56 protein-coding genes and 1 pseudogene (2 of these 57 cut by a window edge) are annotated in these 55,180 nt (G+C 72.6%); 27 read left to right on the forward strand and 30 right to left on the reverse strand.

The window, feature by feature from the left end:
- A protein-coding gene (locus tag AB0C16_RS05330) for a hypothetical protein (protein ID WP_357679104.1) crosses the window boundary here: on the forward strand, positions 1-104 show its 3' portion. It extends 43 nt beyond the left edge of the window; the window shows 104 of its 147 coding nt (coding positions 44-147); its start codon lies beyond the left edge, outside the window; the stop codon is at positions 102-104.
- Between the two features lie 14 nt (positions 105-118).
- On the opposite strand, the gene AB0C16_RS05335 is transcribed toward AB0C16_RS05330, so the two are convergent.
- Both AB0C16_RS05335 and AB0C16_RS05340 read right to left on the reverse strand, forming a co-directional pair.
- Positions 119-466, reverse strand: coding sequence for a hypothetical protein (locus AB0C16_RS05335; protein ID WP_357679106.1), 348 nt, complete (start codon positions 464-466; stop codon positions 119-121).
- 211 nt (positions 467-677) lie between these two features.
- On the reverse strand, positions 678-959 hold the full coding sequence (locus AB0C16_RS05340; RefSeq protein ID WP_357679108.1) for a zinc ribbon domain-containing protein: 282 nt from the start codon (positions 957-959) through the stop codon (positions 678-680).
- Between the two features lie 116 nt (positions 960-1,075).
- Between AB0C16_RS05340 and AB0C16_RS05345 the strand changes: the two genes are divergently transcribed.
- Positions 1,076-1,666 (forward strand): alpha/beta family hydrolase, encoded by a 591-nt coding sequence (locus AB0C16_RS05345; RefSeq protein WP_357679110.1) that lies wholly within the window; start codon positions 1,076-1,078, stop codon positions 1,664-1,666.
- Between the two features lies 1 nt (position 1,667).
- Here AB0C16_RS05345 and AB0C16_RS05350 read toward each other — a convergent pair whose 3' ends face one another.
- Together AB0C16_RS05350 and AB0C16_RS05355 are read right to left on the reverse strand one after the other, a co-directional pair.
- Positions 1,668-1,859 carry a DUF5999 family protein gene (locus tag AB0C16_RS05350; protein ID WP_189122866.1) on the reverse strand — a complete coding sequence of 64 codons (192 nt, stop codon included), beginning with the start codon at positions 1,857-1,859 and terminating at the stop codon, positions 1,668-1,670.
- A gap of 200 nt (positions 1,860-2,059) precedes the next feature.
- Positions 2,060-2,620 carry a TetR/AcrR family transcriptional regulator C-terminal domain-containing protein gene (locus AB0C16_RS05355; protein WP_357679112.1) on the reverse strand — a complete coding sequence of 187 codons (561 nt, stop codon included), beginning with the start codon at positions 2,618-2,620 and terminating at the stop codon, positions 2,060-2,062.
- A gap of 111 nt (positions 2,621-2,731) precedes the next feature.
- Between AB0C16_RS05355 and AB0C16_RS05360 the strand changes: the two genes are divergently transcribed.
- Positions 2,732-3,127 carry a hypothetical protein gene (locus tag AB0C16_RS05360; RefSeq protein WP_357679114.1) on the forward strand — a complete coding sequence of 132 codons (396 nt, stop codon included), beginning with the start codon at positions 2,732-2,734 and terminating at the stop codon, positions 3,125-3,127.
- A 51-nt stretch (positions 3,128-3,178) separates the two neighbouring features.
- Here AB0C16_RS05360 and AB0C16_RS05365 read toward each other — a convergent pair whose 3' ends face one another.
- From AB0C16_RS05365 to AB0C16_RS05375, 3 genes are all read right to left on the reverse strand, one after another.
- Positions 3,179-4,513: an RNA polymerase sigma factor gene (locus AB0C16_RS05365; protein WP_357679115.1), complete on the reverse strand. Its 1,335-nt coding sequence runs from the start codon at positions 4,511-4,513 to the stop codon at positions 3,179-3,181.
- Between the two features lie 161 nt (positions 4,514-4,674).
- Entirely contained in the window at positions 4,675-5,016 is a 342-nt protein-coding gene (locus tag AB0C16_RS05370; protein ID WP_357679116.1) for a hypothetical protein, read from the reverse strand.
- Positions 5,017-5,065: 49 nt separating this feature from the next.
- Positions 5,066-6,166 carry an AMP-binding protein gene (locus tag AB0C16_RS05375; protein WP_357679117.1) on the reverse strand — a complete coding sequence of 367 codons (1,101 nt, stop codon included), beginning with the start codon at positions 6,164-6,166 and terminating at the stop codon, positions 5,066-5,068.
- A 94-nt stretch (positions 6,167-6,260) separates the two neighbouring features.
- On the opposite strand from AB0C16_RS05375, the gene AB0C16_RS05380 reads away from it, so the two are divergent.
- A complete protein-coding gene (locus tag AB0C16_RS05380) occupies positions 6,261-7,187 on the forward strand; it encodes an o-succinylbenzoate synthase (protein WP_357679118.1) in 927 nt (308 codons plus the stop codon).
- The gene (gene menD, locus AB0C16_RS05385) at positions 7,184-8,842 is read left to right on the forward strand and encodes a 2-succinyl-5-enolpyruvyl-6-hydroxy-3-cyclohexene-1-carboxylic-acid synthase (RefSeq protein WP_357679120.1); all 1,659 of its coding nucleotides are present in this window, start codon (positions 7,184-7,186) and stop codon (positions 8,840-8,842) included. Before AB0C16_RS05380 ends, menD begins: the two co-directional genes overlap by 4 nt.
- A 168-nt stretch (positions 8,843-9,010) precedes the next feature.
- Here the strand turns inward: menD and AB0C16_RS05390 are convergent, their stop codons facing one another.
- The 3 genes from AB0C16_RS05390 to AB0C16_RS05400 all read right to left on the reverse strand — a co-directional run bounded on the left by AB0C16_RS05390 (position 9,011) and on the right by AB0C16_RS05400 (position 11,296).
- Positions 9,011-9,751, reverse strand: coding sequence for a GntR family transcriptional regulator (locus tag AB0C16_RS05390; protein ID WP_357679122.1), 741 nt, complete (start codon positions 9,749-9,751; stop codon positions 9,011-9,013).
- Between the two features lie 124 nt (positions 9,752-9,875).
- Positions 9,876-10,562, reverse strand: a complete 687-nt coding sequence (locus AB0C16_RS05395; protein ID WP_357679127.1) for an HAD family hydrolase — start codon at positions 10,560-10,562, stop codon at positions 9,876-9,878.
- Positions 10,559-11,296, reverse strand: a complete 738-nt coding sequence (locus AB0C16_RS05400) for a hypothetical protein (RefSeq protein ID WP_357679129.1) — start codon at positions 11,294-11,296, stop codon at positions 10,559-10,561. Before AB0C16_RS05400 ends, AB0C16_RS05395 begins: the two co-directional genes overlap by 4 nt.
- 150 nt (positions 11,297-11,446) lie before the next feature.
- On the opposite strand from AB0C16_RS05400, the gene AB0C16_RS05405 reads away from it, so the two are divergent.
- Positions 11,447-12,289 carry a helix-turn-helix transcriptional regulator gene (locus tag AB0C16_RS05405; RefSeq protein WP_357679131.1) on the forward strand — a complete coding sequence of 281 codons (843 nt, stop codon included), beginning with the start codon at positions 11,447-11,449 and terminating at the stop codon, positions 12,287-12,289.
- Between the two features lie 93 nt (positions 12,290-12,382).
- Here AB0C16_RS05405 and AB0C16_RS05410 read toward each other — a convergent pair whose 3' ends face one another.
- Positions 12,383-13,036 carry a GntR family transcriptional regulator gene (locus AB0C16_RS05410; RefSeq protein WP_357679133.1) on the reverse strand — a complete coding sequence of 218 codons (654 nt, stop codon included), beginning with the start codon at positions 13,034-13,036 and terminating at the stop codon, positions 12,383-12,385.
- Positions 13,037-13,099: 63 nt separating this feature from the next.
- Between AB0C16_RS05410 and AB0C16_RS05415 the strand changes: the two genes are divergently transcribed.
- Positions 13,100-14,287, forward strand: coding sequence for a CoA transferase (locus tag AB0C16_RS05415; RefSeq protein ID WP_357679135.1), 1,188 nt, complete (start codon positions 13,100-13,102; stop codon positions 14,285-14,287).
- The gene (locus AB0C16_RS05420; protein ID WP_357679137.1) at positions 14,284-15,132 is read left to right on the forward strand and encodes a CoA ester lyase; all 849 of its coding nucleotides are present in this window, start codon (positions 14,284-14,286) and stop codon (positions 15,130-15,132) included. Before AB0C16_RS05415 ends, AB0C16_RS05420 begins: the two co-directional genes overlap by 4 nt.
- A 17-nt stretch (positions 15,133-15,149) precedes the next feature.
- Here the strand turns inward: AB0C16_RS05420 and AB0C16_RS05425 are convergent, their stop codons facing one another.
- A complete protein-coding gene (locus AB0C16_RS05425) occupies positions 15,150-15,782 on the reverse strand; it encodes a TetR/AcrR family transcriptional regulator (protein ID WP_357679139.1) in 633 nt (210 codons plus the stop codon).
- A 180-nt stretch (positions 15,783-15,962) separates the two neighbouring features.
- Between AB0C16_RS05425 and AB0C16_RS05430 the strand changes: the two genes are divergently transcribed.
- The 3 genes from AB0C16_RS05430 to AB0C16_RS05440 are packed head-to-tail and all read left to right on the forward strand — an operon-like array spanning position 15,963 to position 18,752.
- Positions 15,963-16,937, forward strand: coding sequence for a sugar ABC transporter substrate-binding protein (locus tag AB0C16_RS05430; protein ID WP_357679141.1), 975 nt, complete (start codon positions 15,963-15,965; stop codon positions 16,935-16,937).
- 19 nt (positions 16,938-16,956) lie between these two features.
- Entirely contained in the window at positions 16,957-17,997 is a 1,041-nt protein-coding gene (locus AB0C16_RS05435) for an ABC transporter permease (protein ID WP_357679143.1), read from the forward strand.
- Positions 17,994-18,752: an ATP-binding cassette domain-containing protein gene (locus AB0C16_RS05440; protein WP_357679147.1), complete on the forward strand. Its 759-nt coding sequence runs from the start codon at positions 17,994-17,996 to the stop codon at positions 18,750-18,752. Before AB0C16_RS05435 ends, AB0C16_RS05440 begins: the two co-directional genes overlap by 4 nt.
- Here AB0C16_RS05440 and AB0C16_RS05445 read toward each other — a convergent pair.
- Positions 18,749-19,336, reverse strand: coding sequence for a TetR/AcrR family transcriptional regulator (locus AB0C16_RS05445; RefSeq protein ID WP_357679149.1), 588 nt, complete (start codon positions 19,334-19,336; stop codon positions 18,749-18,751). The genes AB0C16_RS05440 and AB0C16_RS05445 overlap by 4 nt on opposite strands.
- 259 nt (positions 19,337-19,595) lie before the next feature.
- On the opposite strand from AB0C16_RS05445, the gene AB0C16_RS05450 reads away from it, so the two are divergent.
- The 4 genes from AB0C16_RS05450 to AB0C16_RS05465 are packed head-to-tail and all read left to right on the forward strand — an operon-like array spanning position 19,596 to position 24,467.
- Complete coding sequence (locus AB0C16_RS05450; protein WP_357679151.1) at positions 19,596-20,909, forward strand: MFS transporter; 1,314 nt, start codon at positions 19,596-19,598, stop codon at positions 20,907-20,909.
- Complete coding sequence (locus tag AB0C16_RS05455) at positions 20,906-21,943, forward strand: hypothetical protein (protein ID WP_357679153.1); 1,038 nt, start codon at positions 20,906-20,908, stop codon at positions 21,941-21,943. The genes AB0C16_RS05450 and AB0C16_RS05455 overlap by 4 nt, the downstream gene beginning before the upstream one ends.
- Positions 21,940-22,974 carry a DUF917 domain-containing protein gene (locus AB0C16_RS05460; RefSeq protein WP_357679154.1) on the forward strand — a complete coding sequence of 345 codons (1,035 nt, stop codon included), beginning with the start codon at positions 21,940-21,942 and terminating at the stop codon, positions 22,972-22,974. Before AB0C16_RS05455 ends, AB0C16_RS05460 begins: the two co-directional genes overlap by 4 nt.
- Complete coding sequence (locus tag AB0C16_RS05465; protein WP_357679156.1) at positions 22,971-24,467, forward strand: helix-turn-helix domain-containing protein; 1,497 nt, start codon at positions 22,971-22,973, stop codon at positions 24,465-24,467. Before AB0C16_RS05460 ends, AB0C16_RS05465 begins: the two co-directional genes overlap by 4 nt.
- 59 nt (positions 24,468-24,526) lie before the next feature.
- Here the strand turns inward: AB0C16_RS05465 and AB0C16_RS05470 are convergent, their stop codons facing one another.
- The 3 genes from AB0C16_RS05470 to AB0C16_RS05480 form a co-directional block, all read right to left on the reverse strand.
- Positions 24,527-26,155, reverse strand: a complete 1,629-nt coding sequence (locus AB0C16_RS05470) for a hydantoinase B/oxoprolinase family protein (protein ID WP_357679158.1) — start codon at positions 26,153-26,155, stop codon at positions 24,527-24,529.
- Positions 26,152-28,179, reverse strand: a complete 2,028-nt coding sequence (locus tag AB0C16_RS05475) for a hydantoinase/oxoprolinase family protein (protein WP_357679159.1) — start codon at positions 28,177-28,179, stop codon at positions 26,152-26,154. Before AB0C16_RS05475 ends, AB0C16_RS05470 begins: the two co-directional genes overlap by 4 nt.
- 139 nt (positions 28,180-28,318) lie before the next feature.
- Positions 28,319-29,434: an epoxide hydrolase family protein gene (locus tag AB0C16_RS05480; RefSeq protein WP_357679161.1), complete on the reverse strand. Its 1,116-nt coding sequence runs from the start codon at positions 29,432-29,434 to the stop codon at positions 28,319-28,321.
- Between the two features lie 107 nt (positions 29,435-29,541).
- On the opposite strand from AB0C16_RS05480, the gene AB0C16_RS05485 reads away from it, so the two are divergent.
- Positions 29,542-30,168, forward strand: a complete 627-nt coding sequence (locus AB0C16_RS05485) for a YigZ family protein (RefSeq protein WP_357679163.1) — start codon at positions 29,542-29,544, stop codon at positions 30,166-30,168.
- A 71-nt stretch (positions 30,169-30,239) separates the two neighbouring features.
- Here AB0C16_RS05485 and AB0C16_RS05490 read toward each other — a convergent pair whose 3' ends face one another.
- Positions 30,240-31,469 (reverse strand): isochorismate synthase, encoded by a 1,230-nt coding sequence (locus AB0C16_RS05490; RefSeq protein ID WP_357679165.1) that lies wholly within the window; start codon positions 31,467-31,469, stop codon positions 30,240-30,242.
- 205 nt (positions 31,470-31,674) lie between these two features.
- Here AB0C16_RS05490 and AB0C16_RS05495 point away from each other — a divergent pair, with 205 nt between their 5' ends.
- On the forward strand, positions 31,675-32,508 hold the full coding sequence (locus AB0C16_RS05495) for a GDSL-type esterase/lipase family protein (RefSeq protein WP_357679166.1): 834 nt from the start codon (positions 31,675-31,677) through the stop codon (positions 32,506-32,508).
- Here the strand turns inward: AB0C16_RS05495 and AB0C16_RS05500 are convergent.
- The 3 genes from AB0C16_RS05500 to AB0C16_RS05510 form a co-directional block, all read right to left on the reverse strand.
- On the reverse strand, positions 32,505-33,218 hold the full coding sequence (locus AB0C16_RS05500) for an HNH endonuclease family protein (protein WP_357679168.1): 714 nt from the start codon (positions 33,216-33,218) through the stop codon (positions 32,505-32,507). The genes AB0C16_RS05495 and AB0C16_RS05500 overlap by 4 nt on opposite strands.
- Before the next feature lie 290 nt (positions 33,219-33,508).
- Positions 33,509-34,801: a glycosyltransferase family 4 protein gene (locus AB0C16_RS05505; RefSeq protein WP_357679170.1), complete on the reverse strand. Its 1,293-nt coding sequence runs from the start codon at positions 34,799-34,801 to the stop codon at positions 33,509-33,511.
- A 488-nt stretch (positions 34,802-35,289) separates the two neighbouring features.
- The gene (locus tag AB0C16_RS05510; RefSeq protein ID WP_357679172.1) at positions 35,290-36,318 is read right to left on the reverse strand and encodes an Rv2578c family radical SAM protein; all 1,029 of its coding nucleotides are present in this window, start codon (positions 36,316-36,318) and stop codon (positions 35,290-35,292) included.
- 133 nt (positions 36,319-36,451) lie between these two features.
- On the opposite strand from AB0C16_RS05510, the gene AB0C16_RS05515 reads away from it, so the two are divergent.
- Complete coding sequence (locus AB0C16_RS05515; RefSeq protein WP_357679174.1) at positions 36,452-36,730, forward strand: DUF3040 domain-containing protein; 279 nt, start codon at positions 36,452-36,454, stop codon at positions 36,728-36,730.
- 22 nt (positions 36,731-36,752) lie between these two features.
- Here the strand turns inward: AB0C16_RS05515 and AB0C16_RS05520 are convergent.
- Positions 36,753-37,552: pseudogene (locus AB0C16_RS05520) on the reverse strand (thiolase family protein).
- Between the two features lie 101 nt (positions 37,553-37,653).
- On the opposite strand from AB0C16_RS05520, the gene AB0C16_RS05525 reads away from it, so the two are divergent.
- From AB0C16_RS05525 to AB0C16_RS05535, 3 genes are all read left to right on the forward strand, one after another.
- Positions 37,654-37,806 (forward strand): hypothetical protein, encoded by a 153-nt coding sequence (locus tag AB0C16_RS05525; protein ID WP_357679176.1) that lies wholly within the window; start codon positions 37,654-37,656, stop codon positions 37,804-37,806.
- A 186-nt stretch (positions 37,807-37,992) separates the two neighbouring features.
- Positions 37,993-38,640, forward strand: coding sequence for a PadR family transcriptional regulator (locus AB0C16_RS05530; protein WP_357679178.1), 648 nt, complete (start codon positions 37,993-37,995; stop codon positions 38,638-38,640).
- Between the two features lie 263 nt (positions 38,641-38,903).
- Positions 38,904-39,767: an alpha/beta hydrolase gene (locus AB0C16_RS05535; protein ID WP_357679180.1), complete on the forward strand. Its 864-nt coding sequence runs from the start codon at positions 38,904-38,906 to the stop codon at positions 39,765-39,767.
- 124 nt (positions 39,768-39,891) lie between these two features.
- Here the strand turns inward: AB0C16_RS05535 and AB0C16_RS05540 are convergent, their stop codons facing one another.
- The 5 genes from AB0C16_RS05540 to AB0C16_RS05560 all read right to left on the reverse strand — a co-directional run bounded on the left by AB0C16_RS05540 (position 39,892) and on the right by AB0C16_RS05560 (position 44,946).
- Positions 39,892-41,493 (reverse strand): penicillin-binding transpeptidase domain-containing protein, encoded by a 1,602-nt coding sequence (locus tag AB0C16_RS05540; RefSeq protein WP_357679182.1) that lies wholly within the window; start codon positions 41,491-41,493, stop codon positions 39,892-39,894.
- A gap of 64 nt (positions 41,494-41,557) precedes the next feature.
- Entirely contained in the window at positions 41,558-42,220 is a 663-nt protein-coding gene (locus tag AB0C16_RS05545) for a lysophospholipid acyltransferase family protein (RefSeq protein ID WP_357679184.1), read from the reverse strand.
- A 250-nt stretch (positions 42,221-42,470) separates the two neighbouring features.
- Positions 42,471-43,067 (reverse strand): CoA pyrophosphatase, encoded by a 597-nt coding sequence (locus tag AB0C16_RS05550; protein WP_357679186.1) that lies wholly within the window; start codon positions 43,065-43,067, stop codon positions 42,471-42,473.
- A 44-nt stretch (positions 43,068-43,111) separates the two neighbouring features.
- A complete protein-coding gene (locus AB0C16_RS05555; RefSeq protein ID WP_357679188.1) occupies positions 43,112-44,296 on the reverse strand; it encodes a HAMP domain-containing sensor histidine kinase in 1,185 nt (394 codons plus the stop codon).
- Complete coding sequence (locus AB0C16_RS05560) at positions 44,293-44,946, reverse strand: response regulator transcription factor (RefSeq protein WP_357679190.1); 654 nt, start codon at positions 44,944-44,946, stop codon at positions 44,293-44,295. The genes AB0C16_RS05555 and AB0C16_RS05560 overlap by 4 nt, the downstream gene beginning before the upstream one ends.
- A 154-nt stretch (positions 44,947-45,100) precedes the next feature.
- Between AB0C16_RS05560 and AB0C16_RS05565 the strand changes: the two genes are divergently transcribed.
- From AB0C16_RS05565 to AB0C16_RS05580, 4 genes are read left to right on the forward strand one after another with little or no spacing between them, the layout of a single operon-like run.
- Positions 45,101-45,622 (forward strand): hypothetical protein, encoded by a 522-nt coding sequence (locus tag AB0C16_RS05565; RefSeq protein WP_357679192.1) that lies wholly within the window; start codon positions 45,101-45,103, stop codon positions 45,620-45,622.
- Positions 45,619-46,689: a peptidoglycan-binding domain-containing protein gene (locus AB0C16_RS05570; protein WP_357679194.1), complete on the forward strand. Its 1,071-nt coding sequence runs from the start codon at positions 45,619-45,621 to the stop codon at positions 46,687-46,689. Before AB0C16_RS05565 ends, AB0C16_RS05570 begins: the two co-directional genes overlap by 4 nt.
- Entirely contained in the window at positions 46,686-47,495 is an 810-nt protein-coding gene (locus AB0C16_RS05575) for an ABC transporter ATP-binding protein (protein WP_357679196.1), read from the forward strand. The genes AB0C16_RS05570 and AB0C16_RS05575 overlap by 4 nt, the downstream gene beginning before the upstream one ends.
- Entirely contained in the window at positions 47,492-48,691 is a 1,200-nt protein-coding gene (locus AB0C16_RS05580) for an ABC transporter permease (protein WP_357679198.1), read from the forward strand. Before AB0C16_RS05575 ends, AB0C16_RS05580 begins: the two co-directional genes overlap by 4 nt.
- An 81-nt stretch (positions 48,692-48,772) precedes the next feature.
- Here AB0C16_RS05580 and AB0C16_RS05585 read toward each other — a convergent pair whose 3' ends face one another.
- Together AB0C16_RS05585 and AB0C16_RS05590 are read right to left on the reverse strand one after the other, a co-directional pair.
- Positions 48,773-49,105 carry a hypothetical protein gene (locus tag AB0C16_RS05585; RefSeq protein WP_357679200.1) on the reverse strand — a complete coding sequence of 111 codons (333 nt, stop codon included), beginning with the start codon at positions 49,103-49,105 and terminating at the stop codon, positions 48,773-48,775.
- 106 nt (positions 49,106-49,211) lie between these two features.
- Positions 49,212-51,173: an ATP-binding domain-containing protein gene (locus tag AB0C16_RS05590; RefSeq protein WP_357679202.1), complete on the reverse strand. Its 1,962-nt coding sequence runs from the start codon at positions 51,171-51,173 to the stop codon at positions 49,212-49,214.
- A gap of 67 nt (positions 51,174-51,240) precedes the next feature.
- Here AB0C16_RS05590 and AB0C16_RS05595 point away from each other — a divergent pair, with 67 nt between their 5' ends.
- Entirely contained in the window at positions 51,241-51,840 is a 600-nt protein-coding gene (locus AB0C16_RS05595) for a TetR family transcriptional regulator (protein ID WP_357679204.1), read from the forward strand.
- A 105-nt stretch (positions 51,841-51,945) separates the two neighbouring features.
- Here AB0C16_RS05595 and AB0C16_RS05600 read toward each other — a convergent pair whose 3' ends face one another.
- Positions 51,946-52,917 (reverse strand): tyrosine-type recombinase/integrase, encoded by a 972-nt coding sequence (locus AB0C16_RS05600; RefSeq protein ID WP_357679206.1) that lies wholly within the window; start codon positions 52,915-52,917, stop codon positions 51,946-51,948.
- Positions 52,918-53,032: 115 nt separating this feature from the next.
- Positions 53,033-54,223, reverse strand: coding sequence for a cysteine desulfurase-like protein (locus tag AB0C16_RS05605; RefSeq protein ID WP_357679208.1), 1,191 nt, complete (start codon positions 54,221-54,223; stop codon positions 53,033-53,035).
- 112 nt (positions 54,224-54,335) lie between these two features.
- Here AB0C16_RS05605 and AB0C16_RS05610 point away from each other — a divergent pair, with 112 nt between their 5' ends.
- On the forward strand, positions 54,336-55,180 hold the 5' portion of the coding sequence (locus AB0C16_RS05610; RefSeq protein WP_357679210.1) for a wax ester/triacylglycerol synthase family O-acyltransferase. It continues 586 nt past the right edge of the window; the window shows 845 of its 1,431 coding nt (coding positions 1-845); the start codon lies at positions 54,336-54,338; the stop codon falls past the right edge of the window.

Consider the following 55,180-nt stretch of genomic DNA (forward strand, 5'->3'; position numbering starts at 1 on the left):
CCCAGGCCGCCGGGGGCTTGAGCGCCGCCGCCTGGCTCGCGGGCGCGGGGGTCGTCGCCGTGCCCATCGCCGCCGTGCTCTTTCGGCGCCGCACCACCGCGTAGCCGCCGGGGCCGGGTCAATCGCGGCGCATGATGGCCATAGCGGCGGCGACGTTGATGACCGCGATGGCGATCCAGGTGATGGCGAGGCCCATGAGGCCGGCGTTGATCGAGGAGATGGCGGTCAGCGGGATGCCGATGCCCATCGAGCCCAGCGCGACCGGGATCATGGCGGCGCCGTTGCTCTTGGGCCGGCGCGGGTGCGGGCCGTGACGGTGCAGCTCGGCGCTCACGCGGGCTGCGATCGTCGCGTCGAGTCGTTCGGCGAACGAGTCGACCAGCGCCGCCTCGTAGTCGGGGCCGAGGTCGCGGCGGGCGTCGAGCGTCGCCTGAAGATCCTCGCGGATGGGGCGGTAGTCCGGCATGACGTCCATCATCCCCGCCGCCGGGCACGCCGTCATCCCACCTGAGGGCCATCATGGCCTCCTCCCGAAGTACGGTGCTGCCTTGACGTCCTCCCCTCCCTGAAGTGAAGGGAGGGGATCCCCGCCCTCACGGGCGAGTTTTCCTGTTTCACTGCCGGTCGCCTGCCCGAAAGGATCTCCGTTGAGGTCTTACACCAGCTCCGCAGGCGTTTCAGCTCTCCGCCAGCCCGGCGGCGAGGATGTTCTTAGCGGCGTTGACGTCCCGGTCGTGGGATGCGCCGCAGGCGCACACCCAGGTCCGGACGTTCAGCGGCATGGCTTGCTGGATCGCACCGCATGCCGAACACAGCTTGGAGGAGGGGAACCAGCGGTCCACGACCACGAGTTGCCGCCCGTACCAGGCCGACTTGTACTCCAGCATGCACCGAAACTCCCGCCAGGACGCATCCGAGATGGCGCGGTACTTGTAGGCCCGCTTCGCGATCTGCGCCACGCCGCACACCGTACGGCAAGATCAGTCAAATATCGAATGAGTGTTCGATTTTGCCGTATTGTTCCGGCTTTCCTCCTCGCCCTGAAGGGCGGGGCCTCCAGCCTCAAGGAGATTCGATGAAGGTTGTGACGCCGCGCGGTCCGGCGACGGTCGAGGTCGACGAGGCGGAGCGGCCCCGGCTGCTGCTGGTGCTGACCCATGGGTCGGCCGGGGGAGTGGGCGCGCCCGACCTGCTGGCGGTGCGTGACGCGGCGCTGGGCGTGGGCGCGAGCGTGGCCCGGGTGACGCAGCCGTTCAGGCTGGCGGGGGCCCGGGCGCCCGGCTCGGCCGCCCGGCAGGACGAGGCGTGGGGCGTGGTGCTCGGCGAGCTGCGGGCCCGGTGGCCGGGGCTGCCGCTGGTGCAGGGCGGGCGGAGCAACGGCGCCAGGGTCGCCTGCCGCACCGCGCGGGCCGTCGGCGCGGTCGCGGTGGTGGCGCTCGCCTTCCCCCTGCATCCGCCGGGCAGGCCGGAACGTTCCAGAGCCGACGAGCTGCGAAACGCGGGAGTGGACGTGCTCGTGGTCAACGGGGACCGGGATCCGTTCGGTGTGCCCGAGGCGGCCGACGCGGCGCGGCTGGTCGTGCTGCCCGGAGAGGGGCACGATCTGAAGAAGGACCCCGCCCGGGTGGGCGAGGTGGTAGCGGAATGGATCGTCCGTTACGTGTGAATCAGGCGGCGCCCACCACAGGCCGGTGGGGGGCGATGGCGGTGCCGCCAGGCAGAAGCTCCCCGGTGTCCTCGAACAGGACTACGCCGTTGCAGAGAAGGCTCCACCCCTGCTCGGGGTGGCTCGCGAGGGTGCGTGCGGCCTCACGGTCGGGCGCCTCGGCAGACGGACAGGCCGGGTCGTGCGGGCACATCGGCGTGCCTCCGATATCTCGTGGACGGCTCCCGCGTTGCAAGGACGGGAGCGACTTGGTTCGGTCGTTGTAGCAAGTGTGAGGCGTATGTCACACGATCGGACATAGTCCGTTAGGACTGTTAGAGGAGGATGCGCGATCGTGTGACCTTCGACACAGCGTGCCTTATGCAGGATAACGGTCCAAGCTCGACACGCCCACTAGGTTCGCAACCCCCGGAGCAACGCCTCCAGCCCGCGCTCGAAGTCGACGTCGGCCCGTTCGTCGCGCCTGGTCCACTCGTCGACCTCCGGATCGGCCCAGCCCGACTGCTGCACCTCGACCGCGACGCTGCCGAAGACGAAGGCGCGCAGCGCGCGCACGGCCTCGGCCGCGTCGTCCAGGCCCCCGTCGGCGAGTTGCTCCGTCTGCTCCCTGATGGCGACGGCGGTGCCGCCCTTGGGGGGTTTGGTCAGGGCCAGCGCGAGCACACCGGGATGGTCGCGCAGCAGCTCGCGGCCCGCCCTGCACCACGCCCTGGCGGTGTCCTGCCAGGTGGCCGCCTGCTCGGCGTGGACCGCCGTCACGTGCTCGGCCAGCGCGTCCATCAGCGCCTCCTTGCCCCTCGGCAGGTGGTGGTAGATGGCCATCGCCTCGACCTGGAGGGCGTCGCCGAGTCTGCGCATGGTGAGCCGGCGCAGCCCCTGGGTGTCGGCGATGTGCAGCGCGGCTTCGATGATGCGCTCACGGGACAGGGGGACGGGCGGTCTCTTGGCGGGCATGGAGATCATCTTACTATGTAAAGGACGTCGCGCCGGTCCGATTACTGGGCGTGTCGCCGGACGGCGTACCCTGGTCGCGGTAATGAGCCGTTGGGCGAAGGGGCAGAGTCGATGGCGTTTTTCCGTCCGCGGGTGAGCCGCGAGGCCGAGGTCCGCTACCACGCGGACCTGGAGATCTCCAAGAGCTACCCCGAGCTGCTGGAGAAGGCGAGGCAGGTCGAGCAGGTCCTGCGCGAGCTGCGGGCAGGCGACGCCGACGAGGTCGAGCTGCGCGGCGCGGGGCTGGCGTTCGACAGGGCGCTGACTGAGGCGCTGCGGGCCGCCGAGGCCGGGCAGCGGGCCACGTTCGGAGTCGCGTCCTACGACGACCGCATCGCCCGCCGCAAGGCCAGGGCGACGCCCGCCGGGGCCATGTGGACCGCCGAGGTGGAGCGGCTGCGCACGCTGCGCGAGGACAACCGGCTGTCGGGCGTCCCGCGGGTGCCCTACCTGGTGCCGTCCTTCTAGCGACCGGAAAAGAGGAAAGCCCCGGCCTGGTGGCCGGGGCTTTCTCGCGGGTCAGCTGGCCCAGTCGAGCAGCGGGCGGGTGTTGCTTGGGTGGCGCAGCTTGGACAGCGACTCCTTCTCGAGCTGGCGGATGCGCTCGCGGGTCAGGCCGAGGTGCTTGCCGATCTCGTCGAGCGTGTGCGGCTTGCCGTCCACCAGGCCGAAACGCAGAGCCATGATCTTCGACTCGCGGGGCGAGAGGTTGTCGAGCACGCCGCGCAGCTGGTCGCCCAGCAGCTGGCGGTCGACGATCTCCGACGCCTCGGGCGAGTCGACGTCCTCGATGAGGTCGCCGATGGTGGTCTCGCCGTCCTCGCCGATCGTCGCGTTCAGCGAGATGGGCTGGCGGCTGGTGCGCAGCAGCTCCTCGATCTGGTCGGGCGTCTTGTCCAGCTCGACGGCGAGCTCTTCGGGAGTGGGCTCGCGGCCCAGCCGCTGGTGCATGTCGCGCTCGATGCGCGACAGCTTGGACAGCATCTCCAGCACGTGCACCGGCAGCCGGATGGTGCGGGCGGAGTCGGCGAAGCCGCGCTGGATGGCCTGTCTGATCCACCACATGGCGTACGTGGAGAACTTGAAGCCCTTGGTGTAGTCGAACTTCTCCACCGCCCGGATGAGGCCCAGGTTGCCCTCCTGGACCACGTCGAGCAGCGACATGCCGCGGTCGGTGTATTTCTTGGCGACCGAGACGACGAGCCGGAGGTTGGCCTCCAGCATGTGGTTCTTGGCCTCCTTGCCGTCCGCGGCGACCATCCGCAGGTCCTCGCGGTCGGCCAGGGACAGGTCGGTGCCGGTCTCCAGCTTGTACTCCGCGTACAGGCCGGCCTCGATCCGCCTGGCCAGCTCGACCTCCTGGGCGGCGGTCAGCAGGGTCCGGCGGCCGATCGACTTGAGGTAGGTGTGCACCGAGTCGCCCATGACCGACTGGTTGTCGTCGAGGTCGATGCTCTCGCTCTCCAGCTCGGCCTCCTCGGCGTTCATGGCGGCCACGTCGGGCTCGGCCTCGTCGGCGGTCTTGCCGGAGACGTCGCCCTGGGGAGGGACCTGTGGCTCGTTCTTGGCGCCGGTGGAGCGGGAGCCGGTAGACTTCGCCTTGGTCGTCCGCTTGGTGGTGGTCTTCCTGGTGGTCTTCTTCGCGGGCGTGCCTGGAGACGGCTCGTCCTCCGCGGCCAGGCTGACGCCGGCGTCGGTCAGCTCGCGCAGGATCGACCGGCCGTCGGCGGGGCTGATCCCGGCCTCGGCGAACGCGCCACGCAGCTCCGTCAGGGAGAGGTGACCCTGTGCTCGCCCTCGGTCAAGGAGCTGGTCGAGGGTCGCGGGCGGGGTCGCCACGGCGGATCGGGGCATGAGGACACCTCCTCCATACGGATTAGAAGCGAGTCAGGCAGTTGTGGTGGGGCGGCCCGGCCGCTCAGCGCACCAGTATCAATAACGCCCTATAGTCTGATTTGTTCCCACGGAAATGAAAAAGGGGGCGGACCGCCCGAAGGCGACCCACCCCTCAGAGTCTACTCCCCGATGACTATCTCACCGGGCTTGACCTCGGGCATCGGCATGGGCTGGGCGTCTTCCAGGCGGTCCTCGGTCCAGTAGTCGCTGACCGCGTCAGGGTCGGGGTTGACCTCCTTCGACACCACGACGTCGTCGCTCGGCGCGGGGGAGGAGGTCAGCTCCGTCAGCTGGTCGGACACGGGCCCGCCGGAGGGTGACGCCTTCTCGACCACTGCTCTGGTCTCCTTGCCGACCTGTTCGAGCCTGCCCGCCGAGGCGGCAGCCGCGATCGAGACGCCGCCGACGACGATCACGCCGACGACCGCCGCGGATGCCCACATCTTGCGGGACTGGTTCATGAAGGCTCCCTTCGTGCGCTCCTCACCACTATGACGCATTCGCGATCCGTCAGGTTCCTGACCTTAGCCGTACGAGATCGGTCTTGCCGTTGGGGAGCAGGGGCAACCGGGATGTCAGCCGGAGCTCGCGCGGCGCGGCGTAGGCCGGCAGGCGGTCGCTGGAGTAGGCGCGCAGCTGGGAGAGCGTGGGCGGGGTGGCGGGATCGGCGGGCACTACGACGGCGACGACGACCTCGCCCCATTCGGGGTGGGGCCGCCCCACCACGGCCACGTCGGCGACCGCGGGATGCTCGCCCAGGACGCCCGCGACCGCGCCGGCCACCACCTTCTCGCCGCCGGTGTTGATGACGTCGTCGGCGCGCCCGAGCACCCGCAGCCGGCCCGCGTGCAGCTCGCCCAGGTCGGAGGTGACGAACCAGCCGCCGTCGAGGGGGGCCCGCTCGCCGGAGCGGTAGCCGGAGAACAGCACGGGGCCGGCGATGCGGATCAGCCCGTCGTCGCCGACTTTCAGATCTACATTGTAAAGGGGCTGGCCGTCGTACACGCAGCCGCCACAGGTCTCGCTCATGCCGTAGGTCGTGACCACCCGCGCGCCTAGCTCGCGGGCCTCGGCCAGCAGGCCGGGGCGCGGGGCGGCGCCGCCGAGCAGGATCGTCCGGAACACCGACAGGTCGGCGCCCAGCTCGACGAGCCGGTGCAGCTGCGTGGGCACCAGCGACACATGGTCGGCGCCCGAGTCGAGCACCCGCCGGGGGTCGAACCGAGGGTGGACGACCGGCTCGGTCTCGCTCAGCAGGGCGCGGACCAGCACCTGCAGCCCGGACACGTGGGAAGGCGGCAGGCAGCACAGCCAGCGCTCGCCCTTGGCCGCCTCGAGCCGCCGCAGCGACGCCGCGGCCGAGGCGCGCAGCGCGGTCGCCGAGAGCTGCACGCCCTTGGGGGCGCCCGTGCTGCCGCTGGTGGCGATCACCACGGCCACGTCGGCGGGCACGCCCTCGCCGCCGGCCCGGCGGACGCCGTCGACGTGGGTGGGGCGCAGGGTGTCGAGCGCGGCCCCGGCGTGATCGGGGGAGAGGGGCAGGATCGCCGGCCCTTCGCCGGACAAGGCATCGCGGATCGCCGCGAACAGCTCGGCACCGGGCGGCTGCACAACGGCATGCAACGGACGATCCGGATGCGACGGCTTGCTCGGCATGCTCGTAAGGTTAGTGGCGACAAGGTCGGACAGAGGCGCTGGGAGGGTCGTGACGCGTTCTCCCGTGGTCTTCCGGATTCCGATGCGCACGCGCTTCCGGGGGCAGATCGTCAGGGAAGGGCTCCTGCTCCACGGTCCGGCCGGGTGGGGCGAGTTCTCGCCGTTCCCCGAGTACGGCCCGCGCGAGTGCGCCCGCTGGCTGGCCTGCGCCCGCGAGGCCGCCTTCGAAGGCTGGCCGGCGCCGGTGCGCGACAGTGTCCCGGTCAACACGACCGTGCCCGCCGTCGGCCCCGAACAGGCCTTCGACCTGGTGCGGGGCTCAGGCTGCGGCACGGCCAAGGTCAAGGTGGCCGAGCGGGGCCAGAGCTTCGCCGACGACCTGGCCAGGGTGGAGGCGGTGCGTGACGCGCTCGGCCCCTCGGGGCGGCTCCGCGTCGACGCCAACGGCGCCTGGGACGTCGGCCAGGCGGTGCGGCGGCTGAAGGAGCTCGACCGCTTCGACCTCGAATACGCCGAGCAGCCGTGCGCCACGCTCGACGAGCTGGCGGCGGTGCGGCGGGCCTGCGACGTGCCGATCGCCGCCGACGAGTCCATCCGGCGGGCCGAGGATCCGTTGCGGGTCAGGGCCGCGGAGGCGGCCGACATCGCCGTGGTCAAGGTGCAGCCGCTCGGCGGGGTGCGGGAGGCGCTGCGCGTGGTCGAGGCGTGCGGGCTGCCCGCCGTGGTGTCGAGCGCCGTGGAGACCTCCGTGGGGCTGGCCGCGGGGGTCGCGCTGGCCGCCGCGCTGCCCGAGTTGCCCTACGCGTGCGGGCTCGGCACGATGTCGCTGCTGTCGGGAGACGTCGTGGCCGACTCCCTGATGCCCGTGGACGGGCGGCTGGCCGTACGGCGTCCTGACGTAAATTATGAGCATTTGTCGGCATTTGAGATCGAATCTCCGTCGTGGCTTCGCCGGATGCAGGAGGCGTCACTGTGAACCCCGCTACCGCGCTGGCCACGGTTCTGGTCGATGAGCTGGTGCGCTGCGGCCTGACCGACGTCGTGCTGGCCCCGGGCTCGCGCTCGGCCCCGCTCGCGCTGGCGCTGCACGCCGAGTCGCGGGTGCGGCTGCACGTGCGCATCGACGAGCGGTCGGCGTCGTTCCTGGCGCTCGGGCTGGCCCGGCGTTCCGAGCGGCCGGTCGCGCTGATCTGCTCCTCCGGCACGGCCACCGCCAACTTCCACCCCGCCGTCATCGAGGCCGCCGAGTCGGGCGTGCCGCTGCTGGTGCTCACCGCCGACCGCCCGCCCGAGCTGCGCGGCACCGGCGCCAACCAGACGATCGACCAGATCAAGATGTACGGCCCGGCCATCCGCTGGTTCGCCGAGGTCGGCGTGCCCGAGGAGCGGCCGGGGCAGGTGGCCTACTGGCGTTCGCTGGCCTGCCGCGCCTACCAGCGCGCCCTGGGGCCCGCCGGAGCCGGTCCCGTGCACCTCAACCTGGCCTTCCGCGAGCCGCTGATCCCCGACGGCGACACCAAGTGGTGCGAGCCGCTCGACGGGGCCGAGAGCGGCCCCTGGGTGCGCACCCGGGTCGCGCCCCCGCCCGTCGCCCTGCACCTCCCGCCGACCAGGCGCGGCGTGCTCGTGGTCGGCGACGGCGCGGCCAACGTCCGCCGCTACGTCGCCGCCGCCGGGATGGCCGGCTGGCCGGTGCTGTCGGAGCCGAACGGCGGCGGACGCTACGGCGACCATGCCGTCTCCACCTACCACTACCTGCTGGGCACCCCCGAGTTCGCCGACGCCCACGAGCCCGACGTGGTGGTCACGCTCGGCCGCCCCGGCCTCTCACGGCCGCTGCTGTCGTGGCTCAGGCGGGCCGGCGAGCACATCGTGGTGGCCACCGACCTCGACCGCTGGCCCGACCCCACCCGTTCGGCCACCCAGGTGGCGCAGGCGGTGGAGATCCCCGTGGCGTCGGGCGACGACAGCTGGCTGCACGCCTGGCGCCAGGCCGACCTCGCCGCCCGGACGGCCGTGGACGAGCTGCTCGACATGTCGGGGACGACCGAGCCCCGGCTGGCCCGTGACCTGGTGGAGGCGCTGCCCAACGGGGCCCTGCTGTTCGCCGGCTCCTCGATGCCCATCCGCGACCTCGACCAGGCGATGCGGCCCCGGCGCGGGCTGCGGCTGCTGGCCAACCGGGGAGCCTCGGGCATCGACGGCGCGGTTTCGACGGCCATGGGGGCGGCGCTCGCGCACAACGGGCCGTCCTTCGCGCTCATGGGAGACCTGTCGTTCCTGCACGACCAGAACGGCCTCATCCTGGGCCCCCGCGAGCCCCGGCCCGACCTGTGCCTGGTGGTGGTCAACAACGACGGGGGCGGGATCTTCTCGCTGCTGCCGCAGGCGGGGGTCCGCGACCCGTTCGAGCGGGTCTTCGGCACGCCGCACGGGGTGGACCTCGGCTACGTGGCCGCCTCGACCGGCACCCCTTACACCCGGGTGGAGGAGATCACGGAGCTGCCCAAGGCGCTGAGAGGCGAGGGGCCGCGCGTGGTGGAGGTCCGCACCGACCGGGAGGCGAACGCCGACCTGCACGCCCGGCTGCGCGACGCCGCCCAGGCGGCGGTCCGCGCGGCGGCGGGCTGAGCCCCCCGGCCGGCGGCTCCACGACGCCCCACCGGGACGGCGATGGGGACACCCGGCCGTGATCCCGGCTGTCCGCGGGGCATGCCGGGATAATGGCCCACCCGGTTGTGGCGGGCCGGCGACCGGGCACTGGCCTGGATCGAGCTGCCCCGGAGCGCGGTGTGGGTCTCAGCGCTCGATGAGGGTGACTTCCAGGGAGTAGTGGGAGGCCCGGTAGACGTGTGAGCCGTGCTCGACCGCCCTGCCCTGGTCGTCGTAGGTGGTGCGGATCATGGTGAGCAGGGGGGCGCCGCGCCGCTCGTCCAGCAGCCTGGCCTCCGCCTGGGTGGCCGCCCGGGCGCCGATGCGCTGGTTGGCGACCCGCATCCGCACGCCCGCCCCGCGCAGCAGCTCGTACAGGCCGCGGCCCTCGAGGTCGGCGGAGGTGAGCTGGGCGAGCCCGAGCGGCAGCCAGTTGTGCAGCAGGGCGAGCGGCTCGCCGGCCGCGAAGCGGAGGCGTTCGAGGTAGAGCACCTCGGTGCCGGGCTCGACGCCGAGGATGGGGGCGATCTCCTCCTCGACGGGGCGCGCCTCCAGGCTGAGGACCTGGGTGGCGGGCTCCTGGCCCGCGCGGCGCAGGTCGTCGTAGAGGCTGGTCAGCTCGACCGAGCGTTTGACCTGGCCGTGCACCACCTGGGTGCCGACGCCTCGCTTGCGCACCAGCAGCCCTTTGTCGACGAGGTACTGGATGGCCTGGCGGATCGTGGGCCGTGACAGGCCCAGTTTGTCGGCGAGCAGGATCTCGTTGTCCAGCCGGGACCCGGGCACCAGGTCCCCTCGCCGGATCGCCTCGGCGATCTGCTCGGCCACCTGGAAATAGAGCGGCACGGGGCTGGATCGGTCCAGGTCGATCGCCAGGTTCGCGGTCATGCTGATCAGATTAACCGAGGTCAGAATGTCCTGACAAATATGACCACGAACCGCGACTTCCCTGACCGGGTGACCCGGCGATGACGGGCGGCCGGGGAGCGGGCCGACCTCCCCGGTCACCTGGTCAGGCCCGGCCGACGAGCGAGGGCAGCTGCGCGAGCGAGGTGATGCGGGGGAACCCGGCGGGCGCCGGCCGGGTGCCGTGGCGGTCGAGCCAGACCGAGCGCATCCCGGTGACCGCCGGGCCCGTCACGTCCTTGTCCACGTCGTCGCCCACCAGCAGCACCTCCTCGGGGGCGAGGCCGAGCGCCGCGGCCGCGCCGGTGTAGCTGGCGGCCAGCGGCTTGAAGGAGCCGAGCACCTCGCCGGTCAGCACCGGCCCGACCAGCCCGCCGAGCCCGATCGCCCGGACCTTCGCCTCCTGCATCTCCTGCGTGCCGTTGGTGAGCACCCCCAGCCGGAACCCGTCGAGGGCCGCCACCGCCCGCGCCGCGTCGGGGTAGGCGACCCAGCCGCGCCGGTAGTGCTCGACGAAGGCGGCGAACGCCGCGTCGAGGTCGCCCGGCACGGTGATCTCGATCTCCAGGCAGAACTCGCGGATGCGGCGGCGGCGTTGGTCCTCCCACGAGCACTCACCGCGCTGCCACGCCGCCAGATGGGGCTCCTCCAGCGCCGTCCACACCCCGGCCGCCTCGTCCAGCCGGGGATGGCCCGGCGCCCGGCCGGACATCCAGGCGGTGATCGCGGTGTTGGCGGCCGCGCGGTGGTCGAGCAGGGTGCCGTCGAGGTCGAACAGGATGCCTCTGGTCACCGTCCCATACTGCCAGCCGCGTCGGCGAGGATGCGGGCCGCGGTCTCGTGCGGCGGGTAGCCGAGGGTGAGCCCGCGCACGGACCGCGGCGACCGCCTGAACTCCCGCCGCGACGCCCCGCAGAGCACGTAGCGCAGGGCCGGGGAGCACGCCCGCAGCGAGCGCAGCGCCGCCACCTCCGGCTCGGCCAGCTCGTCGGGCAGCGCCTCCTGGTAGTCGGCGATCAGCGCGTCGACGTCGAACAGCCGCCCGTAGGGCTCCACCGCTCCCGCGACCACGCGGATCAGCCCGTCGGTGACGGCCTCGGCCCGGTAGACCAGGGCCGTGCCGCCGCTCTCGGCGATCCACCGCAGCGCCTCGCCGGCCGGCAGCGTGAACGTGCCGTAGGGCTTGCGGCCGTACAGCAGCGCCTCGGCGATCCACCGGTCGCACCACCACTCGTCGAGGTAGGGGGTGGGCGCCCCGGGATCGGCCGACAGCCCCTGGGCCAGCACCGGGTTCCAGGCCGACACCAGCGGGCTGCTGAAGCGCGGCATGCGCGGGCCGCCCCAGTGGCTGAGCGCGTAGCCGTACCAGATCGTCACGACCTCCGAGCGCCCGCCCGGACGGATCCGCTCGTAGACGCCGTTCATCACCTGGCCCTCGGGGTGGCGCCACGGCCCGGGGCGGACGCCCTCACACGTGGGAACCGGAGGAGTCCGGTAGTCCGGGTGCAGCGTCCACCTGTAGGCCACGGCTTCCGCCCTTCGTGGTCGGCGTCTGCATTAGGCTGCCTTGATCGCAAGATGACATCGTGCATCACAAGGTCAAAAACGTGCAACATTGCTGGTCAAGTCGGAGTTTTCGTTCATCGTCCTCTTTCATCCACGATGGTGGCGGCACGCATGCATTCGATCTCGGTGGCGGCCCGGCTCGCGGCTCTGCGGCGAGCCCGCGGCCTGTCCATGAAGGCCGCCGCGCGGGCGGCCGGGCTCAACACGTCGACGATCTACCGCATCGAGCACGGCCTCGTCGCGGCGCGCGAGTCGACCACCCGGACCCTGCTGGAGCTGTACGGCGTGCCCGACCGGTTGCAGCAGGCGCACGTGCTCTCGCTGTTGCGGGGCGAGCGGGCGCCGGGCTGGTTCGACACGCCCGAGGTGCCGCTCGGGCTGGCCGCGTTCGCCGCGCAGGAGGACCACGCCGCGGTCATCTACACCTACGGACCGCAGTGCGTGCCGCCGCTGCTGCAGACCCGCGCCTACGCCGAGGCCGCCGTGCGCGCGGCCCGGCGGCCCGGCGCCCCGCCCGAGCGGATCGACGACGGAGCGGGCCTCGTCATGCGCAGGCAACGGCTGCTCGAACGGGCCGGCGGACCGCACCTGTGGGCCGTCCTCGACCGCAAGGCGATCGAGGACCCGCCGCTGCCCCGGCCGGAGGACCGGCTGGAGCAGCTCGACGCGCTCGCCCTGGCCTCCAAGCAGCCGAACGTCGCCGTGCAGGTGGCCCGGCCCGCCGCCGAGACCGGTCACCTCTACCAGGGCCCGCCGTTCACGCTGCTGCGCTTCCCGGAGCGCGATCGGCCCGACCTGCTCGTTCTCCACCTGCTCTGCGGGCCGCTGCTGATCGACGACCCGCGCCAGGCCGAGGAGCACCACCAGGCGTTCGCGCGGCTGTCGCTGGCGTCCTTCCGGGCCGACTTCACCCCCGACGTCCTGAGCGACGTCCGGGCGGCCCTCTACGCCTGACCGGCGGGATGCCGGCCGTGAGGCCCTCCGGATGAGCGAGCGGACCGGCGCCGGCGCGGGCCGCGCGCCGCTCGCCCACCACCGGCACGCCGTTCACTGGGCCTTGCGGTAGTCTCCGGCCCGCCGCACATGCTCGATCATGAGGTGTTCGGCGGCCGAGCCGTCGGACGCCGCCAGGGCGGCCAGGATCCGCTCGTGCGCCCGCAGTTGGAGCCCGACCTGGTCGCGGTCGAGCCAGAGTGAGGCCTCGGCGGGCACCGGGAAGCTGTTGCGCACCGCCCTGGCGTGCTGGCCGAGGAAGGCGGGGCCGCCGATGTCGGCGATGCGCAGGTGGAAGTGCCTGCTCTGCTCGCCGAGCCGGTCGTATCTGCCCTGCCGGGCGTCCTCGGCCATCGAGGCGTGCAGCTCGCGCAGCCAGTCGAGCTCGGCGGCGGTGATCCGGGCGGCGGCCAGCCGGGCGCCCAGGCCCTCGACCACGGCGCGCAGGCCGTAGAACTCCTCCAGCGCGTCGTCGCCCAGATCGACCACGGTCGCGCCGTGGTGCGCCTCGTAGCTGATCAGCCGGTCCTTCTCGAGCCGTCTCAGCGCCTCGCGGACGGGGGTCACCGAGACCCCGAGCCGCCGGGCGAGCGCACCGGCCCGCAGCGCCGTCCCGCCGGGGATCCTGGCCGTGCGGATCTCGTCGAGCAGCACGGTGTAGACGTAGTCGGCCTTGCTCATCGGCGGCCGGGGCTCGTTGGTCGGCATGGTGTCCAGTGTCCCGCATGTCCGGGATTGACCTATGACATATTTCTTATAAGTTACATACTCATGATGAGTCTCGCCGGCCTCCGGGTCATCGACGCCGCGACCTTGTTCGCCGGTCCGTCCGCCGCGATGATGCTCGGCGACTTCGGCGCCGACGTGATCAAGATCGAGCACCCCCGGCGCGGCGACCCCTCGCGCGGGCACGGCGCCGCCGTCGACGGGGTGGGGCTGTGGTGGAAGACGCTGGCCCGCAACAAGCGCGCCGCCGCGGTCGACCTGTCGCGCGCCGAGGGCCAGGAGATCCTGCGCCGCCTGGCCGGGCGCTCCGACGTGCTGATCGAGAACTTCCGCCCCGGCACGCTGGAACGCTGGGGGCTGGCGCCCGAGGACCTGCTGGAGCTCAACCCCCGGCTGATCGTGGGGCGGATGACCGGATTCGGGCAGTTCGGCCCGATGGCCAGGCGGCCGGGGTTCGGCACGCTGGCCGAGGCCATGAGCGGGTTCGCGGCCATGACCGGCCAGCCCGACGGCCCGCCCACGCTGCCACCGCTCGCCCTGGCCGACGGCATCGCCGGGCTGGCGATGTCGTACGCGATCATGGTGGCGCTGCGGGCCCGCGAGGCGACCGGCCGCGGCCAGGTCGTCGACCTGGCGATCATCGAGCCCATCCTCGGTCTGCTCGGCCCGCAGATGACCGCCTACCGGGCGCTCGGCGTGGTGCCCGAGCGCACCGGCAACCGGTCCAGCAGCAACGCGCCCCGCAACACCTACCGCACCCGCGACGGCCGCTGGCTGGCGATCTCCACCAGCGCCCAGCCCATCGCCGAGCGGGTCGTCACCCTCGTCGGCCGGCCGGACCTGGTCGGGCAGCCGTGGTTCGCCACCGGCGCCGGCCGCGTGCGGCACGCCGACGAGCTCGACGGGGCCGTCGCCGGCTGGATCGCCGAGCGTGACGCCGACGAGGTCATCGCCCGCTTCGAGGAGGCCGAGGCCGCGGTCGCCCCCATCTACGACGTGAGCGACATCGCCAAGGATCCGCAGTACGCCGCCCTGGACACCTTCATCGAGCTGCCCGACGAGGAGCTCGGCGAGGTCACCGTGCAGAACGTGCTGTTCCGCCTGTCGGACACGCCCGGCGAGGTGCGCTGGCCCGGCCGCAGCCTCGGCCACGACACCGACGAGGTGCTCGGCGAGCTGTCCTACGGCCCGGCGGAGATCGCCGAGCTGCGCGAGCAGGGAGTCGTGGCGTGACCGCGCCCGCCGGCCGGGTGCCCGTCACCTGGCTCTACGTTCCCGGTGACCGGCCCGAGCGGTTCGCCAAGGCCGCCGGCTCCGGCGCGGACGTGGTGATCATCGACCTGGAGGACGCCGTGGTGCCCGCGCGCAAGGACGAGGCCCGGGCCAACGCGGCCGCCTTCCTGCGCGACCGTGCCGGCCGGGAGGGGGTGGCGGTGCACGTGCGGGTCAACGACCTGGCCACGCCGCGGGGGCTCGCGGACCTGGCCGAGCTCGGCGGGCTGCCCGGCCTCGACGCGGTCCGGCTGCCGAAGGTCGAGTCGGCGGGGAGCCTCGGCGCGCTGGAGGGCGTGCGGGTGCCCGTGCACGCGCTGCTGGAGTCGGCCGCGGGCGTCGTGCGCGCGGCCGAGATCGCCGCGCATCCGCGGGTCGCCGGGGTCGCGCTCGGCGAGCAGGACCTGGCCGCCGAGCTGTCGGTCACCGCTGAGTCCGCGATGAACCAGATCAGGCTGAACGTCGTGCTCGCCGCGGCCGCCGCGAGCCTGCCGCCCGTGCCCATGTCCGTCTACCCGGATGTGCGGGACGAGGAGGGCCTGCTCGCCTCGTGCGCGGCGGGACGCGGGCTCGGCATGTTCGGCGGGACCGCGATCCACCCCCGCCAGCTCCCGGTGATCAGGAGGGCGTTCACCCCCACCGAGGAGGAGACGGCCCGGGCCGCCGAGATCGTCGAGGCCGCCGAAGCGGCCGAGCGGGACGGCAGGGGAGCCGTCGCCCTGCCCGACGGGCGTTTCGTGGACGCGCCGATCGTGGCCAGGGCGCGGCGTACGGTCGCCCTGGCCGAGCGGCTCGGCGCCGGATAGCCGCCGGAGAGACGGGGTCACGGAGCCCAGCGGGTCTGCAGTTCGTCGTCCTCGGGCGGTGGTCCGGGCAGCGGGCGGTGGGCGGCCGGCAGCCGCAGCGAGTCGAGCACCAGGGCGAGGTAGCGGTGCCGCAACTCCGCGGTCCGCTCCTCGTCGCCCAGTTTGACCGAGGCGAGCTGCTCGAACAGCAGCGCGATGTCGGCGACCGTCACGTCCGGCCGCAGCACGCCGGCCGCCACGGCCCGCGCGTGGACCTGAACGGCCAGGTCGGAGGCCCGGGCGGAGTCGTGGTAGAGCTCCTCGGTGGGCTGGAAGGTGCCGGCGAGGCTGATCGTCAGGGAGCTGGTGTCGGCGTCGACGATCCCGCGCATGTAGCCGGCGAACGCCTCCCACGGATCCCCCCGGTCGGCGAGCGCTCGCTCCGTGACCGTGACGTAGAGTTTGAGGCCGTCTCCGCAGAGTTTCTGCAACAGCGCCTCCTTGCTCGGATATCGGCGGTAAAGTGCGCTGATCCCCACGCCTGCCCGCTCGGCCACGGCCGCGATCGGGGCGCCGGGATCGGCGGTGAAGACCGCTCGCGCCGCCTGGAGGATCAGCTCGTCGTTACGCGCGGCCTGCGCCTTGCGGCCGCTCATGGGTGCAGTCGTCATACCGATCAGCATATCGGAACATACAATTCCGTTCTGTGTGCTGAGGATGCCGCCGGACGTCTCTATGTCCTGACGTCACGATGAAACCTGATCGAAATGTCGCCATTAGTCCGCATGTCTATACAAAGAAGGGGCATTGGGGTAGACCTAGGGCGAGCCCGTTGGTCTTGGAGGTATCCGATGAGACATACCCCGATCGTGCTGGCCCTGCTGGGCGCGCTGACGCTGGCCGGCTGCTCCTCCTCGGGAGAACCCGCCGCCGAGAGCGCGTCGCCGGCCGGCCCGGCCTCGGCGAATGCGGCCACTTTCGCCGTCATCACCCACGGCGCGCCCGGCGACGCCTTCTGGGACGTGGTCAAGAACGGCGCGGAGGCCGCCGGCAAGCAGTACGGCGCCACGGTCACCTACCAGGGCGACGGCGACCCGGGCAGGCAGTCGCAGCTCATCGACCAGGCGGTGTCGGAGAAGGTGGACGGCATCGTGATCTCCCTGGCCAACCCCGACGCGCTCAAGGAAGCCGTCGGCAAGGCCGTCGCCGCCAAGATCCCGGTAGTGACGATCAACTCCGGGGCCGACTCCTCCAAGGCGCTCGGCGCGATCACCCACGTCGGCCAGTCCGAGGACGTGGCCGGGCGGGGCGCCGGCGAGCAGCTCAAGGCCGCGGGCGTCACCAAGCTCCTGTGCGTGATCCACGAGGCCGGCAACATCGGCCTCGACCAACGGTGCAAGGGCGCCGAGCAGGGACTCGGCGGCACGGTCGAGCGGCTGCAGGTCGACGTGAGCAACCTGGCCGACGTGACGTCCAAGGTCACCGCCAAGCTGCAGTCGGACAAGCAGGTCAACGGCGTGCTCGCGCTCAACCCGGCGATCGCCGTGGCCGCCAGGGACGCCATCAAGGACTCGGGATCGCAGGCCAGGCTCGCCACCTTCGACCTGTCGGCCGACGTGGTGAGCGCGATCAAGGACGGCGACGTCCTGTTCGCCGTGGACCAGCAGCAATACCTTCAGGGCTGGCTGCCCATCACGTTCCTGCACCTGTACAAGGCCAACCTCAACACCGTCGGCGGCGGCCTGCCGGTCAACACCGGGCCCGGCTTCGTCACCAAGGAGACCGCCGACCAGGTGGCCAAGCTGGCCGAGGCGGGCACGCGATGAGCGGTGCCGGAGAGGCGGCGTGACCGGCGTCGCCGGGCGGGCCGACGAACGGGTCGCGGGCGTCGGCCTGCTGCGCCGGCTGCTGATCCGGCCCGAGCTGGGCGCGGTCGTCGGGCTGATCGTGGTCTTCGCGTTCTTCGCGAGCCAGTCGGAGGTCTTCCGCTCGCTCGACGGCGTCGCCAACTGGCTCGACCCGGCCGCGACCCTCGGCATCATGGCGGTCGCCATCGCGCTGCTGATGATCGGCGGGGAGTTCGACCTGTCGGCCGGCGTGCTCACCGGCACCACCGGGCTCATCCTCGTCACGCTGGCCACCCGCTACGGCTTCGACGTGTGGACGGCGATGCTCGTGGGGCTCGTCGTGGCGCTGGCCGTCGGGTTCCTCAACGGCCTGATCGTGACCAGGACCAGGCTGCCCAGCTTCATCGTCACGCTCGGCACGTTCCTCATGCTGCAGGGCCTCAACCTCGGCGTCACCAAGGCGCTGACCGGCACCGTGCAGGTCAGCGGGCTGCGCAGGGCCTCGGGCTACGAGGAGGCCCGCACGATCTTCGCGGGGAGCGTGGAGATCGGCGGCACCTCCTTCCGGGTGGCGATCCTGTGGTGGCTGCTGGTCACCGCCGTGGCCACCTGGGTGCTGATGCGCTCCAGGGCCGGCAACTGGATCTTCGCGGTCGGCGGCAACGAGCAGGCCGCCCGGGCGGTCGGCGTGCCCGCCGCCCGCACCAAGATCGCGCTGTTCATGACGACCGCGTTCGCGGCCTGGCTGGTCGGCTCGATCCTGGCGCTGCGCTACACGTCCGTGCAGGCCAACATCGGCATCGGGCAGGAGTTCATCTACATCATCGCCGCCGTCATCGGCGGCTGCCTGCTCACCGGCGGGTACGGCTCCGCGATCGGGGCCGCGATCGGCGCGGTCATCTTCGGCATGGCCGACAAGGGCATCGTCTTCCTCGGCTGGGACGCCGACTGGTTCAAGTTCTTCCTGGGCGCCATGCTGCTGCTGGCCACGCTCGCCAACCGGCTGGTAAGGCGCTACGCGGAGGAGGTGAAGCATTGATCATCGAAACGCGGGCCATCGGCAAGACCTTCGGCTCGGTGCTGGCGCTGCGCGAGGTGTCGATGGGCGTCGAGGAGGGGCAGGTCACCTGCGTGCTCGGCGACAACGGCGCGGGCAAGTCGACACTCATCAAGATCCTCGCCGGGGTGCACCAGCACGACTCCGGCACGTTCCTGGTCGACGGCGCCGAGGTGAGGTTCGCCAGCCCCCGTGAGGCGCTGGACCGCGGGATCGCCACCGTCTACCAGGACCTGGCGATGATCCCGCTGATGTCGGTGTGGCGTAACTTCTTCCTCGGCTCCGAGCCGCGCAAGGGCCTGGCCTTCGACGTGGCCAAGGCCAGGAGGGTCGCCCGCGAGGAGCTGCGCGCGATGGGCATCGACATCCGCGACGTCGACCAGCCGGTCGGCACGCTGTCGGGCGGCGAGCGGCAGTCGGTGGCGATCGCGCGGGCCGTCCACTTCGGCGCCCGGGTGCTGATCCTCGACGAGCCCACCTCGGCGCTGGGCGTCAAGCAGGCGGGTGTGGTGCTGCGCTACATCGCCAGGGCCCGCGACCGCGGCCTCGGGGTCGTGTTCATCACCCACAACCCCCACCATGCCTACCCGGTGGGAGACCGGTTCCTGCTGCTCAACCGGGGGACGAGCCTCGGCGAGTACGGCAAGGCCGACATCACCCGGCAGGAGCTCACGGCGCTGATGGCCGGGGGAGCGGAGCTGGAGGAGCTGGAGCACGAGCTGCGGCGCGAGCTCTAGCCGGGCTGCCTGCCGGCGGCGGCGAGCGGCAGCACGACGTGGTCGACGATCCGGCGGGCCAGCTCGGAGTTCACCGCCTCGCCGCTGGCCACCGCGCGGAAGAACAGCGTGGCCGGCCCCACCTCCCAGAGCAGGTCGGTGTCGGCGCTGCTGGACAACTCGCCCCTCTCCCAGGCCCGCTCGAACACCGCCAGGACGATGCGGCGGCGGGCCGCGACGTAGTGGTGCTCCATGGCCACCGCCAGCTCGGGGTTGTGGCGCGTCTCGCCGACCAGGCCCGCGATGACGTCGCCGAGGCGTATCAGCTCGTCGAGCAGTGACTCCATCAGGGCGAGCAGGTCGCCGCGCAGCTCCCCGGTGTCGGGCGCGCTCGGCGGCGCCGACACCGCCTTGACGAACGCGGCCACCACCAGGTCGGCCTTGGTCGGCCAGCGGCGATACACGGTCTGCCGGCCGGCCTTCGCGCGCGCCGCGACGGCGTCGACGGTCAACCGGTCGTAGCCGCTCTCGCGCAGAACGTCGAGCACCGCGCCGAGCAGTTCCGCCTCACGCGCGGCCCCTCCTCGCAGGGGCGTCACCGACATGACTCCCACAGTAAGCCTCAGATCGGTCTATCTGTGAAGACAAAACGTGAATCTACGCGGTAAAGGCAGACCGTAATTAGCGCCATGCCTCGAGGACAGGCGCCCGGGACACGAAATGACCTGCGGTTATGCTGAAATCTCGGGGAATCTCGGGGCACGGCGCAGGCGCTCGGCCACATCCGCGGAGCTTGCGCACAGCTGAGCGTAAGGGGGCGGTCATCGTGCGGCCTCACTTCGCGCCCGCCGCCGCGGGGCGCTCATGACGTCCGTGGGCGCGGGAAGCATGCCCATGGGGGCGGCGTTCGACCGGATGCCGTTCACCCGCCGGCACACGCTCATCGCGATCGCGCTGTTCGTCGCGTTCGTCATCGAGTCGTGGGAGCAGCTCGCGCTGATCTACGTCGAGGCCGACCTCGGCGCGCGGTTCGGCCTCGACGACGTGGGTGTCGGCGTGGTGCTGTCGGCCGTGGCGCTCGGCATGATCCCGGGCGTGCTCGTGTGGGGGCCGGTGGCCGACCGCATCGGGCGCGGGCCGACCGCGTTCTGGTCGATGCTGGCCTACGGCGTGGTCGCGCTCGCCTCGGCCTTCGCGCCCAGCGCGGCGGCCCTGGTCGGCCTTCGCACCCTGTCCGGGCTGGCCCTGGCCGGGGTCTACACGATCACGTTCCCCTACTTCCTGGAGCTGGTGCCCACCAGACACCGGGGGCGGGCCACGGTCTGCCTGTCGATCGGCTGGCCGATCGGCGTGCTCATCGCGATCGGGGCCGCGCTGACGCTCGGCCGGCTGGGCTGGCGGGCCGTGGTCGTCGCGGGGGCGGTGGCCGGGCTGTGGGCGTTCGTGATCAGGGCGTGGGTGCCGGAGTCACCCTACTGGCTGGCCTCCCGCGGCCGGCAGGACGAGGCCCGGGCCGTGCTGCGCGAGCTGGGCAGCCCAGAGGCCGGGGCCGGCGTCACCCTCACCGTGGCCCGGCGCCGGGCAGGCGACCCGCTCGGCCTGTTCCACGGCGGCCTGGCCCGGATCACCGTGGTCATGCTGGCGCTGAACTTCACCTTCAACTGGGGCTACTGGGGACTGCAGACCTGGCTGCCCACCCTGCTGCAGACCAGGGGGCTCAGCCTGTCGGACTCGCTCTGGTTCGCGGGGCTGGCCGCGCTCATGATGATCCCCGGGTACGTCAGCGCCTCGCTGCTGACGGGCCGCTTCGGCCGCAGGAAGGTCTTCCTGTGCTACATCGTGGCCGCCGTGCTGGGCGGCCTCTGGTTCGCCACCGCCGGCTCGAGGGCCGGACTGTTCGCCGGAGACCTCGTGCTGCCGTTCTTCAGCCTGGGCGCGTGGGGCGTCTGGAACGCCTGGAACGGCGAGCTCTACCCGACCGCCCTGCGCGGCACCGGCTACTCGTGGGCCACCGCCTCGCAACTGCTCGCCACCACGGCCGCGCCGTCCTCGGTGGGCGCGCTGCTGGCCCGCGCCACGGGGTTCACCGCGACCATGCTGGTCATCAACGCGTTCCTGCTGGTCACCGCGCTGCTGGCGGTGCGGCTGCCCGAGACCGAAGGACGCGAGCTGGAGTGATCCTCGGCGTCGCGCTCGGACGGCCCACGCCGGTGGCGGTGGTCGTCCGGGACGGAGCCCTCGTTGCGATCGTCGCGTCCGGCGCCCACCGTGCCCGGGCGGGGGCGCGGGCCGCATGCGTGGCGGTGGACCTCGCCGAGACGCCGATGGCGCCGGTGGCCGCGATCCGGGTCGCGGGGCGGTGCCCTGCGGTGCTCGGGCCGATGGCCGGCCGGCCCGAGGTGCCGGGCGTGGCGACGATCGTGTGCGGCGGCCACCGGCTGACCGGGCGGGAGCTGGCGCCGCTCGACACCGAGGCGGTGCGCCGCTTCGTGGCCGGGTGCGGGCTGGCCGACTTCGCCGTCACCGCGGCCGGCTCGCCCGCGGTGCCCGACCACGAGCTGGCCGTGGCGGAGATCATCGCGGCCGAGATGCCGGGGGCGCGGATCACCTTGTCCTACGAGTCCGGCCGCCCCGGGCTGCGGGAGCGGGAGGAGGACACGGTCCGCAGCGCGGCGCTCCGGCCGCAGGCCGCCCGGATCGCCGACGAGACGGCCCGCGAGCTGCCGGGCCTGCCGATCTACTTCGCCCGCACGGCCGGCGGGCTGGTGTCGGCGACCTACTTCTGCCGGGCCCCGCTCGTCTGCCGTCTGGGCGGCACGGCCAGCGCCGCCCGGGGCCGGGCCGCGCTCTCCGGCGACCTGTCTCCGGGCGCGGGCCCGCCCGAGGGGACACTCCGGGACGGCGGCCCGCCGGGGTGGGAACACGCCGGGAGCGGGCCGGAGCGGGCCGCCTACCTGGACGCCGTCGCCGCCGCCTACGGGGCGACCCTCACCGGCCCGGTGGCCGAGGTGGAGCGGATCGTGCGGGCGCGGGGCGGCGAGGAGCTCGACCGCAGGCTCCGGGAGATCAGGGACGAGGCGCTGACCCGGGTCGTCAGCGCGGGGGCGGCGCCCGGCTCGGCCACGGTCACCGCCTCCGCGGTCAACCCCCTGTCGTTCCTGCCGGACGGGCTCTACTGGGCGCGGATCACCGCGACGGGGGCCACGCCGTGAGCCGCCGGATCGGCCTGGCGGAGCTGCCCGCCTACGCCGCGGGGTCGCGACTGTTCGCCACCGGCGCCACGGAGTCGTCCTTCAGGCTCACCCTCGACTGGGCCAGGTCGCTGGCCGGGCAGGGTGTCGAGCTGGTGGCCGCCGGCGAGCTGGCGCCCGGCACCCGGTGCGCGGCCGTCACCCTGGCCGGTTCCATGATCGCGCTGTCGGAGCAGCTGCCCGGCGGCGACGAGCCGGCCGGCGCCGTGCGAACCCTGGAACGGGGGCTGGGCGAGCCGGTCGGCGCGGTCGTGGCGCTGAACCTGGCCGCCGAGAACGCGCTGATCCCGCTCATCGCCGCCGCCACCCTGGACGTGCCGCTGGTCGACGGGGACGGCACGGGACGGGTCTTCCCGCTGGTCGAGCAGACGACGTTCACGCTCGCCGGCATCGGCGCGGCGCCGCTGGCGCTGGCGGGCGCGTCGGGAGAGCTGGTGCTGCTGGACACCGTGCCCGGCCGGGTGGAGGAGCTGCTGCGCCCGCTGGTGCTGGCGGTGGGCGGCTGGGCGGTGGCGGCCTGCTATCCGATGAGCGCCCGCGACCTGGCCGGGGCGCAGGTGGCCGGCACGGTCAGCCGGCTGCTGGAGGCCGGACGGCCGGAGTCGGCGCGGCCGTCGGCCGTGCCGTTCGGGATGCGGACCCTGTGCGAGGGCCGGATCATGGCCGTCGAGGGCAGCCCCCGCCGTGACACCGGGCCGTCGCTGCCCTCGCTGCCGTCGAGCATCGTGGTGGAGGAGTCGCAGGGGCTGCGGCGGCTGGTGCGGCTGGAGGCGTACAACGAGATCGTGCTGGCCCTGGCGGACGGCGCGGTGGTGGCGACGACGCCGGACCAGATCTGCATGGTCTCGACCCGCGACGGAGCGGTGGTGGACGTCGACAGGGCGGTTCCCGGCATGGACGTGGAGGTCATCGTGGTGAAGGCGGCGCCGGTGTGGCACACGGAGCGAGGGCTGGAGCTGGGCGGCCCGCGAGCGTTCGGGCTGGTGCTGTGAGCGCGCCGAAGGCCGGCTGGGAGGCGCCGGTCACGGTGGCGGAGCTGGTCACCGCCGGGCCGCTGGCCGGGGCCCTGATGTACGGGACGGGCGAGAAGCCGGTGCACGAGGTGCGGATCGTCGACGAGCCGTCGGCGTTCGGGACGGTGGCGCCGCACACGGCGGTGGTGCTGGTCGGCGCGGCGGCCAGCGGCGGCTGGGCGGTGGAGATGGCCATGCGCCGGGCCTGGGAGCAGGCCGCGGCCTGCGTGATCGCGCCGTCGAGCGGGCTGAGCCCCGCCTCGGGGGCGGTGCTGGCCGAACGGCTCGGCGTCACGCTGATCTTCGTGGACGACCCGCTGGTCACGGCGGTCCGGGTGGCGTCGGCGGCGGCGCGGCCGGAGGCGGCCCGGATGCAGCTCGTCGCCCGGGCCGCCACGCGGCTCGCCGAGGCCGGGCCGTCGGCCAGGGCGGTGCTCGGGGTGCTCAACGCGGAGCTGCAGGGCGCGTCGGTGACCTTCCTCGACCGCTACGGCCGGCACCTCGCGGGCCGCCGCCTCCCGGACCGCGAGCCTCCCGAGGGCGGGGGCGGGCGTCCCGCCGGCCCGGCGGCGCTCGCCGAGGTGGAGGTGCCCGACCAGGAGGGGGGCCTGCTGGGCAGGCTGGTCGCGCACGGCTCGCTGCGCTCACCCGGCTGGCCGCCCGTGGTGCGCACGGTGCTGGGGCTGGCGGTGGCGCCGCTGGCCGCCTGGTCGGCCACCGCCCGGCTGGCGGCCTCGCGCGACTTCACCCTGCAGGAGGCGCTGGCCGTACGCCTGATCGAGAGGCGTCCGCCGAGAGAGGAGGGCGCCTCCGGCGAGCAGGAGAGCGCGGCGGCGCGGGCGGCGGCACTGGGCTGGCCGGTGCGCGGCCCGCTCACCGCCTACCTGGTCCGGCCGTGGGGCCGCCGGGCCGGGCCGGAGGAGGGGCTGGCCGCTCAGGCGGTGATCGCGGCCACCGTGGGCCGGGTGCCGGTGACGCGCCGGGGCGAGGGCTGGGCCGGTTGGTCGGCGCTGCCGCCCGACGACCTGGCCGAGCGGCTGAGGGAGTGCGTCGAGGCGTTGCCGTGGCCGAGCGCGGCCGGCATCGGCACCACGGTGGAGAGCCTGGAAGCGATGGAGGACTCCCTGCTCGGAGCCGAGGCGGCCGCGATCGTGGCCGAGCGGGGCGCGGTGGCGCGCGCCGACCGGATGGGCCCGGCGGAGCTGCTCGGCGCGCTGCCCGCGGGGGTCCTCCGGGCGCCCGCCGGCGTGATCCTCCAGCCGCTGCTCGCCATCGACAAGGACGGCACGCTGCTGGAGACGCTGACGGCCGTGCTCGACGAGGGAGGGGCGCTCAAGGCGGCCGAGCGGCTGGGCGTGCACCGCAACACGGTGACGACCCGGCTGGAGCGGATCAAGGCCGTGGGCTTCGACCTGGACGACGCCGCCACGCGGCTGGCCATCCAGCTGGCCTGCCACGTGATCCTGCACTGAATCTACAAAGTAAAGGCGTTCGCCTTCGAGCGGGTGCCGCGCCACCTGCTGGGGCGGGGTCAGCGGGTGACCATGCCCTGCGCCAGGTCGTCGGCGACGGCCTCGGCCGAGCGCCGCTCGGGCGGGCCGTAGCCGCCGCCGCCGCCCGACTCGCAGCGCAGCACGTCGCCGGCGCCGACCGGCAGGGCGTTGACCTTGAGCATTTCGCGCTCGCCGGCCGTCCCGGGGTTGAGCGTGACCCGGGGCGGCGCGCCCGCGCCGCCTCCGGCCAGCCCCCAGGCGGGGGTGACGGAGCGCTCGAACCAGAGGGACAGCGAGGTGTCGCCGCTGAACTCGTACTCGCGCACGACGCCGTTGCCGCCTCGCCACTGGCCCGCGCCGCCGGTGCCGGGGCGGATCTCGTAGCGGGTGACCCGGACGGGGTAGAGCGTCTCGAGCACCTCGATGGGCATGTCGCGCAGGGACCCGTTGACGTTGTTGATCAGGCAGGTCTCGCCGTCGCCGCCGTCCCAGGCGCCCCACCCGCCGACCGTCGCCTCCTGCGAGACGTACAGTTTGCCGGTACGCGGGTCCGTGCCGGCGAACTGGACGATCAGCGAGTCGCCGTAGGAGGCGGCCGCGGCCTTGTCCGGCAGGACGGGGGCCAGCGCCTTGACCACGAGGTCGATGAGCAGGCCCAGGTGGGAGTAGTAATACTGGCAGGCGGCCGGGGAGCGGGCGGCCAGCATGGAGCCGGGGCGGGTCTCGACCGACAGCGGCCGGAACGAGCCGCCGTTGAGCGGCACGTCGCCGCACAGGAGCAGCTTGTAGCCGACGCGGACCGCGGCCACGGCCTGGGCGGCGCCGCAGTTGACCGGGCCGAGCGCCTGGTCGGCGCAGTCGGTGAGGTCGACGTGCACCGACTCGCCCGAGACGGTGATCCGGACGGTGACGGGCAACGGGGTGCCGAGGTCGATGCCGTCGTTGTCGAGGTGGCCGGACGCCTCGTACACGCCGTCGGGGATGGCGGCGATGGCGGCGCGTTCCAGGCGTTCGGTCTGGGCGAAGATCTCGTCGCGGGCGGCCAGGACGGTGCCGAGGCCCCAGCGGCCGACGATCTCGCGCAGCCGCCGCTGGCCGGTCATGGCGCAGCTGATCTGGGCGCGCAGGTCGCCGAGGGTGGCGTGGGGGAAGCGGACGTTGCTCGCGATCACCTCGTGCAGGTCCCGGCAGGGCTCGCCCCCGGCGTACACCTTGACGGGGCCGAGCCGCAGCCCCTCCTGGAAGATGGAGGTGGAGTCCATGGAGCCGCCCGGGTCCTTGGAGCCGACGTCGAGCCAGTGGGCGCGGGAGGCGGCGAACCCTGCCAGCTCGCCCCCGGCGAAGATCGGCCCGTAGACGGTGACGTCGTTGAGGTGCGTGCCGCCGATGTAGGCGTCGTTGAGCAGCCAGACGTCGCCCTCCCGCCACACGTCGCGGCCGTGCACGCGTTCGGTCTCGCGGGTGCACTCCTCCAGGTTGCCGAGGAAGATCGGCAGGCCGGACGACTGGCCGAGCACGTTGTGGTCGCGGTCCAGGAGGGCGACGGCGCAGTCCTTGGCCTCGTAGATGACGGGCGTGTAGGAGCTGCGGATGAGAGTGGTGTTCATGTCCTCGGCCGCCTGCAGGAGCGCGCAGCGGATGATCTCTGTGGTGACGGGATCGATCATTGGGGGGTGTCCACCTTGATGATGAGGAATCCGTGGTCGTCGACGGTGGCGAGGCAGCCCGGCGGGATGACCGTGGTCGCGGTGTCCTCGACCACGATCGCGGGGCCGGCGAACTCGCCGGTCAGGCTGGCGCGGCGCAGCACGGGGGTGCGGTGCGCCTCGCCGTCGAAGATGACGTCGCGGAGCGCGGGCGTGGTGTGGCCCGGCTCCTCGTGGGCGGCCCGGGTGCGCGGGAAGGTGCCGAACCCGGTGCTGCGCAGCAGGACGAACTCCACCGGCGCCTCGGGAGTCGCGTGACCGTAGCGGGCGGTGTGGGCCTCGGCGTAGCGGGCGGCGATCTCCGCCAGGAACTCGGGCTCGGCCGGCTCGTCGGCGTCGCGCAGGGGGATGGTGAGCGTGTAGTCCTGGCCCTCGTAGCGCATGTCGACGGCGTGCTCGACCCTGCGCCGGTCCTCGGGGACCGACTGGCCGGTGAGCGCGTCGATCGCCCGCGCCTCCAGCCGCGCGAGGGTACGGGCCATGTCCGCGCCGTCGAGCGAGTCCTGCGGCCGGAAGTACGGGTGGGTCAGGTCGCGCCGCACCTCGGCCTCGAGCATGCCCCAGGCGGAGAACGCGCCGGGGATGCGCGGGATGACGACCTCGGAGACGCCGAGCTCGCGGGCGATGAACACCGCGTGCATGGCGCCGGCCCCGCCGAAGGCGACCAGCGCGAACTCGCGCGGCTCGATGCCGTGCTCGACGGTGAGGGTGCGGATGGCCTGGGCCATCTTGGCGTTGGCGACGGCGCAGATGCCCTCGGCGAGCTGGAGCGGGTCGAGGCCGAGCTGCTCGGCCAGGGTGGCGATGGCGGTGTCGGCGGCGTCGACGTCGAGCGTCATCAGGCCGCCGGCGAACCACGCGGGATCGACCCGGCCGAGCGCCACGTTGGCGTCGGTGACCGTGGCCTGGGTGCCGCCCCGGGCGTAGCAGGCGGGGCCCGGGTCGGCTCCGGCGGATCGGGGGCCGACGCGCAGGGCGCCGGCCTCGTGGTAGGCGATGGAGCCGCCGCCCGCGCCGATGGTGTGCAGGTTGACGATCGGCATGAGCACCGGGTGTCCTTCGACGCGGGCCTCGGCGCTGACGTCGGGGCGGCCGTCGACGACGAGTGACACGTCGAACGAGGTGCCGCCCATGTCGACGCAGATGACGTTGTCGCGGCCGAGCAGCCGGGCGGCGGCGACACCGCCCATGGTGCCGCCCACCGGCCCCGACAGCAGGGTCTGCAGCGGGTGGCGCGTCGCGTGGGCGGCGTCGACCAGGCCGCCGGAGGACTGCATGACGTGGATCGGCACGGTGAGCCCCCTTTCGGTGAAGCGCTGCCCGACACCGGCCAGGTAACGGCGGACGATGGGGCCGGTGTAGGCCTCGAGCACGGCGGACGAGGTCCGCTCGTACTCGCGCCACTCGCGCGCCACCTCGTGCGAGAGCACGACCATGACGTCGTCGCCGAGTTCGTCGTGGAGGATCTCGCCGGCCCTGAGCTCGTGGGCGGGATTGACGAAGGAGAAGAGCAGGCAGACGGCGACCGCGTCGAACCCCTCCTCGCGGGCCCGGCGCGCCGCCCGCCGCACGGCCCGCTCGTCCAGCGGCGCCAGCTCCTCGCCCCGCCAGTCGAGCCGGCCGCCGACCTCCATGACGTCCTGGCGCGGCACGAGCGGGGCGGGCTTGCGGTAGCGCAGGTCGAACATGCGGTCCCGGTTGCCGCGGGCGATCTGGTAGACGTCCCGGCTGCCCTGTCCGGCCAGCAGCAGCACCCGGGCGCCCTTGCGTTCGAGCAGCGCGTTGAGGCCCTGGGTGGTGCCGTGGACGAAGAACGCGATGGCCGCCGGATCGTCCATGACCCGGTCCAGCGCGGCGAAAACTCCCTCGGTGAGGTCTCCCGGTGTGGTGGGAGCCTTCGCCGCTGCTAAGGCGCCCGTCCGGTCGTCGTAGCAGACGACATCGGTGAAGGTGCCGCCGATGTCCATGGCGACGCGATATGTCATGAGGTGAACGGTATGCCGCCGATGGTCCCGCCCGCACGTACGGAGCGCACAGGCGAACGGGACGGGCAGTGCGTCCTGCTCTCCACCCTGCGCGGCTGACCTGCCCAGCCGTCCCGCTCAGCGCCCTGTTCGCCCCCTGTTACAGCGAGGCGAAGAACGCGCGGACGTCGGTGACGAACGCGTCGGGCTGTTCCAGCGCGGCGAATGTGCCGCCGCGCTCGTGCTCCACCCAGCCGACGATGTTGTTGTCGCGCTCGGCGAAGCGGCGGATCGGCCGCAGGATGTCCTTGGGGAACACCGAGATCGACGTGGGCACGGTGGCGGGCTTCAGCTCCCACTCGACGCTGGTGTCCTGGTCGGTGTCGGGCGTCTCGACGAAGGACCGGGCGGCCGAGCCGGCGGTGTTGGTGAGCCAGTAGAGCATGACGTTCGTGAGCAGCCGGTCGGCGTCGACGGCGTCGTCGCTCCACTCGTGGAAGACGCCGGCGAACCAGGCGAGCAGCGCGACGGGCGAGTCGGCCATGCCGTAGGCGAAGGTCTGGGGCCGGGCCGACTGGATGAGCTTGTAGCCGTACTGCTCGGTCAGGTAGCGCTCGCGGAAGGCCATCCGCTCCCGCTCGACCTCGGTGAGGCCGTCGAGCTCGCCGGGGGCGCCGATGGGGAAGCAGACGATGCCGTTGCCGTGCATGCCCGCGACCCGATCTGGGGCGAGCACGCCGACCTCGCGGGAGATCCAGCTGCCCCAGTCGCCGCCCTGCACGCCGAAGCGGTCGTAGCCGAGCCTGGTCATCAGCTCCAGCCAGGCCCTGGCGACGCGGGTGGAGCCCCAGCCGAGCTCGCGGGTGGGGCCGGACAGGCCGTAGCCGGGCAGCGACGGGATCACCAGGTGGAAGTCGCGGCTGAGCGGGCCGATCACGTCGAGGTATTCGACGGGGGAGCTGGGCCAGCCGTGCGTGATGAGCAGCGGCAGGGCGTCCTCGCGGGCGGAGCGGACGTGCAGGAAGTGGATGTGCTGGCCGTCGATCTCGGTGGCGAACTGGTCGTGCCGGTCGAGCTCGGCCTGGGCGCGGTGCCAGTCGTAGCCGGTGCGCCAGTGGTGGACCAGCTCCTTGAGGTGGGGGAGCGGGGTGCCGTGCCGCCAGCCGAGGCCGGGCACCTCGTCCGGCCAGCGCACCCGGTCGAGCCGCTCGCGCAGGTCGTCGAGGTCGCTCCGGGGGGCTTCGAAGCGGAAGGGCCGGATGTCGTTCGCGGTCAAGGGTTTCCTCCAGCTTGGTCAGTACGCCGTACCGTACAGCATACGGTTGAAGTCGGCCAAACGACCCAGTGATTGATCTACGTTGTAAAGGCGGTAGCTTGTGAGGCATGGCCTCGCCGTTCCTCACCCTCAAAAGCAGCGTCGAGCACGAGACGGAGGCGCGGCGGTCACGCTTCATCTGCGCGATGGCGCCCGCGCGGAGCGTCGAGGAGGCGGCGGCCTTCATCGCCGGGCGGCGCCGCCTGCACCCGGGCGCGACCCACAACTGCACCGCCTACGTGATCGGGCAGCGGCTGCAGAAGGGCGACGACGACGGCGAGCCGGGCGGCACCGCGGGCACGCCGATGGTCCAGGCGCTGGTGGGCAGGGGGTTCAACGACGTGGTGGCCGTGGTCACCCGCTACTTCGGCGGCACCCTCCTGGGAGCGGGCGGCCTGGTGCGGGCCTACGGCTCGGCGGTGACCGAGACCCTCGACCGGGCCGACACGGTGCGGATGGTCCCGGCCAAGCTGGTGCGCGTCTCGGTGGCCCACGACCAGGCCGGCCGGGTGGAGAACGACCTGCGCGCCTCCCGCCACCCGATCCACGAGGTCGGTTACGGCCAGGCCGTCGACTTCACGATGGCGGTCGGCGACGACGAGCTCGACGCCTTCGAGGACTGGGTGGCGACCCTGACGGCGGGCCGGGCCAGGGTCACGGTCGCCGGCGACATCCATGTCCCCGGACCGTCGTGACCGGCTGGACCGGTGTGACTGGCGTGATCGCCTGGATCGGCGTGACCGGCCGACCGGCGTGATCCGCGGGGTCAGCCCTCGAGGGCGTACTGCATGACGCGGAACTTCGCCTGGGCCTCGGCGAGCTCGGACGCCGGGTCGGAGTTGCCCATGATGCCGCCTCCGGCGAACAGCCTGGCGCGCCGGCCGCTGATGAGGCCGGAGCGCAGGGCGATGCCCCATTCGCCGTCGCCGTGGGCGTCGATCCAGCCGACCGGGCCGGCGTAACCCGCCCGGTCCATGCCCTCGAGCTCGCGGATGACGTCGATGGCGGTGCCGGTGGGGGTGCCGCCGACGGCGGCCGTGGGATGCATGGCGGCGACGACGTCGAGGACGGAGGCGCCGTCGGCCAGCCGGCCGCTGACGTGGCTGGCCAGGTGCTGGACGTTGGGCAGGACCAGGAGCTCGGGTTCGTCGGGGGTGTGCAGGGAGGAGCACAGGGGGGCGAGGGTCTGGCGCACGGAGGCGATGGCGCATTCGTGCTCGTGGCGGTCCTTCTCGGAGGCCAGCAGGGCGGCGCCGCGCGAGAGGTCGTCGGCGGCGTCGGTGCCGCGCGGGGTGGTGCCGGCCAGGACGAGCGACTCGATCTCCTGGCCGGTGCGGCGGATGAGCAGCTCGGGAGTGGCGCCGACGAGGCCGGCGACGGAGAAGGTGTAGCAGTCGGGATAGCGGTGGGCCAGGCGGGTGAGCAGCAGGCGGATGTCGATGGGGTGCTCGGCGGTGGCGAGCAGGTCGCGGGCGAGCACCACCTTCTCGAGTTCGCCGTCGCGGATGCGCCGGGCGGCGCGGGCGACGATGTGCTCCCACTCGGGGGCGGACAGGCTGCCGTCGCCGTAGCTGATGCGGCCTGGGTTCTGGATGGGGGTGAAGGTTTCGAAGGGTGTGTCGCCGATGGTGGTGAGCCAGGCGCGGCCGTCGCGGCGGGCGAGGATCGCCTGGGGGACGGTGAGGACGGAGCCCGCGGAGTTTTCGTCGAAGGTGAAGCTGCCGAAGGCGACGGGGCCGGAGCCGGGGGTGTTGACGGCGTCGTCGATGTGGGCTTCGCCGAGGATGCCGGTGAGCCATTCGCGGGCCCACGCGAAGCGGCGCGGACCGGGAGGTACGGCGACGCGGGCGGCCTCTCCCCAGCCCACGAGCCCCTCGCCGTGCCTGATCCACGCGTAGGGTGCGGTCCTGGGCAGGGAGGCCAGCAGGTCACCGGGGTCGCCTACAGGGGTTGTGCGAACCGGTAGCGGGCGGGTTGTTCCGAGCGCGACACTCACCCGAGACACTCTATGCGTGAACTGAACACGTTCGACTGGGACCCCGGCTAATGACTGGTTACCGGCATTCAATACCGAAAGGCCCGGGTTCCGGCGCACCGTGCCGGGCCGGCACTGTCAAGCCGTGATATGAAGTCGGTCCTGAGATGGCAGCCCTTGCCATGAGGTCATGGTGGGCCGTTGGTGGGCTCCCTACCTTGAGCTCATGATCGGTCGTCTGTCGCCGTTGCTCGGCGCTGTGGTGGTTGTTCTGGGTTCCGGTGCCGCGCAGGCCGCGTCGGCCTTTCCGGTGCCGGCGACGATGGTGGCCCTGGGTGATTCCATCTCGTCGGGGTTCAACGCGTGTGGCTGGTATGTGTCGTGCACCTCGCGTTCGTGGGCCGCCGGGGACAACGCGGAGGTCGACAGCCACTACCTGCGGTTGCTGCGGCTGGACCGCGGCATCAGGGGGCAGAACAACAACCTGGCGGTGCCGGGTTCGACGAGCGCCGACCTGATGGGGCAGGTGCGTCAGGCGATCGACCTCAAACCGGGCTACGTCACGGTGCTGATCGGAGCCCAGGACGCGTGCGTGCGCACCGAGCGGGAGATGACGCCGGTGGGCGTCTACCGGCAGCGGCTGGACCAGGCGTTGACGGCGTTGCGCGAGGGGGTGCCGGGGGTTCGGGTGTTCGTGGCGAGTATCCCGGACCTGCGCCGGTTGTGGCAGGTGGGCAAGGACAACGCGATCGCGCGGACGTTCTGGACGCTGGGGCGGATCTGCCCGGCGATGCTGGCCGAGCCGACGTCGGTCAAGCGGGTGGACGTGGAGCGGCGGGCGCGGGTGCGGGCGCGGGTGATGGCCTACAACCGGGAGGCGGCCGCGGCGTGCGCGTCGCTGGGGCCGGCGTGCCGTACGGATGGGGGCGCGGTGTTCTCCTACCGCTACACGCTGGACCAGATCAGCAGGTGGGACTACTTCCATCCGAACGCGGCGGGTCAGCGCGTGCTGGCGGAGCAGACGTTCAAGCGCGGGTTCGACTGGCTGGATCCGCGTTAGCGGCACTGGGTGAGCATGGCGGCCTTGTCGGCCTTGGTGACGGGCAGGTCGTACTTGAGCGCGACCTGGGCGAAGCGGGTGACGTAGGCGCAGCGGATGCGGCGTTGCGGGGGTAACCAGCCGGCGGGCCCGGAGGCGTCCTTCTGCTCGTTGGCCGCGCCGTCGACGGGCAGCAGGTTGAGCGGGTCGTTGGCGAAGTCGAGGCGCTTGGACATGGGCCAGCGGGGGGTTCCCATGCGCCAGCCGTAGCCGAGTGGCACGACGTGGTCGACCTGGACCGCGTCGGCCTTGTCCTTGTGCCAGTGGATGGTCTTGCCGGTGTAGGGGTCGGCGAGGCGCATCGAGACGACCACGCAGCGGGAGCCGTCGCGGTATCTGATGTTCTGGCCGTCGCGGGCGAGCAGGTCGTCGCGGGTGCGGCAGCCGTTGCGGGCGAAGGGCACGCCGGTGGCGTCGTCGGCCCAGTTGGCTCCGTAGCGGGTGCGGGCGTAGCCGGTGGCGGGGCCGCGGCCCTTGACGCGCAGGCGCTGGATGAGCCGGCGGGCGGTGGCCTTGTCGGCGGAGGTGGTGACGGGGGCGAGGCCGGGCAGGGTGCCGCTGGCGTTGCCGAGCGGGCTGGTCGCGGTGGCGGGGGTGGATTTGCCGGAGCCGAGGATCGCTGCGATGAGTGCGGCTCCCGCCAGGATGGCGATCGCGTCCTTGGTGCTCAAGCACGCCTCCGGGGGGTGGGGGGCTCTCTAGAGAGGTTTCCCCGGCATGGTCTGCTTTGACACGGTAAGGCCTTATGGTCGGCGGGGGCAGGAGGGTGTGACCGTTCCGTTCGGCGGCGGGCCACTTCTCGTGGTGATCAGGGCGGACGCGCCATGCCCGAGCCGGCGGTCAGCGCCGCCCTGATGAGGGACGGCCGGGTGCGACGGGTCTACCTGGGGCTGGTGACCTCGCCGGCACCACTGGCCGCCGTTGCGCGGTCGCGCCGGTCAGGACGGCGCGCCGGGGGACGTCATCGCGGAGCCGGTGGAGCCGACGGGGCCGGAGGTTTGACCCAGGTGCCGTCGCGGCGGGCGAGCAGCTCGCGCAGCAGGGCCTCCCAGTGGGCGCCGATGACGTCGGCGTCGTAGCCGCGCGCGGTCTCGAGGCCTCCGGCGGCGAGCCTGCGGCGCAGCGGCTCGTCCTCGATGACCCGAAGGATGGCGGCCGCGAGGTTGGCGTTGGTGCGCGGCTTGACCAGTAGCCCGTCGGCCTCGTGGGTGATCATCTCCTTGGGGCCGTGGGGGCTGTTGAAGCTGACGATCGCCAGCCCCTTGGCCATGGCCTCGAGGATGGTCATGGGGAAGCCCTCGTGGCGGGAGCTGAGCACGAAGACGGAGGCCTTCTCCAGCTCGGCGCCGATGTCGGAGGTGGCTCCCGGCATCTCGATTTTGCCGTCGAGGCTGGCTTCGGTGATCTGGGCGCGCAGGTTGTCCTCCTGGGGGCCGGCGCCGAAGATGCGCAGTTTCCAGTCGGGGTGGCTCCGTGCGACCTCTTCCCAGGCGGTGATGAGCCGGTGGAAGCCCTTGAGCCGGGTCAGCCTGCCGACGGCGATGACGACCTTGGCGTCGAGTTTGGCCACGTCACCGGTCAGGGGCGGCACGGCGTTGGGGATGCGGGCCAGCTTCCTGGGCTTCTTGGTCAGGGTGGCGCGGTAGTCGCGCAGGTCGGCCTTGGTGAGGGTGACGAGGGCGTCGAGGCGGCGGTAGCGCCACTTGATGAGCTCCTGCATGGACTCGGGCTGGGTGCGCAGGGCGACGTGTTCCTGGCCGATGGTGATGACGCCGGGCAGGGCTAACTGGGCCATCGCGAGGTTGAGTCCCGGCCGGGTGGCCATGAGCACGCCGGTGTCCAGGGAGCGGATGTAGCGGGCGAGCTTGAGGTCGGTCCACATGGTGAAGCGGTGGTACGCCGCCTCGTCCGGGGGGATCAGCTTGCTGGGCAGCTTCGACAGCATCGCGCGCATCGGGCTCAGCCCAGGGCGCGTCGCGTCGTCCAGGTATCTGAACTTGACCCGTGGGTCGACGGGGAAGAACGGCTCGTCGGCCTCCTTCAGGACGCTGACGATCTCGACGTCGTGGTCGCGTGCGAGGTAGCCGGCGACGTTGAACACGGTCCTGATCGTGCCGCCCATGCCGTTGGCGTGCAGGAGGAGGATCCGGATCCGGTCGATCGATGGGGGCGGCGCGTCGCGCACCTTGCGCCGGTTGTATCCCCTGTACAGCCGGACCATCGCTGACTTGCTCTTGCGTGCCAGTGCGCGCACCTGTGGGGTCCCTCCCTCTCGTGAAAGCGTCACAACACACGTGACCGGTGGCGAGACAGCTGCTCGCCACCGGTGCTTCGTACTCGGTGTGGTGGAGCGTGCCTTCCGTCCCCGTGGCACTATCCCCACCTATGATCATTAGACGCCACAAAGGGGCTTAAGGTTGCATGCGCGGCAGACGTGAGGATCATCGGCCGGGGCGCGGGGCGACGGTTCGGTGAATCGGGCAGCCGGGACGCCGCCCCGGCTGCCCGATCACGTCACCGGATCACGCCTCTTCGGGCTTCCTGGTTTCCTTCTTGATCTCTTTGGACTGGCGATCCGCCTTCATCGCCTGCTTCTTCGCCTTGCCGGACTTGGCGGACGGTTTCTTCTTGATCTCTGACATGTTTCCCCCCTGTGGAATCCGGTGCCGATTGGCACACTAAGCCGCTTAATACCCATTTAGCACTGAAACCCGACATAGCATCAGCTACCGCTCTCGGGTGTCACAGCAGGGTGAGCTGTTGCGCCTGGGGGGCAGGGGTGGGCCGGGACGGCGCGCGGCGGGCCCCGGCGGGAGTCGCCCGGCCGACGCCGTGGCGCGCGGCCAGCTCCTTGACCTGGCCGGTGATGCGCTGCTGGTAGGCCTTGGGCGCGTAGGCGCCCCTGCCGTAGAGCTCGAGATAGCGCGGCACCAGCCGGGGGTGCTCGCGGGAGAGCCACGCCAGCCACCACTCGCGCGCTCCCGGGCGCAGGTGCAGCACGATCGGCGCGACGTGGGTGGCGCCCGACGCGGCGATCTCCTTGACCGTGCGCTCCAGTTGGGCGGGGGAGTCGGTGAGGTAGGGCAGGATCGGCGCCATCAGCACGCCGCAGGCGATGCCGTGGTCGTTGAGGGTGGCGCACACCTCCAGCCGCCTGCGCGGATCGGGGGTGCCGGACTCGACCGCCCGCCAGACGTCACGATCGAGGAAGCCCGCCGACACGTTGGCGCCGACCTCGGTGACGCCGGCGGCCTCGGTGAGCAGGTCGAGGTCGCGCAGGATGAGCGTGCTCTTGGTGAGGACGGAGAACGGGTTGGCGGCGTCGCGCAGCGCGGCCAGGATGCCGCGCATCAGCTGGTAGCGGCCCTCGGCGCGCTGGTAGCAGTCGACGTTGGTGCCCATGGCCACGTGGCCGCCCCGCCAGCGCGGCGCGGCCAGCTCCTTGCGCGCCAGCTCGGCCGCGTTGACCTTGACGACGATCTTGGAGTCGAAGTCGGCTCCGGCGTCGAGGTCGAGATATTCGTGCGTTTTGCGGGCAAAACAGTAGACGCACCGGTGTCCGCAGCCCCGGTAGGGGTTGATCGTGTAGGTGAACGGGACGCGGCTGCCCTCCGGGACCCGGTTGATGATGGAGCGGGCCCGGATCTCGTAGAAGGTCATGCCCCTGAACTCGGGGGTGTCGAAGGTGCGGCCGGCCGCGCCGCAGGCGAACAGCGGCACGGCCGGATCGTCCTGGCCGGTGCCGGCCTGCCGCAGATTGTCCCAGCGCATCCCATGATTAGAACAAAAGTTCGACGTTGATCGCAAACGCAAAGTGACGGCAATTACCTGCCTAGGCAGGGGCTAATGATCTTCAGGGTTGGGCAGAAAACCGTGACAGAGCTTGCGTTCCGGAGGTGCATCTATGGCCTGGTCGCAGGATGAGGAGCGGATGCTCGCGCAGATCGAGCGACATCTGGTCGACGACGACCCCCGGCTCGTCGCCCGGCTGGAGTCGTTCAACGAGCGGGTGCGCCGCAGTGAGGCGAGGGCCGGCGCCGACAGCGGTGTCAGGCGGGGGCCGCGCCGCTCCACAGTGATCATCCTGATCAGCTGGCTGCTCATCGCGACCTTGGTCGCCACTCTCCTGATCATGGTTCTCCAGCATGAGGCGGGGGCTCTGGCCCTGACCGCCTCCCTCTGAGCCCTCAGGGGCCGCTCCGTGGTCAGCCGACGCTCTCCAGCACCGTCGCGTTGGCCAGCCCGCCCGCCTCGCACATGGTCTGCAGCGCGTAGCGGGCGCCCCGCCGCCGCATGGTGTGCACGAGCGTGGTCATGATGCGCGCGCCGCTCGCGCCGAGCGGGTGGCTCAGGGCATGGCGCCGCCGTTGACGTTCACCTTGGCCGGGTCGGCCCCCGTCTCCCGCGACCAGGCCAGCACCACGCTGGCGAAGGCCTCGTTCACCTCGAACAGGTCGATGTCGTCCAGCCGCAGCCCGGCGCGGCGCAGCACCTTGTCGGTGGCGGGGATGACGCCGGTCAGCATGAGCAGCGGATCGGAGCCGGTGACGGCGAAGGAGTGCAGCCTGGCCAGCGGGGTCAGGCCGAGCCTGGCCGCGTTCTCGCCGGTGGTGATCAGCAACGCGGCGGCGCCGTCGTTGGTCGGGCTGGAGTTGCCCGCGGTGACCGACCGGTCGATCTGCGGGAAGCGCTCGGCGTAGGCCGGGTCGGCGAAGGCGGGCCGGAGCCCGGCGAGGATCTCCATCGTGGTGCCGGGCCGGACGGACTCGTCCCCGTCGTGTCCGCCGATCGGCGCCATCTCCTCGGTGAAGGACGCGGCGGCCGCCTTGGCGTGGGAGCCGGCGGCGAAGGCGTCCATCTCCTCGCGGGACAGCGACCATTTGGCGGCGATGAGCTCGGCGCTGACGCCCTGCGGGACGAGGCCCTCGGGGAAACGGGCGGCCAGGCCGGGACCGAAGGGGTCGGCGCCGGGCGGGACGTTGGACCACATGGGCACCCGGCTCATCGACTCCACGCCTGCTCGCCCACCTGGTCGACGCAGCCGCCGATCACGTCGTCCACGAGGGCGGGGTCCACGCCACTGCGGTCTATCAGCGTGCGCAGGGTGTGGGCCAGGAGCTCGACCGGATGGATGCCTCGCGCAGCGCGCCTCCCGGCTTGCCCTTGCCGATCGGGGATGCGAACGGCTTGCACGATCAGCCAAACATCGAATGGGTGTTCGATTTTGCCGTATTCTTCCGGCTTTCCTCCTCGCCCTGAAGGACGGGGTCTGCAGCCTTCAAGGAGATGCGATGACGGCGTCACGCATGAGGAACCTCCCGCTGAGTTGGAAAACGCGACTCGCTCTAGATCGAGTGAGTTGGATTTTCCAATGCAGTCTTGTTCCATGGCTACTCGTGGCCGTATGCTCGTGTACGAGTAATCGTAGGCGAGGTGGTGGTTCGGATGGCGAAACGGCGCAAGGTGGGCAACCTGCTGGCGCTCGCCGTGCTCACCGTCGTCGTGCGTCAGCCGACGCACCCCTACGAGATGGCCTCCATCCTGCGGGCCCGTGGCAAGGACCAGGACATGGCCATCAAATGGGGCTCGCTCTACACCGTCGTGCAGAACCTGGAGAAACACGGCCTTCTGGAGGCCGTCGGCAGCGTGCGACAGGGTGGCCGGCCCGAGCGGACCGTCTACCAGATCACCGAAGCCGGCCGCGAGGAGCTGCGTGACTGGACTCGCGAGCTCCTGTCGACCCCCGAGCGGGAGCACTCCAGGTTCGAGGCGGGCCTGTCGGTGATGGCCGGCCTGCCGCCGGACGAGGTGACCGCGCTGCTCCGCGAGCGGCTCGAAAGCCTGGAACGCCGGCTCGCCGGCCAGCGCGAGGCGCTGGAGCGCGAACGGGGCGAGGTCCCGCGCCTGTTCCTCGTCGAGTCGGAGTACGCCCTGGCCGCCGGGGAGGCCGAGGCCGCCTGGACCAGGTCGCTGCTCGACGAGCTGGCCTCGGGCGCCTTCCCTGGCCTGGAGCAGTGGCGCGACTTCCACGAGACGGGCCACGTCCCCCCGGACGTGGCGGCCATCGCCGAAAGGGGCACCGACACCCACTGAAAAGGCCCCCGGCGGAGGTGCGGGAACACCACCGCCAAGGGCACTGACACCCACGGGAAAACGCCCCGGCAAAGGTGCGGGAACACCACCGCCAAGGGGACCGACACCCATGGAAAGGCCCCCGGCGGAGGTGCGGGAACACCGCCGCCAGGGGCCCCGATCTCGAACCGACACCCGCGGAACGGACTCCGGCCACGAGATGGCACTCGCAAGGATAGCCGGGGTACCCCGCCGCGGGCCGACCTGCCCACAGGGGAACGACCATGACATCTGCGCGGACCACCACCGCGACCGTGACGTCCAGCGACGGCACCTCCATCGCCTACCGCCGGCTGGGCGACGGCCCCGGGCTCGTGCTGCTGCACGGCGCCATGCAGTCCGGCTACAGCAACATCGAGTTCGCCCGGGCGCTGTCCGGCGAGCACACCTGCTACGTGCCCGACCGGCGCGGCCGGGGCCTCAGCGGCCCCGTCGGCGACGACTACGGCGTCCACAAGGAGGTCGAAGACCTCGACGCCCTGCTCACCGCGACCGGCGCCCGCGACGTGATCGGGATCAGCTCCGGAGCCGTCATCGCCCTGCGCACCGCGCTCGTCCGGCCCGACCTGCGCAGGCTGGTCGCCTTCGAGCCGCCGCTGGACGTGGACGGGTCCAACGCGACCGACTGGCTCGGCCGGTTCGACCGGGAGATCGCCGCCGGCCGGGTGGCCGCCGCGCTGGTCACCGGCATGCGTGGCACCCGGATGGGGTCGCCGGTCTTCCGGGCGCTGCCGAGGTGGCTGCTGGAGCGGCTCACCGCGACCTTCATGGCCCGCCAGGAGAGGCAGGCGGAGGGCGAGGAGCCGACGTTCCGGGCGCTCGCGCCCACGCTGCACCAGGACGCCCTGGTGGTGGCCGAGACGGCAGACGTGCTGGACGTGTATCGATCGGTGCGCGCCGAGGTGCTGCTGCTCGGCGGCTCCCGGAGCCCGGCCTATCTCAAGGGTGCGCTGGCCGCGCTGGAGCCCGTCCTGCCGTCCGCCCGCCGGGTCGAGCTGCCCGGCGTGGACCACCAGGTCACGTGCAACGCCGCCATGGGTGGCCGGCCTGCGCTGGCCGCCGACGAGGTGAGGCGCTTCCTGGCCTGACCTCGGCACCCGTCATCGGTCGCGCGGGATCCGGGAAGCCTCCAAGGCCGCGCGGGGACCGGTGCGGGTCAGAGGCCGCGTGGGGGCCGGTACCGGTCCGAGATCGCGCGGGATCCGGTGCGGGTCAGAGGCCGCGGAGGAAGGCGGCCGCGATGGGGGCGGCGACCTTGCCGCCCCCGCCACCGCCTTCCACCACGACCGCGAACGCGACGTCGCCCTTGAAGCCCATGAACCAGGCGTGTGATTCGAGCTTGTCGCCCGTGCCGTACTCGGCGGTGCCCGTCTTGCCGCGGGTGCCGGCCGGCAGGCCCGCCGACTTGGCGGTGCCCTTGGTGACGACGGCGGCCATCATGGCGTGCAGCTCGGACTTGACCCCGTCGGGCAGCGGCCGCTCGGTGGCCTTCTGCTTCAGGTCGGGCACCAGGGTGGGCGGGCGCCAGGTGCCGTCGGCGAGGGCCGCGGCGACCGACGCCATCGACAGCGGGCTGGCGGTGATCCGGGCCTGCCCGAACGCCTCGGCGGCCAGCTCGGCGTCGGACTGGGCGCGGGGGAAGCTCGCCTTGGTGGCCGGCACGCCGATGTTCAGCGGCTGGTTGAAGCCGACCAGCTCGGCCGCCTCCAGCAGTTTGGCGGCGCCGAGGCGCTGCTCGGCCAGCGGCGCGAACGTGGTGTTGCACGAGTGGGCGAAGGAGTCGAGGAACGACAGCGACCCGAAGTGCGCCTTCTCGGAGTTGCGGATCTTCAGGCCGCCCACGGTCGCGTACTGGGGACAGGTGACCGTGTCCTTCGGCGACAGCCCGCCGGCCAGCAGCCCGATGGCGGTGACGGCCTTGAAGGTGGAGCCGGGCGCGTAGCGGCCGTCCAGCGCCCGGTTGAAGCCGCCCCGGTTGTTGACCACGGACAGGATCTCGCCCGTGCTGGGCCTGATGGCGACCAGCGAGGTGGGTTTGTCGACGTCCTTGACGGCGGCGACCGCGGCGGCCTGCGTGGCGGCGTCGAGGGTGGTGCGCACGGGTTCGCCGCCGGTGCCGTCGATGGTCGTGAGCGTCTTGCCGCCGGCCTGGATCTCGGTGGTCGGGGTGCCGGCCAGCCGTTTCTCGAACGTCTCCTGCAGCCCGCCGCGTCCGACCGCCTGGCCGGGCTTGTAGGCGGCTCCGAGCTTTTTCACGTCCTTCTTGGTCGCCTTGTCCAGGTAGCCGACCAGTTGCTGCACCGATCCGCCGACGGCGCCGGTGTCGATGCGCTCGCCGCCGGCGTCGGTGATCTCGGCGCGGTCCGGCCAGCGGGTCTTCAGGGCGAACGACGCGCCCGAGGTCAGCGACGGGTGCAGGGTGGCGGGGGTCCAGGCGACCTTCCAGGCGCGGTCGGCGACGGTCAGGTCGAGCCGGCCCTGGTAGGTCCACTCGCCGACGTTCTTCAGCTTCAGGGTCGCGGTGTAGGGGACGGTGGCCCGGTCGTCGCCCGGGCTCACCTGGCCGAGCGTGACCGTGGTCGACTCGACGGCCAGGCCGGTGCGCATCTGGTCGTAGGCGCTCAGCGGCTGGGGGGTGGCGAGCTCGGCGGTCATGGCCGCCGTGTCGCCCGCCTGCCAGGCGGCGGCGAAGCGCTGCGCGGTCTCGGCGGGTGTGCCCCGGGTGTGCAGCAGATAGTAGGCGCCCCCGCCAGCGGCCCCCGCCGCCAGCAGGGAGACGCCGGACACGATCGCGATCGTGCGGCCACGTGCCACTGGTCAGCCCCCTGGTCGTCGGCAGCGCTTCCCTGGATGGGTCCCCGAGCTTAGTGGGGGCGAATTAGGACATACCACTGGAAGCTTTGAAACTGGCGGCATAGGTGGGCACGTACTCCTGCCCGGACTCCTTCTGGATCGCCGACATGATCTCGTCGGTGACCCGCCGGCGGTCGCGCGCGGAGGTGGGGTCGCCCTTGAAGGTCAGCGGCTCGCCGATGCGGATGCCGATCTTGGCCGGGCGCGGCACCTTGGCCCCCACGGGCAGCACCTTCTCGGTGCCGGTGAGCGCGACCGGCAGCACCGGCGCGCCCGTCTTGAGCGCCAGCCACGCCACGCCGATCTTGCCGCGGTAGAGCCGGCCGTCGGGGGAGCGGGTGCCCTCGGGATGGATGCCGAACAGCTCGCCCCGCTCCAGCAGGTCGGCCGCGGCGTCCAGCATCGCCTGCGCGGCGTGCGCGCTGTCGCGGTCGGTGGGCAGGCTGCCCCCCAGCCGCATGAACCAGCCGGAGATCGGGTTGCCGGAGAAGTACTCGTTCTTGGCGGCGAACGTGACGTGCCGCGGCAGCAGCGCGGGAAGCAGGAACGAGTCGAGCACCGACAGGTGGTTGGCGGCCAGGATCGCCGGCCCCGTCCGGGGCACGTGCGTCGCGCCGGAGATGTGCGGGCGGCACATCACGTGCGCGAGCGGCGTGGCGGCGAACTTGACCACTTGGTACAGCAACATGCGCTCCTGGATGATCGTCGGTCGGCCACCCCACCATAAAGCAGGCGCTCCGGCCGGAGCCGGAGCGCCTGCAAAAAACACGTTAAGGCCGATGTGGCGGTCGCCTCCTCGGCGAGATGCACAACACGGCTCCAGCCGAACGGTATTCCGTGAAGGCGGTAATTTGCGGCCCGGGGGACACAGACCACATCGGCCTTTCGACTCTAACGGACATCCGGCAGGACGTATTCCATCGGCCCCAAAGAATCGGTCACGTTCTGGTCCAGCGAGGCTGGACCACGTCGAAGACCCGCAGCTCACGGCCACGCAACGCGACCTCGGCGAACTGCCACAAAATCGCGCCCGTCGGCGCGTGGATCACGATCGACGGGCCCAGCGGCATCTGCAGCAGCTCGCCCCGCCAGCGCGGCACCCCCGGCGCCAGGAACCGCTCCAGCGGCACCGAGTGCACGGAGGCCACCTCGCGCGGGTCGGGCACCGGCTGCTGCCTGCCGCCGAAGGCCACCACCGGCGTGATGACGAACCCCGAGTCGGTGACGAAGTCGTCGAGCACCCCCGCCACCTCGACCCCGGTGACCGCGGTCTCCTCGGCCAGTTCCCGCAGCGCCGCCTCGACCGGCTGCTCGCCCTCGTCGAGCCGGCCGCCGGGCAGCGCCCACTGCCCGGGATTGCGGCCGCGCGGCGCGCGCCTGATGAGGATCGTGTAGGGCAGGCGGTCGTCGTCCTCGAGGACGCACACGGTGACGGCGGCGCGGCGGATCCCGTCGGCGGGCGGCACCTCCCTGCGGTCGAACGCGGTCAGATTGGCGCTGATCAGCTCGCGCAGCTCATCGATCGGGGGAAGCACCCGCCCAGGGTCTCACGCGGCCCCCGGCCGGCCGGGACACGGGGTCATCCGTCGCGCGCCGGGCCCGGCAGCCGCACGGTGACGCTCAGCCCGCCCTCCGGGCGCGCCCGGGCGCCTACCGCGCCGCCGTGCGCGTCCACGATCGCGCGCACGATCGACAGCCCGAGCCCGGAGCCGCGGGCCGACCGCACCCGGTCGCCCTGCAGCCGCCGGAACGGCTCGAACAGATCCTCCACCTCGTACGACGGGACCGGCTGCCCGGTGTTGTCCACGGTCAGGACCGCGGCGTCGCCGTCGTGGCGCAGGCTCACCTCCACCTCGCCGCCGCGCACGTTGTACTTGACCGCGTTCTCCAGCAGGTTGAACACGCACCGCTCCAGCAGCAGTGGGTCGCCCTCCACCAGAGCCGGGCGCAGATCGTGGCGGAGGGTGATCCGCCGCCTGCGGGGATGCAGGTCGAGCTGTTCCAGCGCGGCCCGTACGACCTGCTCGACGTCGACGACGCGGCGTACGGCGAGCTCCTGCTCCGACTCCGCCAGCAGGAGCAGGCCCTCGATGAGCCGCTCGTAGCGGGCGTTGGTGCCGAGCAGCGCCCGCGCCAGCGCCTTCAGGTCCGCCGACGCCTCGGGCTCCTCCAGCGACACCTCCAGCACCGTACGGTTGATCGCCAGCGGGGTGCGCAGTTCGTGGGAGGCGTTGGCGATGAACCGCCGCTGGCCGTCGAACACCCGGTGCAGCCGGTCCAGCATCGCGTCGAACGTGTCGGCCAGCCGCTTGACCTCGTCGGACGGCCCGCTCAGCGCGATCCGCTCGTGCAGCGTGCTCTCCGACAGCCGCCGCGCCGTCTCCGTCACCCGGTCGAGAGGCCGCAGCGCCCGGTCGGCCACGAGGTAGCCGAGGACCACCGCGACGATCCCGATCAGGATCATGATGAGCAGCGAGGAGCGCAGCATTTCATCGAGCACGCTGTCCGCCCGCAGTTTGACATCCGACTCCACGCGCTGGAACAGGATGTCGGGCGGGGGAGCGGAGCCCTCGGACGCGGGAGCCGCCTCCGAGCCGCTGATCTTCGTGGACTTGACCGCGAACCGCTCGTCGAGCGCCCGGCCGGTCAGCAGGTAGGTCGACCACAACAGCAGCGACCCGGCTGCGAAGAACAGGCCGCCGTACAGGAGCGTGAGCCGCATCCGCAGGCCCAGGCCGTTCCACGGCGGCGTGATCCGGCTCACAGCCGGTATCCGCGGCCGGGCACGTTCTCGATCATCGGGGGCGCGCCGAGCTTCTTGCGCAGCGAGGTGAGGGTGACGCGCAGCACCCCGCTGCCGGTGTCGGCGTACTCGTCCCACACGCTCCTGCGCAGCTCCGAGGAGGCGACCAGGCCGCCCTCGGCGCGCAGCAGCTCGCGCAGCACGTCGAACTCCTTGCGGTTGAGGGTGATCTGCCGCCCCTCGCGGGTGACCGTACGGCGGCCGGGGTCGAGCCTGATCCCGGCCCGCTCCAGCGCGACCGGCGCCGCCCGGGTGGAGCGGCGGGCCAGCGCCCGGATCCGGGCCACCAGCTCGGCGAACACGAACGGCTTGACCAGGTAGTCGTCGGCGCCCAGCGACAGCCCGTCGACCCGCTCGCGCACCCGCCCGGCCGCCGTCAGCATGAGGATCCGGCTGGCCGGGGCGGCCGTCGCCAGCTCCAGGCACACGTCGTCGCCGTGCACCGCGGGCAGGTCGCGGTCGAGGACGACGACGTCGTAGTCGACGTAGCCGGCCCTCTCCAGCGCCTCCTGCCCGTCGTACACCACGTCGACGGCCATCGCGTGCAGCCGCAGGCCGCGAGCGACGGCGTCGGCCAGCTCCTCCTCGTCCTCAACGACGAGCACCCGCATCCCGCGCTCCCTTCGGTTCCTGCTCCGAGGGTGGCGGGTCCGGTGTTAGCCGCGAATAAGAAGATCAGCGCCTTTATCCGCGTTTAGCACCGGGGCCGCTGAAGTGAGCAGCACGCCCCGGGCGAACGCCCCGCGGCGTCAAGGAGCGACAGTCATGAACGTCCGACCGGCACTGGCCGCGTTGCCCCTGATCCTGGCCCTGGCCGCGTGCGGCGGGGCCCCGGCGAAGAACGACGGAGTGGCCAGCGCGGGCAACGGCACTGCCACGCCCACGGCCTCGGCCGGCGCCTCGGCTCCCGTCGACCGGAACGAGGCGCAGCTCAAGTTCGCGCAGTGCATGCGCGAGCACGGCGTCCAGATGAAGGACCCCGACGGCAAGGGCATGATCAGGATCGAGAGCCGCAAGGGCGAGGAGCAGAAGGTCGACAAGGCCCACCAGGCGTGTAAGCACTTCATGGACGCCGCGATGGGTGACAAGGCGGGCAAGCCCGACCCGAAGGAGCGCGACAGGCTGCTCAAGTACGCCCAGTGCATGCGCGAGCACGGCATCCACATGGAGGACCCGAGCGCCGACGGCAAGATCGAGCTCAACATCCCCCAGGGAACGCCGCAGGACAAGGTCGACAAGACCATGGAGGCGTGCAAGGAGTTCGCTCCCGGGATGGGCCCCGCATGAGAAAGGGACTCACCCTCGCCGGCGGCGGCCTGCTCGCCGTCGCCGCCGCCTGGACGGCGGTGGTCGTGCTCGGCGACAGCGGCACGGACGCGGCGGCCCCCACCGGGCCGCCCGTCCCGGCCACGGCGGAGATCACCCGGCAGGACCTGGTCGACACCAAGACCGTCGACGGCTCGCTCACCTACTCCGGCGCGCGCGAGGTGAACACCGGCGCGTCCGGCACCGCGACCTGGGTGGCCGCCGAGGGCGCGGTGATCCGGCGGGGCCGCCCGCTGCTCAGGGTCGACCGCAAACCGGTCGTCCTGCTGTACGGCAAGCTGCCGCTCTACCGGGAGCTCGGCCAGGGCGTCTCGGACGGGCCGGACGTGCAGCAGCTGGAGCGCAACCTCAAGGCGCTCGGCTACGGCGCGTACGTGACGGTCGACGACCACTTCAGCTACGCCACCCACCTGGCGGTCAAGGAGTGGCAGGACGACCACGGACTGCCGGAGACCGGCCGGGTGGACGCCTCGCAGGTGGTGTTCCTGCCCGGGGTGGCCCGCGTCAGTGATGCGCGGGTGGTGGTCGGCGGCCGGGTCGGCCCCGGCCGGCCGGTGCTCACGGTCAGCGGTGTCAAGCGGCTGGTGCACGTGGATCTCGACACCGCCGACCAGTCGATGGCCCGCGAGGGCGCCAAGGTGGTCGTGGCGCTTCCCGGTGGCGAGCGCGCCACCGGGAAGATCGACTCGATCGGCACGGTGGCCAAGAGCAGCGGCTCGGGCCAGGGCCGGGACCAGGACGGCCGGACCACCATCGACGTCGACATCACGCTGGACAAGACCCCCAGGACCAAGCTCGACCAGGCGCCGGTCGAGGTGGAGATGGAGAGCGAGCGGCACCGGGACGTGCTGGCCGTACCCGTGGAGGCGCTGCTGGCGCTGCGTGAGGGCGGGTTCGGCGTCGAGGTCGTCGAGGGCGGCGCCAGCCGCGTCGTGGCGGTGAAGACCGGCGCGTACGGCGGCGGCCTGGTGGAGATCGACGGCGCCGGCCTGGCGGAGGGCATGAAGGTCGGGGTGCCCGCGACATGAGCACCCCGTACGTGGTGGAGCTCCACGCCGTCACCAAGATCTACGCCGGCGGCGTGCACGCGCTGCGCGGGGTGGATCTGGCGGTGGCCGACGGAGAGCTGCTGGCCATCGTCGGGCCGTCCGGTTCCGGCAAGTCGACCATGCTGCACATGATCGGCACCCTCGACCGGCCCACCGGCGGCACCGTCCGCATCGGCGGGCAGGACATCGCCGAGCTGACCGACCGGGAGCTGTCGGCGCTGCGCGGTCGTAGCCTCGGGTTCGTCTTCCAGCAGTTCCACCTGAGTCCGGGTGTCAGCGCGCTGGACAACGTGGCGGACGGCCTGCTCTACACCGGCACTCCCCGCCGGGTCCGGCGGGAGCTGGCCGCGGCGGCGCTGGAGCGGGTGGGCCTCGGCCACCGGCTGAGCCACCGGCCGCACCAGTTGTCGGGCGGCGAGCAGCAGCGGGTCGCGGTGGCCCGCGCGGTGGCCGGAGACCCGCCGCTGCTCCTCGCCGACGAGCCCACCGGGAACCTGGACTCGGCCGCGGGCGCGGAGGTGCTGGCCGTGCTGGGTGAGCTGCACGCGGCGGGGACCACGGTGGCGATCATCACCCACGACGCGGAGGTCGCCGCCTGGTGCCCGCGCCAGGTCCGTGTGCGTGACGGCCGGATCGCCGCCGACCACCGTGCCGCCGACCACCGTGCCGCGGGTCTCGGGGCCGCGGGTCTCGGTGCTGACGACCTCCGCGCTGGTGACGCCCGCGCGGATGAACACGTACGCGCCCGGAGCGGCGCGGAGATCAGTGAAGGAGGCCGGTCGTGAAGCGCGAGCGGCGGCCGGCGCCCGCCCGGCTCAGCCCCTCCGACGTGCTGAGGGTGGGCGCGGCGGGACTGCGGTCCCGCCCGACCCGGGTGATCCTGTCGGCGCTCGGGATCGCCATCGGCATCGCCACCATGATCGCGGTGATCGGCATCTCGTCGTCGTCGCGTGAGCAACTGCTGCGCCAGCTCGACCGGCTCGGCACCAACCTGCTCACCGTCTCCCCGGGCAGGACCATCTTCGGTGAGGACGCCACGCTGCCCCCCAGCGCGGTGGACATGGTCAAGCGCATCGGCCCGGTCCGCACGGCCGCGGCCACCGGCGCCATCGACACCACCGTACGGCGCACCCACCGCATCCCCGAGGCCGTGACCGGCGGCATCACCGTCCAGGCCGCCACCACCGAGCTGCTGACCACGCTGGAGGGCGGCGTCTTGAAGGGGACCTGGCTGAACGCCGCCACCGAACGGCAGCCCGCCGTCGTCCTCGGCGTCAAGGCCGCCGAACGGCTCGGCATCGCCAGGACCGGCGTACAGGTGTGGATGGGCGGCCGCTGGTTCACCGTCATCGGCATCCTGGGGCCGATGCCGCTGGCGCCGGAGATCGAACGCTCGGCCCTGGTCGGATTCCCGGTCGCCGAGAGGCTGCTGGGCTTCAGCGGGCACCCGACCACGATCTACGAACGGTCGGCCGAGGAGGAGGTGGAGGCGGTGCGGTCGGTGCTGGCGCGGACGGTCAACCCGGAGAACCCGGACGAGGTCGAGGTCAGCCGGCCGTCGGACGCGCTGGCCGCCAGAGCCGCCGCGGCGGGCGCGTTCACGAACCTGCTGCTCGGGCTGGGCGCGGTCGCGCTGCTGGTCGGCGGGGTCGGGGTGGCCAACACGATGGTGATCTCGGTGCTGGAGCGGCGCCGGGAGATCGGGCTGCGCCGCTCGCTGGGCGCCACGCGGGGGCAGGTGCGCATCCAGTTCCTGTCGGAGTCGCTGCTGCTGTCGGCGCTGGGCGGCCTCGTCGGCTCGGTCTTCGGGGCGCTGGCCACCACCGGCTACGCGCTGTCGCGTGACTGGCCGCCCGTCGTGCCGCCGTGGGCGATCGGCGGGGCGATCGGCGCGACGCTGCTCATCGGCACCGTCGCCGGGATCTACCCGGCGATGCGCGCCGCGCGGCTGTCTCCGACGGTGGCCCTGACCACGACCTGACCCGGACGGCCCGCCGCTACGGGCCGTCCCGGCCGGATCGGCCGCCCTGCCCGGCACTCCGGTCAGGGCGGCGTACGGTCATCACGTCATGTTCTGGACCACGAGGAAGCCGAGGACCATACCGACGATCATGGCCACGCCCGAGGTGATGGCCGCCCACTTGCCCAGGGACTCGCCCCGGGTGTGGCCCACGACGCCCAGCACGATGCCGGCCAGGCCGAACAGGATGGGGATGAACAGCAGGGCCACCGCCGCGCAGACGAACGCGATGATCGACAGAACGGGTGTCGACCGGCTCCGGGGCTGCGGGTAGGGCGACTCGTAGGCAGGGGGCGGCGGCGGTGGCGCCTGCGACCACTGCGGGTCACCGGCACGCGGATCGTCGCCCGGGGGCGGGTTCTGCGGGGAGGTCACGATCTGGCTCCTCTCGAAACGCAGCGAGCGGCGGCCCGTTTTGACGTGAATCACATCACACACCGAATCTACTTCCCATGTCGACCGAATGTCGCGGGGACTCCTATCACAGACAGGAAAGGCCCGGCGGCAGCGGCCGGGCGTGCACCACGTCTAGCCGGGAGACCGCCCGGGTGAGCGCCACGTACAGCCGGTTGAGCCCGCGCGACTCGGCCTCGACGATCGCGGCGGGCTCGGCCACCACCACATGGTCGTACTCCAGCCCCTTGGCCAGCGAGACGGGCAGCACGCTGAGCCGGTCACCCACGTCGAGGCCGGCGTCCCACAGCGCGGCCGTCAGCGCCCCGGCGTCGGCGTCGGCCACGATCACGCCGACCGACCCCTCGAAGGTCAGGGCGTCGCGCGCCGCCGCGACGACGCCCTGCTCCAGGCCGGTCACGCGGGTGACGCGCAGCCGCCCGTCGGATCGGTAGGAGCGGGTGGCAGGCACGTCGGCGTCGAGCGTGGCCAGTAGCCGGTTGGCCAACTGGACCACCGCGCCGGGCACCCGGAAGCCCGTGACCAACGCCACGACCTGGGCCCCCGGCTTGCCGAGCCGTTCCATCACCGCGGGCCAGGATCTGGCGGCCCAGGGGGTGGTGCCCTGCGCCAGGTCGCCCAGCACGGTGACCGAGCCGTGCTCGGTGCGCCTGGCGACCGCCCGGCACTCCATCGGGGACAGATCCTGCGCCTCGTCGACGATGACATGGCCGTAGCCGCGGGGCCGTTCGAGCAGCCCGGCGATCTCGTCGAGCAGTACCAGGTCGGCGGGCGACCACTTCGCGCTCTTGTAGGTGCGCGGCGGCCGGGCCCAGGTGATGGCGGCCCGCTCGCTGGGGGTGAGGACACGATCGCCGGCCCCGCCGGTCAGCACCTCGAACAACACCTCTTCGGGGCGTATGGCCGGCCAGACGGCGTCCAGGCAGGGGGTGACGGCCCGGCCGGCCCGGCGCGTCCAGGCCGCGTCGATCGTCCGGCCGCGCGCCTCGGCCTGGCGTTCGACCAGCGAGACCACCCTGGCCCGTACGCGTTCGCGCCCGATCGCGTACGGCAGGCCCTCGCGCCGGGTGTCGTCGACGACACGGCGCAGCTCGCTCTCGCCGACCCGCCACCGGTAGGAGCCGTCGGTCACCACGGCGGGCTCGACCGGCCGCCGGACGCGGCGGTAGAGGGCCGCGCGCAGCACGTCGGCCATCCGCGCATCGTGCTTGACGGCGGCGGCGGCCGGGGTGTCGGCCGCCGTCACGGGCACGGTGGCCAGCAGCCCCTCCAAGGTGGTCTGCTCGACGTCGACCTCGCCGAGGGCGGGCAGCACGGCCGAGATGTAGCCGAGGAAGGCCCGGTTGGGGCCCAGGACCAGCACACCGCCGCGCCGCAGCCGCTGCCGGTGCGCGTAGAGCAGGTAGGCGGCCCGGTGCAGGCCGACGGCGGTCTTGCCGGTGCCGGGAGCGCCCTGCACGCAGATCGACTCCTCCAGGTCGGCGCGCACCAGATCGTCCTGTTCGGGCTGGATGGTGGCGACGATGTCGCGCATGGGGCCGACGCGGGGACGTTCGATCTCGGCGGCCAGGATCCGGCTCTCGCCCTGCTCGCCGAGTGCGAGCCGTTCGTCCTCGAACGAGGTGAGCGTGCTGCCGGACCAGCCGAAGCGGCGGCGCACCGCGACGTCCTGCGGGTCGCGGGCGCTGGCCCGGTAGAAGGCGCGTGAGACGGGCGCCCGCCAATCGACGACGACCGGCGGGCCGCCGTGCTCGCCGGAGATGTGCCGCCTGCCGATGTGGTAGGCGCGCCCCGGGTGCTCGGCCGAGGCGTGGCCGAAGTCGAGCCTGCCGAAGAACGGCGGGCCCTCCGGCTCCTCGCTCAGCTCCTTGACCAGGCTCTTGAGATGGCGCCCGAGCCGCTCGGCGCTGTAACGGTCGCCGGCCACGGTCTCGCCGGTGATGACCGTGTCGCGTGCGGAGTCGAGCATCCTGCGCAGCCCGTCCCGGCACCGTTCGACGTACGCCCGCTCCTCGTCGAGCCCTTCCACGGCGCCCTCCAAATCGTTAACTCGGTCAATAGATTGACCAGGTTAACACTTTGTTAGGGTGGGACTCATGACGGGACTGCGACAACTGCAACGGCAGCGCGTGCGTGAGGCCATCTCGACCGCGGCCATCTCACTCTTCCTGGAGCGCGGCTTCGACGAGGTGCCCGTGACGGAGGTGGCCGCCGCCGCGCGGGTGTCCAAGCCGACGCTGTTCAAGTACTTCCCGACCAAGGAGGACCTCGTCCTGCACCGCATCGCCGACCATCAGGGCGAGGCGGCGCGGGTCGTCAGGCAGCGCGCCCCGGGGGTGGACCCGGTGACCGCGCTGCACCGCCACTTCCTCGACGGCCTGGCCCGCCACGACCCGGTCACCGGGCTCAACGACCATGCCGAGGTGCTCGGCTACCACCGGATGGTCTTCTCCACGCCCAGCCTGGCCGCGCGGGTGTTCCACTACATGTCGCAGGACGAGGGGGCGCTCGCCGAGGCGCTGGCCGAGACCACCGACGAGCTGACCGCGAGCCTCCTGGCCGGCCAGGTGCTCGCCGTCCAGCGGGTCCTCGCCCGGCGCACCTGGCAGGCCCTCGCCGACGGGCGCCCGCTCGCCGAGGTGGAGGCCGAAGCCGTGCGCGCCGCCGACCACGCCTTCTCCCTGCTGAACGGGTAGTCGGCGGCGCGCACGACGGCCAGGAGGAGCCAAGGGACGGGCTCGCTCGCCCGGTTGGTCTGAGGACTCAAGGGGGCGGCTCGCGTGCCCGGCGGTAGGAGGTGGTCAGGCGAGAGGGCGGGACGGTGGAAGACGGAGGCGGTCGACGGCCTCGCGGCGGGTGCGCTCCGGGCGGCGGTCGTAGCGGGCCGTGGTGGCCGGCGAGGAGTGGCCGACCAGCGCCTGGGCGGTGGCCAGGTCGACGCCCGCGTCGAGCAGCTCGCCGATGAACGTGCGGCGGAAGTCGTGCGCCGTGCGCCGCGACGCGCCCGCCTGGCCCAGCCGCCGCGCCAGGATGTCGGCGATGCCCTGACCGGTCAGCCCCACCGGGCGTCCGTCGCGCAGCCGTAGCCGGCCCGCCTTGCTGATCGGGCTGAACAACGCCCCCGGCGCGCCGCCCCGCACCGCGAGCCAGCGCTCCACCAGCCCGATGGCGTCGGCCGTCAGGTAGACCATGCGCTCCTTGTCACGCTTGCCGCGCACCCGCAGCGAGCGCGCCCCGGGGTCGTAGTCGGCCAGCGCGAGCCCGCCGATCTCGGCCCGGCGGCAGCCCGTGGAGTAGAGCACCGCGATCAGCGCCGCGTCGCGCACCCCGGCCGCCGAGTCGTCGCAGGCCGCCAGGGCCGCTCCGACCACCTCGGGCGGCACGTGGTGGCCGGTGGGCAGGCGGCTCTGGCGCACCGGAGCCAGGTCTGAGGCGCGGGCGTAGTCTTCGGCGCTGCTCTGGCCGAGCCGCCACGCCTCCTTCAGCACCCGGCGCAGCGCCACCAGATGCTTGTTGACGTACGCCGCGGACCAGCCCTGGTCGGTCAGCATCGTCCGGATGCGCACGGTGTGCTCGTAACGCAGCAGATGCCACGGCTGGCCCGCGCCCGTGGCGGTGTCGTCGCCGGTGAGCAGCCGGGCCAGCCGGTCGAGGCAGCCGCGCATCGTGCGGCGCGACTCGGGGCTGGTCAGCGAGTCGAGGTAGACGTGGTAGGGGTCGCGCGCCGGCTCGACGGGCGGCGCCGCCAGCTCGGTCACGGCGGGCAGGCTCACCCCGCCGATCTTAACGCCGCCCGCCCCGCGAGCCCACGCGCCGGACGGACCGCCTGTCCCGCCGCGCCGCCGGGCCGGGCCGGGACGCCGGTTGGGCGCGACGGGGCGCGCGGGGTCAGGCGCGCATGGCGGCCACGCCCTCCAGGAGGCGGTCGACGTCGGAGCGGTCGTTGTAGTGGACCAGGCCCGGGCGCACGGCGCTGCCCGAGTCGCGGATGCCCAGCGCGGCGGTCAGCTCCCAGGCGTAGTTGTGGCCGTTCCACACGTTGATCCGGAGCGCGGCCAGGCGTTCGGCGACCTCGCGGGGGCTCCGCCCGGCGACCGTGAAGTAGGCGGTCGCGGTGCGCCTGGCGGGCTTGCCGTAGACGGTGACGTGCGGCATCGTCTCCAGCCCTTCGACGAGCACGGCGAACAGCTCCAGCTCGTGCGCCTCTGCCGCGGCCATCGAGGCCAGCAGCCGTTCGCGGCGCGTGCCCGTGCCCGGCATCATCGCGGCCAGGTGCTCGACGGCGGCCGTCACCCCGGCCAGGTCGGCGAAGGCCGCGGTGCCGAGCTCGAACCGTTCGGGCACGGTGTCGACCGAGGAGGCCAGCTTGTCCGGTCTGATCCGTTCCAGCAGCGCCGGGTCGGCGACGACCGCGCCGATGTGCGGGCCGGACCACTTGTAGGCGCTGGTGGCGTAGAAGTCGGCGCCCATCGCCCGCATGTCGACCGGGCCGTGCGCGGTGGCGTGCACCCCGTCCACGTAGGTCAGGGCGCCCGCCTCGTGCGCCAGCGCGCAGATCGCGGCCACGTCGGGGCGGGTGCCGAGCACGTTGCTGGCCGCGCTCACCGCCACCAGCCGGGTCCGCTCGCCGATGAGCTCCCGGTACTGATCCACCGGCAGTTCCCCGGTGCCCGGGTCCACCTCGGCCCAGCGGATCACGGCGCCGATCTGGGTCCAGGGGCGGACGTTCGCGTCGTGGTCCAGCCGCGAGAGCACCACCTCGTCGCCCGGCCGCCAGTCCTTGGCCAGGGCGGCCGACAGCCGGTAGGTCAGGGTCGTCATGTTGGGGCCGAGGATCACGCCGTCGGGGTGGCCGCCGACCAGGTCCGCTACGGCCGCGCGGCACCCGGCCACGATCGCGTCGGAGCGGTGGCTGGCCGGGAAGGCGCCCCCGACGTTGCCGATGCCGGTGCGGTAGGCGCCGGAGATGGCGTCGATCACCGCTTGAGGTGTCTGGGTGCCGGCGGCGCCGTCGAGGTAGGCGTAGCCGTCGGTCAGTGCGGGATAGGCGGAACGTACCTTTTCGAGAGGGAAGAGCATGATGTGTTCATGCTCACCTCCGCGTGAACTCAACCGATTGAGCCGGGCGCCGGCGCCCGTACCCTTGAAGTGGCGGGCTGAGTCTGGTTTGTTCGGGACGGAGGTGTGAGCCATGCCGCAGCTGACCGCCCTGGACGCGCAGTTCCTCCAGTTCGAGACCGCCACCAACATCGCCAACATCGCCGGGCTGGGCATCGTCGAAGGCGACCTCAACCGTGCCGACCTGCTGGCCCTGCTGGCGGCCCGGCTGCCGTACGTGCCCGCGCTGCGCCGCAGACTCGCCCTCGTCCCGCTCGGCCTGGACCACCCCTACTGGGCGCAGGAGGATGATCTCGACCTCGACTACCACGTACGTGAGATCGGCCTGCCGTCGCCGGGCGACGACGCGCAGCTGGCCGAGCAGGTCTCCCGGCTGCACTCCCGTCGTCTGGACCGCGGCCGGCCGCTGTGGGAGATCTACCTGATCCACGGCCTGGCCGGCGGGCACACGGGCCTCTACACCAAGATCCACCACGCGGCCGTCGACGGGATCGGGGGCGCCGACGTGCTGGCCGCGCTGCTCGACGTCGGCCCGGTGCCCGCGCCGCCGCCCGCCGGCCCGCCCGAGCACGACCCGCCCCCGCCGGGCACGCTGGAGATGCTCGCCCGCGGCCTGGTCCGGCTGGCCGGCAACCCGGCGCTGGCCGTGCGGTTCGCCGCCCGCGCGATGCCGCACCTGGACGAGATCCCCGTCGTGTCCAGGATCCCGGGCAGCGGGATGGTGTCCGGGGTGGCCCGCAGGTTGTCCGGATCGGGGCCGGCGCCCGGGCTGCCCTCGCTACCCGCGCCCAGGACGCCGTTCAGCGGGCCCGTCTCCGGGCACCGCCGCTTCGCGTTCGTCTCGCTGCCGCTGGAGGAGCTCAAGCAGGTCCGCAAGGCGCACGAGGTGACGGTCAACGACGTCGTCATGGCCGTGTG

Origin of the sequence: Nonomuraea sp. NPDC048916 (assembly GCF_040649575.1) — a bacterium.
In the GTDB taxonomy this organism is placed as follows: domain Bacteria; phylum Actinomycetota; class Actinomycetes; order Streptosporangiales; family Streptosporangiaceae; genus Nonomuraea.

Bases quoted from the DNA above. Each gene is read 5' to 3' on its own strand.
- AB0C16_RS05575 (WP_357679196.1), top strand. From the start codon at position 46,686: ATGAGCACCCCGTACGTGGTGGAGCTCCACGCCGTCACCAAGATCTAC.
- AB0C16_RS05605 (WP_357679208.1), bottom strand. From the start codon at position 54,223: ATGCTCTTCCCTCTCGAAAAGGTACGTTCCGCCTATCCCGCACTGACC.
- AB0C16_RS05470 (WP_357679158.1), bottom strand. From the start codon at position 26,155: ATGATCGATCCCGTCACCACAGAGATCATCCGCTGCGCGCTCCTGCAG.
- AB0C16_RS05425 (WP_357679139.1), bottom strand. From the start codon at position 15,782: ATGACGACTGCACCCATGAGCGGCCGCAAGGCGCAGGCCGCGCGTAAC.
- AB0C16_RS05430 (WP_357679141.1), top strand. From the start codon at position 15,963: ATGAGACATACCCCGATCGTGCTGGCCCTGCTGGGCGCGCTGACGCTG.
- AB0C16_RS05355 (WP_357679112.1), bottom strand. From the start codon at position 2,620: ATGCCCGCCAAGAGACCGCCCGTCCCCCTGTCCCGTGAGCGCATCATC.
- AB0C16_RS05365 (WP_357679115.1), bottom strand. From the start codon at position 4,513: ATGCCCCGATCCGCCGTGGCGACCCCGCCCGCGACCCTCGACCAGCTC.
- AB0C16_RS05405 (WP_357679131.1), top strand. From the start codon at position 11,447: ATGCATTCGATCTCGGTGGCGGCCCGGCTCGCGGCTCTGCGGCGAGCC.
- AB0C16_RS05350 (WP_189122866.1), bottom strand. From the start codon at position 1,859: ATGTGCCCGCACGACCCGGCCTGTCCGTCTGCCGAGGCGCCCGACCGT.
- AB0C16_RS05515 (WP_357679174.1), top strand. From the start codon at position 36,452: ATGGCCTGGTCGCAGGATGAGGAGCGGATGCTCGCGCAGATCGAGCGA.
- AB0C16_RS05415 (WP_357679135.1), top strand. From the start codon at position 13,100: ATGATGAGTCTCGCCGGCCTCCGGGTCATCGACGCCGCGACCTTGTTC.
- AB0C16_RS05360 (WP_357679114.1), top strand. From the start codon at position 2,732: ATGGCGTTTTTCCGTCCGCGGGTGAGCCGCGAGGCCGAGGTCCGCTAC.
- AB0C16_RS05485 (WP_357679163.1), top strand. From the start codon at position 29,542: ATGGCCTCGCCGTTCCTCACCCTCAAAAGCAGCGTCGAGCACGAGACG.
- AB0C16_RS05495 (WP_357679166.1), top strand. From the start codon at position 31,675: ATGATCGGTCGTCTGTCGCCGTTGCTCGGCGCTGTGGTGGTTGTTCTG.
- AB0C16_RS05335 (WP_357679106.1), bottom strand. From the start codon at position 466: ATGCCGGACTACCGCCCCATCCGCGAGGATCTTCAGGCGACGCTCGAC.
- AB0C16_RS05565 (WP_357679192.1), top strand. From the start codon at position 45,101: ATGAACGTCCGACCGGCACTGGCCGCGTTGCCCCTGATCCTGGCCCTG.
- AB0C16_RS05410 (WP_357679133.1), bottom strand. From the start codon at position 13,036: ATGCCGACCAACGAGCCCCGGCCGCCGATGAGCAAGGCCGACTACGTC.
- AB0C16_RS05445 (WP_357679149.1), bottom strand. From the start codon at position 19,336: ATGTCGGTGACGCCCCTGCGAGGAGGGGCCGCGCGTGAGGCGGAACTG.
- AB0C16_RS05530 (WP_357679178.1), top strand. From the start codon at position 37,993: ATGGCGAAACGGCGCAAGGTGGGCAACCTGCTGGCGCTCGCCGTGCTC.
- AB0C16_RS05545 (WP_357679184.1), bottom strand. From the start codon at position 42,220: ATGTTGCTGTACCAAGTGGTCAAGTTCGCCGCCACGCCGCTCGCGCAC.
- AB0C16_RS05560 (WP_357679190.1), bottom strand. From the start codon at position 44,946: ATGCGGGTGCTCGTCGTTGAGGACGAGGAGGAGCTGGCCGACGCCGTC.
- AB0C16_RS05510 (WP_357679172.1), bottom strand. From the start codon at position 36,318: ATGCGCTGGGACAATCTGCGGCAGGCCGGCACCGGCCAGGACGATCCG.
- AB0C16_RS05535 (WP_357679180.1), top strand. From the start codon at position 38,904: ATGACATCTGCGCGGACCACCACCGCGACCGTGACGTCCAGCGACGGC.
- AB0C16_RS05595 (WP_357679204.1), top strand. From the start codon at position 51,241: ATGACGGGACTGCGACAACTGCAACGGCAGCGCGTGCGTGAGGCCATC.
- AB0C16_RS05570 (WP_357679194.1), top strand. From the start codon at position 45,619: ATGAGAAAGGGACTCACCCTCGCCGGCGGCGGCCTGCTCGCCGTCGCC.
- AB0C16_RS05370 (WP_357679116.1), bottom strand. From the start codon at position 5,016: ATGAACCAGTCCCGCAAGATGTGGGCATCCGCGGCGGTCGTCGGCGTG.
- AB0C16_RS05475 (WP_357679159.1), bottom strand. From the start codon at position 28,179: ATGACATATCGCGTCGCCATGGACATCGGCGGCACCTTCACCGATGTC.
- AB0C16_RS05450 (WP_357679151.1), top strand. From the start codon at position 19,596: ATGACGTCCGTGGGCGCGGGAAGCATGCCCATGGGGGCGGCGTTCGAC.
- AB0C16_RS05390 (WP_357679122.1), bottom strand. From the start codon at position 9,751: ATGACCGCGAACCTGGCGATCGACCTGGACCGATCCAGCCCCGTGCCG.
- AB0C16_RS05345 (WP_357679110.1), top strand. From the start codon at position 1,076: ATGAAGGTTGTGACGCCGCGCGGTCCGGCGACGGTCGAGGTCGACGAG.